This window comes from Bradyrhizobium sp. PUT101, from assembly GCF_052043945.1.
In the GTDB taxonomy this organism is placed as follows: Bacteria; Pseudomonadota; Alphaproteobacteria; order Rhizobiales; family Xanthobacteraceae; genus Bradyrhizobium.
This window is the reverse complement of sequence record NZ_CP197207.1, coordinates 2,891,825-2,948,643: the sequence shown is the minus strand read 5'-3', so window position 1 is coordinate 2,948,643 and position 56,819 is coordinate 2,891,825. Positions and strand designations below refer to the sequence as shown.

The window sequence follows — 56,819 nt, the reverse complement described above, 5'->3', positions numbered from 1 at the left end:
AATCCGGACTTTGCGATGTACGCGAAAGCATTCGGTGGTCATGGCGAGCGCGTCGAGCGCACCGAAGAGTTCGCACCGGCCTTCGAGCGCGCGCTGGCCTCGGGAAAGCCGTCGATCCTCCACTGCATCATCGATCCGCGCGCGATCTCGGTCGGCAAGGATTTTGTGCCCGCTGTGAAGGCCTAAGCGATGTCGGCCGGCCGCCACGTCGCCATCATCGGTGCCGGCGCGATCGGGGTGATCAGCGCGATCGAGGCGCTGCGTGAGGGCCATCGCGTCACGCTGATCGATCCGGGCGAGCCCGGCGGCGAACAGGCGGCGAGCTACGGCAATGCCGGCTGGCTGTCGTCGCATTCGGTGATCCCGCCGGCCGAGCCGGGCATCTGGAGGAAGGTGCCGGGATATCTCTTGGACCCGCTCGGCCCGCTCGCGATCCGCTGGTCTTATCTGCCGAAGGCGTTGCCCTGGCTGGTCAAGTACCTGCTCTCGGGCTGGACCGAGTCACGCGTCGAGACGACGGCGTTTGCGCTACGCGATCTCCTGAAGGACGCGCCGTTGCTGCACCGGAAGCTCGCGGAAGAGGCGGGCGTCCCTGAATTGATCGAGCGCAACGGCGTGATGCATGTCTTCCCGTCGCGAGGCAATTTCGACAATGATCTCGGCTGGCGCCTGCGCAAGAAGGTCGGCGTCCAATGGCTTGAGCTCAACGCGGACGAGATGCGGCAGCGCGAGCCGGACCTGCATCCGCGCTACACCTTTGGCGTGGTGGTGGAGGAGGCCGGACGCTGCCGCGATCCCGGCGCCTATGTCGCCGCGCTCGCCGCTCATGCGCTGGCGAGCGGCGCCAGGCTGGTGCGCGCCAAGGCGACGGGGCTCAAGCTCTCCGGCAACAAGCTCGTCGCCGTCATCACCGAGACCGGCGAGATCGCTTGCGATGCCGCTGTGGTCGCCGCCGGCGCGCGATCCAGGCAGCTCACCGCGTCGGTGGGCGATCCCCTGCCGCTCGAGACCGAGCGCGGCTATCATGTCGTGATCGAGAACCCGGAATCGGGCCCGCGCAGCTCGATGATGGCATCCGACGCCAAGATGGTGGTGAACTGGACCAACAAGGGCCTGCGCGCCGCCGGCACGGTGGAGATCGCCGGCTTAGAGGCCGCGCCGAACTGGAAGCGCGCCGAGATCCTGCGCAGCCATCTGCTCGGCATGTTCCCGAAGTTGCCGAAGGACATCCCGGCCTCGCGCATCAAGACCTGGTTCGGCCATCGCCCGAGCATGCCTGACGGACGGCCCTGCATCGGCTATGCGCGCGCCTCTCGCGACATCGTCTATGCTTTCGGCCACGGCCATGTCGGCCTGGTCGGATCGGCCCGCACCGGCCGTCTCGTCGCCCAGCTCGTGAGCGGCAAGCAGCCCGAGATTCCGCTCAGCCCCTTCGCGCCCGATCGTTTCCTCTGAGAGCGAACCATGACCTATTCTCCCAGCTCGTCCTCCCGCATCGCCCGTGGTGGCAAGGCCATCTATGGCGCGCCGCTCGGCATTCTGATGCTGGAGGCGCGCTTCCCCCGCATTCCCGGCGACATGGGCAACGGCACGACCTGGCCGTTTCCGGTGCTCTATCGCGTGGTGAGCGGGGCTTCGCCGGAGAAGGTGGTGCTGAAGGGCGCAGCCGGCCTGCTGCCTGACTTCATCGACGCGGCCAAGGATCTGGTGCGGCTTGGGGCCGAAGCCATCACCACCAATTGCGGCTTCCTCTCGCTGTTCCAGAAGGAGATCGCGGCGGCCGTCGGCGTTCCCGTCGCGACCTCGTCGCTGATGCAGGTGCCCTGGGTGCAGGCGACCTTGCCGCCGGGCAAGCGCGTCGGTCTCGTCACGGTGTCGGGCTCGACCCTGACGCCGGCCCACCTCGAAGGCGCCGGCGTGCCGCTCGACACGCCGCTGGTCGGCACCGAGAACGGCAAGGAGTTTTTCCGAGTCCTGATCAAGGCCGAGAAGGACGACATGGACGTGGCGCAAGCCGAGCGCGACGTGGTCGAGGCCGGCAGGGCGCTCGTCGCCAGGAATCCGGATGTCGGCGCCATCGTGCTCGAATGCACCAACATGCCGCCTTATGCCGCAGCGCTTCAAGCCGAAGTCGGGCTGCCAGTCTACGACATCTATTCCATGATCACCTGGTTTCATGCTGGACTGCGCCCGCGCGTCTTTGCGTGAACGCGTCCGCGAGATCGTCACTAAAGCATGATCCGGAAAAGTGCGCAGCGGTTTTCCGAAAAGATCATGCTCAAACAATAACCCAAAGCGCGATGACGATTCGTCCTCATCTCATCGCGCTTTAGTCCTGGAGTGAACCCATGAAACTATCCGGCAAGGTCGCCGCCATCACCGGCGCGGCGCGCGGTATCGGCAAGGCATGTGCAAAACGATTGCTCGACGACGGCGTCAAGGTGGTCATCTCCGATATCGATGCCGGCGGCTTGGCCGCCACGGCTGCCGAGTTGGGGCGGCCGGAGGCCTTGCGCACCATCGTCGGCAATGTCGCCAAGCGCACTGACGTGGATCAGCTGGTCGCGACCGCCGTGAAGGAATTCGGCCGGCTCGACATCATGGTCAACAATGCCGGCGTCGCCCGCAACCGGGACATCCTCGACATTACCGAAGAGGAGTTCGACGAGATCATCGGCATCAACTTGAAGGGCGCGTTCTTCGGCGTGCAGGCGGCGGCGAGGCAAATGATCGCGCAGGGCGGCGGCGGTGTCATCATCAACATGTCCTCGGTGAATGCGCTGCTCGCGATCCCGGCGCTGGCGACCTATGCAATGTCCAAGGGCGGCATGAAGCAGCTCACGTCGGTCGCGGCTGTCGCGCTCGCCCCGCACAACATTCGTGTGGTGGCGGTCGGCCCCGGCACGATCCTGACCGACATGGTGGCCTCGTCCATCTACACCTCGGAGGATGCCCGCAGGACCGTGATGTCGCGCACGCCGGCCGGCCGCGGCGGCGAGCCGAGCGAGGTGGCGTCGGTCGTGGCGTTCCTTGCCAGCGACGATGCGTCCTACATCACCGGCCAGACGATCTATCCCGATGGCGGCCGGCTGATCCTGAACTACACGGTGCCCGTGAAGGAGAAGTAGGCACGTTGCCGCCCCACACTCGATGTCATCGCCCGGCTTGACCGGGCGATCCAGTACGCCGAGGCGGTCGTGATCGGATCGATGGGCCGCGGCGTACTGGATTCCCCGCTTTCGCGGGGAATGACAGTCGTCGTGAGGCAGGCAGTCTGCCTCACTCCGCCGCGACCGTCATGCCGTGGCCGAGCCGCTTCGAGATGCCGCCCGCACAGTCGCGCAAGGCATGCGCGATCGGGCTGTCCCAGCGCGCATCGAAAGTGCCTTCCGGCCCCATCGCGGTGATGACCAGCGCGACATGGCCGGAATGGTCGAACACCGGGGCCGAGAATGCGTTGACGCCGGGCAGGGGATCGCCGAGCGCACGGGCGAGGCCGTGCTTGCGGACCTCGGCGAGTATCTCGGCGACCTTGGCGCCCTTCACGGCGCGCTTAGGATTGTAGCCGACGCCGCGACGATCGAGCCCGCTTTCGAGCGCGGCAGCGATCGTCTTCTCCGGCAGGAAGGCCGCAAAAGCGCGGCCCGTCGCAGTCTCCAGCAGGGCCATCACCGAACCGGCCCGCATCACGATGTGGACGGGCTGGGCCGGCTCTTCGAGCTGCACCACGGTTGGACCGTGCGTGCCCCAGACGGCCAGCGAGACGGCATGTCCGATCTGGTTCGCGAGCGCCGCGATCCTGGGGCGCGCGATGCGCACGCCCGAGAGCCGGCGCAGGCTGATGAGGCCGAGCTCGAGCGCCAGCGCGCCGATCTCGTAGCGGCCGGTGGTCTCGTCCTGCTCGATCAGGCCGATGCGGGAGAAGCTGGCGAGATAGGGATGCGCCTTGGCCGGCGTCATGCCGGCCTCGCGGGCGAGATCGCGCAGCATCATCGGCTCGCCGCATTTTGCGAGCGCGCGGAGCAATTCTCCGCCGACCTCGATCGACTGGATGCCGCGGCTTTCTCTCTTCATGCGCCTCCTGGCGGGTGGCCTACGCTGCGTCGCGCCTGGCGGCGCTGTCGGCAAGATGCCGTCCGGCAATGTAACCGAAGGTCAGCGCCGGCCCAAGGGTGATGCCGGCGCCGGGATAATTGCCGCCCATGATGCTCGCCATGTCGTTGCCGGCGGCATAGAGGCCGGGAATCACCCGGCCCTCGGCGTCGAGCGCCCGCGCGTTCTCGTCGGTGACGATGCCGGCATAGGTGCCGAGATCGCCGATCACCATCTTGATGGCGTAGAACGGTCCGTTCTCGATCGGCGCGACGCAGGGGTTCGTGCCGTGCAGTGCGTCGCCCTGGTAGCGGTTATAGGCCTTCGAGCCCTTGCCGAAGGCGGCATCGTGACCGAGTGGCGCGGTCGCATTGAACCGCCTGACCGTTTCGGTGAAGGCCTTGGCATCGATCCCGGCCTTGGCCGCGAGCGCCTCCAGCGTGTCGCCGCGCATGAGATAGCCGGACTTCAGGTGATGGCCCAGCGGCATCGGGAAGGGCGGTACGCAGCCGAGGCCGTATTTGCGCAATGTCTTGTGGTCGCAGACGAGGAATGAGGCGATCTCCTCGCCCGGCCTGGCCGCCTTGACCATGGCCTGGACGAAGTCGTGATAGGAATTGCCTTCATTGGCAAAGCGTTTGCCGTCGCGCATCACCGCGATCACACCGGGTTTGGCGCGGTCGATGAAATGCGGCATCACGCCCTTCGAGCCGTCCTTGCGCGTGGTCAGCGACACCGGCACCCAGGCTGCCGCGTTCGACAGGCGGCTCTCGACCTGCCCGCCAGCGCGCTCCGCCAGACGGAGCCCATCACCGGTATTGCCGGTCGGACCCGGCGAATAGTGCTCGTTGCCGGTCGGCGCGTGCGGGAACATCTTCTTGCGTCGCTCCACGTCATGCGGGAAACCTCCGCAGGCGAGGACGACGCCCCGGCGTGCACGAACGCGCAACTCGCGTCCATCCCGCGAGACGATCGCGCCGGTGACGGTGCCGTTCTCGACGGTCAGCTCGCGCACCGGCGAGGACAGCCACATCGGAATCTTCAGGTCGAGCGCGGATTTCGCGAGGCGCCCGGCCAGCGCGTTGCCGTTGGTGAGCGTCATGCCGCGGCCGTAGCGCAGCACGTCCATCAGGTGCCGCGACAGGCGCTTGGCGACGTAGGCCGCGGAGGTCAGCGACTTCGTCACCCGCATGAAATGGATGATCTCCTTGCCGGAGCCAAGCATCATGCCGAACACGGTGAGCTCGGGCAGCGGCATGCCGAGCGACTTGATGAGGTCGCCGAGCTCGCGCCCGTCGAACGGGCGCGTCACCATGGAGCGTCCGCCCTGGGCGCCGCCGGGTGCCTCGGCGTGATAATCCGGAAACACCAGCGGCATGTCGAAGCGCAGCGCGGTCTTGGTGGTGAAGAAATCGACCGCCTCGGGACCGGCGCTCAGGAAGGCATCGACGCGTGCCGGATCGTAATTGTTGCCGGCTTCGTGGCGAAGATAGGTGCGGGCCTGTTCCGGCGTCTCCTCGATGCCATAGGCCTTTGCCAGCGACGTACCGGGAATCCAGAGCCAGCCGCCGGAGCGCGCGGTGGTGCCGCCGAAGCGCGGCTCCTTCTCGACGATCAGCACATCGAGGCCGCGGGAGCGCGCGGTGATCGCGGCCGACATGCCGGAGCAACCTGATCCGGCCACGAGCACATCGCACTCGTAAGTCTCAATGGCGCCATGCTCGTTGCCGGTCATGCCTCACCTCATTTCTTCAGGAGCGGACATTTGGATTCGGAGACGGGGCGGAAGGCGTCCTCGCCCTTCACGGTCTTGACGATATCCAGATAGTCCCACGGCTCCTTCGATTGTTCGGGCGTCTTCACCTTGGCGAGGTACATGTCGCGGATGACGCGGCCGTCCTCGCGCAATTTGCCGCCGTGAACGAAGATATCCTCGATCGGCAGCTCGCGCATCTTGGCCATCACCTTGGCGGAATCGTCGGTGCCGGCGGCCTTGATGGCCTTGAGATAGTGCAGAACCGAGCCGTAGACGCCGGTCTGGATCATGGTCGGCATCACCTTGGTGCGCTCGTAGAACTTCTTCGACCAGGCGCGGGTGGCCTCGTCCATGTTCCAGTAGGAAGCCGTGGTCATGTAGGTGCCCTGCGCAGCCTTCAGGCCGATCGCGTGCACGTCGGTGTCGAACATCAGGAGGCCGACCAGCTTCTGGCCGCCCTGGACGAGGCCGAACTCGCCGGACTGCTTGATGGCGTTGTCGGTGTCCTGGCCGGCATTGGCGAAGGCGACCACGTCGGATTTCGAGCTCTGCGCCTGGAGCGCGAAGGAGGAGAAGTCGGCGGTGTTGGTCGGATGTTTCACGCCGCCGAGCACCTTGCCGCCCATCTCGTTGATGAAGCGCGTGGCGTCCTTCTCGAGCTGCTGGCCGAAGGCGTAGTCGGCGGTGATGAAGTACCAGGACTTTCCGCCTTCCTTGATGACGGCGGAGGCCGTCACCTTCGACAGCGCGTAGGTGTCATAAGTGAAGTGCACGGTGTTCGGGCTGCACAGCTCGTCCGTCAGCGAGCTCGCGCCGGGACCGGACAGCAGCGCGATCTTGTTGCGCTCGCGCACCATGTTGTGCACGGCGATCGCGATGCCGGAATTGGGAATGTCGACGACGGCGTCGACCTTGCCGTTGTCGAACCATCCGCGCACAATCTGCACGCCGACGTCGGTCTTCATCTGGTGGTCGGCGCCGATGATCTCGATCGGCTTGCCGAGCACGGTCGGCCCGAATTCCTCCACCGCCATCTTCGCGGCTTCCACGGAGCCCGGCCCGCTATTGTCGCGGCCCCAGCTGGACAGATCCGTCAGCACGCCGATTCGCACCACGTCGTCGGAGATTTGTGCGGTGGCCGCCGTGGTCATGGCAGCTGAAGTCATGGCCGCGAGCATGGCGCAGGCCAGAAGCCCTCTCATCGTCGTTCCCTCTCTTTGTTGGCCGCTTGGGGGCGGCGGGTCGTTCTGGAGGCAAATTAGATAATAGCGAATAAGTTTGTCAATGGCGAATAGGTGCTAGGTGGGTTCCGCCGTTGCGGCACCCAAAGGTCTCGTGTCCCGGACGCGCTGCAGCGCTCTTGCGCTGCTGCGCAGAGCCGGGACCCATGCCGCACGGACTGCTTGAGGAAAGATGGGCCCCGGCTCTGCAGCGCATCACTTCGTGCTGCGCAGCGTCCGGGGCACGAGAGCAAACAGAACTCCCACAAGTTGCAACCACCACGCCGATTGGCCATGATGCTCACGGAATCGCTGGGGCAGGGCATGACGGCAGCAGTAGGGGCCTCCGCTTCGGCGGAGAGATCGACGACGGCGCATGTGGTGTGGGCGAGCGCGCTCGGCACCGCCATCGAGTGGTACGATTTCCTGATCTACGGCACGGCGGCAGCGCTGGTCTTCAACAAGCTGTTCTTTCCGAGCTTCGATCCCTTCGTCGGCACGCTGGCGGCGTTCTCGACCTACGCGGTCGGCTTCGTGGCGCGGCCGATCGGCGGCGCCATCATCGGGCACTACGGAGACCGGCTCGGCCGCAAGACCATGCTGGTCGCGACCATGATCGCGATGGGACTCGGCACCTTCCTGATCGGCTGCCTGCCGACCTACAGTCAGATCGGCATCTGGGCGCCGATCCTGCTCGTCTGCCTGCGCTTCGTTCAGGGCATCGGGCTCGGGGGCGAGTGGAGCGGCGCGGTGGTGATGGTGATCGAGCATGCCGGCAATCGCCGTGGCTTCTACGGCAGCCTGGTGCAGATCGGCTTTCCCGTCGGGGTCGCCGCCTCCACCGGCATCTTCGCTTTGATGACGAAGCTGCCCGAGGCGGACTTCCTCAGCTGGGGCTGGCGCGTGCCCTTCCTGATCAGCATCTTGCTCGTCGGCGTCGGCTTCATCGTGCGGCTCAAGCTCGCGGAGACGCCGCACTTCAAGGAAGTGGTCGAGCGCAAGGAGGTGCTGGCGCAGCCGGCGCTCGAGGTGCTGCGCCGCGACTGGCGCAGCTTCCTGCTCGCGATCGGCATCACGGTATCGGAGGTCGGGCTCGCTTATCTCCTCACCGTCTTCACCGTGGTCTATGCCACGACAAAGCTCGGTCTGCCGCGGCAGGTGATCCTGGATGCCGTGGTCTATGCCGCCATCGTCGAATTCGCGACGCTGCCGCTTGCCGGCTGGCTGTCCGACATCTTCGGACGCAAGGCGCTGTATCTCGCCGGCGGCGTCTTCTCGGTGGCGCTGGCGTTTCCGCTGTTCTGGTTCCTGGACACCAGGGAGCCGGCGCTGATCACGCTCGCGCTCGTCGTCACGATGACGCTGACCCATGCGCTGCTGTTCGGGCCGAAGGCCGCGTTCATGCCGGAGCTGTTCCGCACCCAGGTGCGCTACAGCGGTGCTTCGCTCGGCGCCAACGTCGCGGCAGCTTTGAGCGGAGGCTTCTCGCCGCTGATCGCGGCCGGGCTGCTGGCATGGGCCGGCTCGTACTGGGCGGTGTCGGTCTATATCATTGCCTTGTCGATCGTCACGATCATCGCGACGCTGCTGGCGCCGGAGACGGCGCGCGATGCGCTGAGATCCTGAACATCAGCGCCCGATCCCTGGGGCCCCGGCGGCGGCCCTCGGATTTTTTTCTGGCCGGCCCCCTTGAAATCGATTTCCGGTTTTCTAAGTCGTTTTTCGCCGCGAGAGCGGTGTGCCGGATGCCAGGATCGGGTCCGGCACGGGCGCCGGGCTGGTCTTTTCGGACCCGTCTGAAATTCCCGCCTTGCGCTCCTTCGTATCCATCTTGCTCTTTGGAGGACTTGGTTATGAGGACCAGTTTCGACTTCGCGCCCCTGTGGCGCTCTACCATCGGCTTCGACCACCTGGCCGACCTCGTCGACAGCACGCTGCGCCAGGCGACCGAGGACAACTATCCCCCCTACAACATCGAGCGTTCCGGCGAAGACCATTACCGGATCAGCCTTGCGGTGGCGGGCTTCGGGGCCAGCGATATCACCGTGACGGCCGAGCAGAACGCGCTCACCATCGAGGGCAGGAAGCCCGAGACTGCTGCGCGCGAATACCTGTACCAGGGCATCGCCGCGCGTCCGTTCCGGCGCGTGTTCAATCTCGCCGACTACGTCCAGGTGAAGCAGGCCTCGTTCCAGGACGGGCTCCTGATCATCGACCTCGTCCGCGAGGTTCCGGAAGCCATGAAGCCGCGCCGGATTCCGATCGCGGGCGTCGCTCCTGCGGCATCGCAGATCGAGCAGAAGAAAGCAGCCTGAGCGCTCGATCGATTGAATAGCGGAACGCGGCGCGCGGATGCGCGGGCCGCGCTCCCGATGCATGAAGGAGAGAACCATGGCTTTTCGTGATCTCATTCCCTGGTCGAGAAACCAGGAGCTTGCGCCGGCGCGCGACAATTTCGATCCGTTCCTGACGCTTCACCGCGAGATGAACCGTCTGTTCGACGACGTCTTCCGTGGCTTCGGCGGGACCGGTCTGTCGCCGCTGATGGAAGGCCGCTTCGGCTGGCCGAAGGTCGAGCTCAGCGAGACCGACAAGACGCTGACCGTCTCGGCCGAGCTTCCTGGCCTCACCGAGAAGGACGTGCAGGTCGAGATCGCCAATGGCGTCCTGACCGTCCGCGGCGAGAAGAAGGCGGAGCGCAACGGCGAAGGCAGGTACTTCACCGAACGCTACTACGGCGCCTTCGAGCGGCAGATCCCGCTGGAGGGTGTCGAGGAAGACAAGGCCGAGGCGTCGTTCAAGAACGGCGTCCTGACCGTGTCGTTGCCGAAATCGGAGAAGGCGCGCGAAGGCGTCAAGCGCATCGCGATCAACACGCACTAGTGTCAAGCGGGACGGCGGCGATTGGCGTCGCCGTCCCATCGTCAACAAAACCGTCCCCCGGAAAGGAGCATGAGGGAGACACGCCGATGACCAACGTGAATTCCAATCCCGGCACTCTCAATCCGCTGTTTCACCCTGCGGCCCACTACGACTCGCCTGCCGACGTTCTGAATGCGCCGGAGCTTTCTTCGCCCGAGAAGCGCATCATCCTGTCGTCCTGGGCATCCGACATGTACGCGGTCGAATCCTGTCCCGCCTTGCGCGAGATTCCCGGCGTGAGCCACACGGTCCGGCTCGCCGACATTCTGGCCGCCTTGCGCAGGCTCGACGGCGACAACGACAATGACGATCCGCCGCGGGGCGGCGGCGTGCCGATGCGGCTGCGGCGGCCATGGGCCGCCGCAGAAGGGCGGGCCGCATGATGTTCACGCGCGCCGTTCTCGGACTCGTGCTGCTCGGCCAGGCCGCGGCAGCCTGGGCCATTCCGTTTCTGGCCCTGCAGGGCTGGATCGTCGCCTCACGCGACGAAGGCTGAGGCCACGAAGGTCCCCGAGTATCCACACAACACAAGCGGCAGGTGACGATGATGAATGCTGTGCGTCTGCTCTCGCTGGCCTTGCTGGTGCTGACGCTCACAGCGTCGCAGCCTGCCGCCGGCCAGATTCCGGATCTGAAGACCGGCGGCCCGGTGCCGACCCTGGCGCCGCTGGTGCGCCAGGTGACGCCCGCCGTGGTCAACATTTCCGTGCACGGCCGCGTGCGCGAGGACAACCCGCTCTATCGCGACCCGCTCTTCCGCGAATTCTTCGACGTTCCCAGGCAGATCGAGAAGGAGGTCAACGCGACCGGCTCCGGGGTCATCGTCGACGCCCAGCGCGGCTATGTGCTGACCAACAATCACGTGGTCGAAGGCACCTCCGCCGTTCAGATCACGACCAAGGACGGTCGCCAGTTTTCCGCCAGGGTCATCGGCCGCGATCCGCCGACGGATGTCGCGGTGCTCCAGGTCCAGAACCCGGCCGGGCTCAAAGCGCTTCCCTTCGGCGACAGCGACGGGCTCGAAGTCGGTGATTTCGTCCTTGCGATCGGCAATCCCTTCGGCCTCGGCCAGACCGTGACGTCAGGGCTCGTCAGCGCGCTCGGCCGCACCGGGCTCGGCAAGCGGGGCTATGAGGACTTCATCCAGACCGATGCGGCGATCAATCCCGGCAATTCCGGCGGGGCGCTGGTCAGCCTGCGCGGCGAGCTCGTCGGCATCAACTCTGCGATCATCTCGCCCGCGGGCGGCAATGTCGGCATCGGCTTTGCCATTCCGGTCAACATGGCGCGCAAGGTGATGGAGCAGATCATCGTGAGCGGTCGCGTCGAGCGCGGCCGCATCGGCGTTTCGCTGAAGGACCTGCATCCCTCGATCAACAAGGGATTGAATCAAGGCGCCGTCATCGCCGAGATCGCTGCGGATTCGCCCGCAGAGAAGGCCGGCCTGCGCAAGGGCGATATCGTGACCGGAGCCGACGACCGCCCGATCCGCACCGCCGCCCAGCTCCGCAACACGATCGGCCTTGCGCGCATCGGCGAGGACGTGAGGCTCACTCTGCTGCGCAAGGGTGCGCCGCTCACCGCCACGGTGAGAGTGGCGCCAGCGACCGAGCCCAGCAGTGCGCTCGCCGGCCCCAACCGCCTCGTCCGCTGAAACGAATGCGGGGACGAACCGCGGAAGCAGGTCCTCCCCTGCGATGGCAGGGCTATCGCATATGAGATGTCGCTATGGGCCCCGGCTCTCTCCACGGCGTCATGGCCGGGCTTGTCCCGGCCATCCACGCGCGGCACAAAGAACGTGGATGCCCGGGACAAGCCCGGGCATGACGACCTCTGCAAAATTCAAATGCGATTGCCCTGGGGTGACGGGGCGTGTGATCTCCCAGCTCAGGCGGCGCGGTGATCCAGCCCGCCTTGCAGGTCCCGGGTCAACCGCCGCTCGCGCTCGATGCGTTGGCGATAGAGCTCGCGCTCATGCTCGGTCTTGGCGCTTGCAAGAAGCAGCTCGTAATGGCCGATGACCTTCTCGCTCCCTCGAATGAGCAGATCTCGCTGGCTGTTCATTGCGCCATCCCCGTCGCATTGGCAGGCGCCCCGGAAGCGCGGAAGCTGACAGGGAAGGTCGCCGCGGTCAGGCCATCGAGCGCCGATTGCTCTTCCGCGAGGCGTCTCTCGACGAACTGGCGCTCCAGCTGAGACAGCCTGGTCTTCAGCAGACGCCGGTAGCGGTGGATGTTGTTGCGGTGCGCACGAATGCGGGCCAGATTCTCATCGAGCATCATCGTCTCTCCAGACGGTCGCGTTTGATCCTTTGATTGTCGAGAGGGTGAGAAGTCCTTTCGCGACGGAAAAATATGCCGCGGAAGATCAGTGTCAAGATGTGCGAAGGCGGTGCTGCTTCCGTGCTCGCGATCTCCAGAACGGCATGGCGGCGGAGCAGAACCGCCGGGAGATCGACAAGGCTTCGACCCGCCGCGGTTGCCCGGCCCGATTCATTCGGCCAGGAAGCGGCGTGTGCTCGGCACGTCTAGCGCTGGTCGTCCGGGCTGCCCGAGTTCCATTTGACCACTGCCTCGTGTTGGCCAGCAAGCGAACCTCGTGCGGCCATATTTGAGCAGGAGTGATTTTCCGTGAGGGAGGCGCTCCGATGAACAAAGCTCTGATCACTGCTGTTGCAATGCTGGCCTGCGTGCCCGCGAGCGCGGTTGCGCAGGAGCGCGCGGGCGATGCGGCGCTCGGCGCGGTGTCGGGCGCGGTCGTGCTGGGCCCGGTCGGCGCGGTCGCCGGAGCCTTGATCGGCTACACTGCCGGACCATCGATCGCCCGCTCCTGGGGCATGAGAGGTTCGCAGTCGGCAAGGCCTCGGCAGCCGCCGCGCCGCGCCGCCGCCGGCCCGCCGCGCACGCGCGAGGCGATGGCAGCCAACGGCCAGATGAGAGCTGCCGGCAATCCGGCCCCACCGGTTCAAGCTGCGCCTGCCGTGCCGGCGTCCACCTCGGCGCCGCCCGTTCAGGGCTTCGACTGAGGCCGGGACTTCAAGCAGAAGCCTTCGGACGCAGCCGATTGAACTGGCGAGGCTTGCGCCCTGGCCTAGGGTTGGCCGAGAATCTTCTTCGCGGCACGAAGGTGCGGCTTGTCGATCATCTGGCCATCGAGCCGCAGCGTGCCGGAATCGGGATTGCTCGCGAACGCCACGATCACCTTCTCCGCCCATTTGCGCTCGGTGTCCGTCGGCTCGAAGGCCGCGTTGACGATGTCGACGTGCTTGGGATGAATCAGCGCCTTGGCCGAAAAACCGTCGCGCCGCGCGGCGCGCGTTTCCTGCTCGAGGCCAGTGAGATTGTCGATGTCGGTGTAGACCGTGTCGATGGCTGCGACGTCGGCCGCCGCCGCGGCCATCAGGCAGAGATCGCGTGCGAGGCGGTAGGGGCTGTGGAAGACGCCGCCGCTCGCTTTCTCGGTGGCGCCGAGCGAGGCCGAAAGATCCTCAGCGCCCCACATCAGCCCGGCAAGACGAGGGGAGCAGCCCTTGTAGCTGCCGAGCCCGAAGATCGAGCCGGCGGTCTCGGTCGCGACGCAAACGATGCGGGTCGTGCCGATCGCGATGCCGGCTGCCGCCTCCAAGGCTTCGAGCCAGGTCGCGACCTGCCGCACGTCGTCGCCACCTTGCGATTTCGGCAGCACGATGCCGTCCGGCCTGCCCGGCATCACCGCGGCAAGATCGGCGAGCGTCATGCCGGTGTCGAGCGCATTGACGCGGACGTAGAGCTGATGTGGCTTGCTGCGACCTTTCAGCATCGCGAGTGTCAACCCGCGCGCCTCCGCCTTCTTCTCGGTGACGACGGAATCCTCGAGGTCGATGATCAGCGCGTCGGCCTTGCCTTCGCTCGCCTTCTCGAATTTGCGCGGGGAATCGCCCGGCACGAACAGCATCGAACGCATCAGACCGGCCTCTTGTGCATCATCGCCATGCGGCGGCATTTGCCGACGATTTCGTCGTTCTGGTTGTACGCCTGGTGCTCGAACTCGACGATGCCGGCCTTGGGCCGCGATTTGGATTCCCGCACCGAGAGCACCTTTGTCGTGGCCCGCAACGTGTCGCCATGGAAGACCGGCTTTGGAAAGGTAACGTCGGTCATGCCGAGATTGGCGACGGTGGTCCCCAGGGTCGTATCATAGACCGTCATGCCGATCATGATGCCGAGGGTGTAAAGGCTGTTGAAAATGCGCTGGCCGAACTCGGTCTTCTCGGCGAAATGCGCGTCGATGTGCAGCGGCTGCGGGTTGAGCGTCAGCAGGCTGAACATGGTGTTGTCCATTTCCGTGACGGTCCGGCTCAGCGGATGCCTGAACTCCTGGCCCACGGAAAAGTCCTCGAAATAAAGCCCGGCCATCGCGGTTTCCTCCCTGCGAAATAACGGCGCGCTCGCACCATCGCGCCGCATGACCCTATGCATGGTAGACACACTTCACGGATAAATTCACGTATCTGTGCGCAGTTTTTCGAGCTAAAGAACGCGAGCGAAGGCACGCCCGGGCGCAGCAAGCGGCCACGGCCTTCGCGTGGGGAACGCGAAAGAAGGGAGATGGCGCGGCCGCTTCTCCCAAGAAGGAGATCGAGAACATGGATTTCGCGCTCACCGATCAGCAGGAAGCCATACGCGACGCCGTCGCCAAGATCTGCGAGGGCTTTCCCGATGCTTACTGGCTGAAGAAAGACCACGACGGCGGCTTCCCGCACGACTTCCACAAGGCACTGGCGGACGCCGGCTGGCTCGGCATCTGCGTGCCGGAAGAATATGGCGGCTCGGGGCTCGGCATCACCGAGGCCGCGGTCATGATGCGCACCATCGCGGAGTCGGGTGCCGGCATGTCCGGCGCCTCCGCCGTGCACATCAACGTGTTCGGCCTCAACCCCGTCGTCGTGTTCGGCACGGAAGAACAGCGCAGGCGCATGCTGCCGCCGATGGTCGAAGGCCGCGAGAAGGCGTGCTTCGCCGTCACCGAGCCCAATACCGGCCTCAACACCACGCAGCTCAAGACCCGCGCGGTCGCCAAGAACGACCGCTACATCGTCAACGGCCAGAAGGTGTGGATCTCGACCGCGCAGGTCGCGCACAAGATCCTGCTGCTGGCGCGCACCACGCCGCTGGAAGAGGTGCGCTCGCCCACCCACGGCCTCAGCCTGTTCTATACCGATTTCGACCGCAACAGGATCAAGGTCCACGAGATCGAGAAGATGGGCCGTAAGATCGTCGATTCCAACGAGCTGTTCTTCGAGGACTTTGAAATTCCGATGGAGGACCGGATCGGCGAAGAGGGCAAGGGCTTCGAGTACATCCTCGAAGGCATGAACCCCGAGCGCATCCTGATTGCCGCGGAAGCGGTCGGCCTCGGCAAGCTCGCGCTGTCGCGCGCCACCGAATACGCCAAGACCCGCGTCGTGTTCAATCGTCCGATCGGCAAGAACCAGGGTATCCAGCATCCGCTCGCAGTGAACTGGGTCGAGCTCGAGGCCGCCTGGCTGATGGTGATGTCGGCGGCGTGGCAATACGACAAGGGCATGCCGTGCGGCGCCGCCGCCAACGCCGCGAAATATCTCGCAGGCGAAGCGGGCTTCTCGGCCTGCGAGCAGGCGGTGATGACCCATGGCGGCTTCGGCTATGCCAAGGAATTCCACGTCGAGCGCTACTTGCGCGAAGTGCTGATCCCGCGCATCGCGCCGGTCAGCCCGCAGCTCGCGCTCAGCTTCATCGCGGAAAAGGTGCTGGGGCTGGCGAAGTCGTACTGAACGAGTCTTGTGGCGCAAACCAAATAGGGCTGCCTATTCGGCGGCGATCCGCTCCATCGCCATGGCACGAAGCCTGGCGCGCTGGATCTTGACGCCGTTGGCGCTGTCGGTGACGGGGAAGGCGTCCACCACATAGATCCGCGCCGGCACCTTATAGCCGGCGAGCCGCTCGCGCAGGCGTGCGACCAGCGTCTCCTGCATTGGCGGCTGCTTTGCCGGGATCACGAAGGCGACGCAGCGCGCCTGGCCCTTCAGATCGACTGCAACCACCTGGGCGTCGGCAACGCCGGTGCACGATTTGAGCTCGTCCTCGATCTCGCCGGGCGCGACCAGGAAACCGCCGAGCCGCATTGCATCGCCGGCGCGGGTCTCGTAGGCGAAGGAGCCGTCGCCGCGCAGCCGGCCGATGTCCCCGGTGCGGAAGAACCCGTCCGCGGTGATCGCATCGCGCGTCGCATCCGGGTTGTTGAAATAGCCGAGAAAGCGCGAGGGCGCGCTGATCTCGATCTCGCCGGAAGCGCCGAACGACGCAAGCTCGCCGGTCTCGGTGTCGCGCACGCGCACCTTCGCGTCGGCCGACATCGGCCAGCCGCCACCCTCGATGCGGTCGGCGAAGGCATCGCCGGGGCGGGCGATCGAGAACAGGGCCTGCACCTCGCTCGAGCCGTAGAGGCCATAGAGTGGCGTGCCGCGCGCTTCAGCCTCCGCGGCCAGCTCGCGCCAGCCGGGCTGAAACGCGGCGAAGCCGCAGACCTCGAGATCCGGAAATGGGCGTGGCGCATCGGTGAGGGCGAGAATGCGCCGGAACATCTCGTCCGAGCCGAACGTGTGTGTGATCCTGCACTCGCCCAGGATCTTCAGGGCCGGCGCCGCCTCGAAGGCGTCGAGCACATGAATGGTCGCGCCCGCGGCGATGAAGCCGAGCAGGCTGGTCATGCCGAAGGTGCCGCAGAACGGCAGCATGGCCAGCAGCGAATGACGCTGGTGATCGAGTTGGAGCGCGTGGGCGACGGAGGCGGCGTGCGTCGCCAGCGTCCGCTGCGAATGTGCGACGAGCTTCGGCCCCTTGGTGGTGCCCGACGTCGTGTAGAGCAGGACCGGCAGGTCGAGATCATCCTGCGCCGCAGGGGCGGGCGGATAGGGCCTGTCGAAGGCATCGAACCGCACGCAGGGCCAGTGCGCCGGGATCGCATCCGCGCCGACCACGGCAAGCTTTTGCAGCGCGGGCACCTCGGCCTTGGCGATATCGGCGAGGATGGCGGCAAAGTCGATCGAGCGGAAAGCGGCCTCGACCACCATCAGCCTGGCAGCGGACACCTTGAGCAGGTGCGCGACTTCCGCGCTGCGGTAGCGCGTGTTGACGGCGGCGACGACCGCGCCGAGCCGCGCGGCGGCGAACAGCAGTGCCAGCCATTCGATCCGGTTGACCAGCCAGACCGCGACGACGTCGCCCTTGCCGATGCCTTGGGCCGAAAGCCAGGCGGCGGTCTGCTCGACCTTCGTCGAGAATTCCGCGCGAGAGACGGGTGTGCCGTCGAATACCAGGGCAGGATCGGCAGCGGTTTCGATCCGGATCAGTGATTGCAGCGAAAAATCGTTGGTGCTCATGGCAACCGAAGTAACCCGATCGCGCCAAGCTGTCTACTTGGTGCCGAACATCCGGTCGCCGGCATCGCCCAGGCCCGGCACGATGTAGCCGTGGTCGTTGAGCCGCTCGTCGATCGCGGCGGTCCAGATCGGCACGTCGCCATGCTCGCTCTGAAACTGGGCGATGCCCTCGGGCGCGGCCAGAAGGCAGACGAAACGGATGTCGCGGGCGCCGCGCGCCTTGAGCAGGGAGGCGCCGGCGCAGGCAGAGTTGCCAGTTGCCAGCATCGGATCCATCAGGATCACGGTGCGGTCGGACAGATCCTGCGGCGCCTTGAAGTAATATTCCACGGCCTGCAACGTCTCGGGGTCGCGGTAGAGCCCGATATGGGCGATGCGCGCCGAAGGCATCAAGGCGAGCATGCCGTCGAGGAAGCCGACGCCGGCACGCAGGATCGGCGCCAGCGTGAGCTTCTTGCCGGCGATCTTGGGTGCCCGCATCGGCGCGATCGGCGTCTCGATCTCGACCAGCTCCAGCGGCAGGTCACGCGTCACCTCGTAGCAGAGCAGCATCCCGATCTCGTTCAGGATCTCGCGAAAGCTCTTGGTCGAACGGTCCTTCTCCCGCATCAGGGAGAGCTTGTGCTGGACCAGGGGGTGGACGACGACGTTGACGTTGCTGGTGCTCATGAAATCGATCTACACGCTTCCGTGAAACTGCGCCAGATCGGGTTGGCCTTTTCCGCGGGATAGCTGGCTTCAACCGGGCCTCGCCACCGCGCTGCGTTCTCGGTTGCTCGCCTCGTAGGCAGCATGGTCAGCTCGCGATCGATCGCGGTACGAGCTCGGACGAGCTAGACTCCAAGCCCCCGCGCCACCAGCGTGATCACGAGCGTCAGGATGCCGCCCCAGACCAGGCTCAGCGTCATCGTCAGAATGGTCACGGCGACTGCCTGCTCCAGCGTTCCCTTGAAGGGCTGCATGCTACCCGTCCGAGGCCGGATTCGCAGTGATGTGCATCCCCAGCAGCAATGAGCCCATCAATGCGACCAGGATGACGATCTTGAGTTCGATCATGTCGTTACCTCGCAAGGCGTGCCGGGCGCCGCTTCACCCGATCCAGCCATCGCGCCGCCAGCGCGACCAGCGGATTGCCCTCGTTCGTGAGGTCGAGCTCGAAGGTCTCGGCCGGAAGCCCGCCGGTCAGGCGGGGAGATGCCAGACATGGATTGCGGTTCTCAGCGCGATCAGCGCGGTGAGCACGCTGCCCATCGAGAGCAGGGCAAGCGCCTGGAGCGCGATACGCTTGAGCTGGGTCTTGCGCGCTTCGGAGATGCGCGCCGTGCGTTCGGCCCCGAAGGGCCGGTTAAAACCATGTGTCAGGATCGACATCGTGGAAGTCCTCGTCCTTGGCGCAGCGAGACGGCCGCTCCAATCTGCCGGTTATGATGTCCATCGTTGCGTAGGATTGCGAGATGAGCGCCGGCGCGCTCGCATAGGAATATCATAAGGATGCGGATCCTCGCGCCGGCAGCCCTCTGAAGAGATCGGGGTTCCGCTGCGGTCGCGGGGCCTGAGACGGCGCGGGATCCGTATGCGTGATCCCGACCGCTGCGGCAAAGGCGAGGCGCAGCCGCGGCGCTTCGATCTGCTTGCAGAAGCGGTCCAGGATGTCCGCTGCGTTCTGTAGCTGCCCGCTGATGGCTGCGCAGAGCTGGGAACTGCTTCGCCGGAAGAAGTGGAACGTCTCGTCGCCGGTGCGCCGTCCGCCGAGGCGATCGAGCTCCGCCGCGAGCGCTGCAACGTTGAGCCTGTCGCACTCATCTTGCGTCACGGCAAAGCGCAGCAGCGCCAGTTTCCAGGCGTTGAGCAGCCTGTAAGATCCATCGAGCGGGTTGAGCATGCAATTCCGGGCGGCCTCTGCGCATCACGCTCCGACGCCGTCGATCAATTCTTCGTCGGCGATCGCAGCGAATGCGCGCACCACGCCTCTCTGCGCGGCTGCGTTCAGCGGCACGATAGGAAGCCTGGTGGCTGCCGACATCAAGCCAATGACGTTGAGAGCGTATTTGAGCGCGGCCGGACTTTCCCTGGACAGGCAGGCGATGAGCGGGATCAGGCGCTGGTGCAGATAACGGGCGGATTGCAGCCGGCCCTGCCTGAGATGTGAGAAGATCGTGCGACAGAGATCCGGCGCGATGTTGGCGACTTCCGAGATGGCGCCGTCGCCGCCGTCTGCGATGAAGCCGAACGCGGTGGCGTCGTCGCCGGAGAGAAAGCGAAAGCTTGCCGGCAGGTTGCGGGACAGCCGCATCGGACGGGTGATGTCACCACTCCCGTCGCGCAGCCCGACGAACTGGCGGGACTCGACCAGACGCAGAAGCGTCTCGTCGGCAAGCGGCCGCAGCGTGCGGGAGGGATTATCGTGCAGGATCACGGGCAGTCCGATCGCGCCGGCGATGGTACGGAAATGCGCGAGCATGCCCTCCTGCATCGGCTTGTTGTAGGCGGGCACGACCGACATGACGGCATCGGCGCCAGCGGCCTCTGCGCGCCGCGCAAGCTCGATGGCGTGGCTGGTTGCGTTGGAGACCGCGCCAGCGATGACCCGCACGCGGCCGCGGGCGACGTCGACCGCGGTGCGAATGACGAGCTCCTGCTCGGCCGGCGAAAGCGTCGGCGCTTCCCCGGCCGTCTCGCAGACCACGATGGCGGGAACGCCGGCCGCGACCTGCCGCTCGCAGAGCGCGGCGAATGCCTTGAGATCGATCGCATCTGCCGCGTCGAACGGGGTCGGCAGGTCTGGAATGAATCCGGTGAACCAGGCGGCGGGAGGGACGAGCATGGTTTTCCCCTGTTGGCGCCGGCTCAGGCGGCGCGTTGCGAGACGTCGCCCGGATGCTTGCCCATGTCGAGCTCGATCTCGCGCGGCAGCTCGACGATGGTCTCGGGGTGCTGTCCGTTCTCGAACAGCGCATATTTGACGGCCTGGGCGCGGCTGACGAACAGGCCGCCGTAAAGGCCGTTCTGTTCCTGGGCGACCCATTGTCCCCGGCGGTTCCTGCCGATGAAGACGATGGTCGAAGGCGAGCTGCACGAGGGAGGTTCGACGAGTTTCACGGGTTTGATCCTTCTGAACGACGCCGGCTCGGGACGCATGTCCTTGCCGGCGCGCTCAATATCCTCAGTCGCGAATATGATTTCGAGGGCGGCTGCGCAGCGATCTCATAGGAAGATCATAAAGCCGGCAGTGCGACGTCAGGCCGGATCATTGACGATGTGGACCAGCGCGAACAGCGCGCCGAAGGCGACAGCTTCGTCCCAATGATTGAGTGCAGCCCCGAACAACGGCTCCCGCCTGACGAGGCTGGCGAGCGCGCACAGGATGATCGACATCCAGAGCAGGACGGCAAGGCTCCGGCCAAAGCCGACGCTGCCAAATGCGGCAAAGCCAATGAGCAGCGCGAGGCGGACGGCGAAACGCGCGATCACGCGCAACGGGCTCAGCGTGCGCGGCATGTCCGGAGCTTGCGGCATGGCGTCGGATCTAGCCGAAATTGTCGCAGACGACCGGCTCGCAGAGCGGATCCGGGACGGGACGGACGGAAGGAACGCTCGGCCGCGACACATCCACCGCCAGCGCCCGCACATCGAGGAACGCCGACAGCAGGGCGAGCGCGAGGTCGGCATGGCGCGCCTCGACCGCGGCATCGAGCCAGTCAGGCAGCTCGCGCTCGCGCGACAGTGCGCAATGCCACTCGCCCTCGTCATAGGCGATGCGGCGGACCTGCCACATTGGCAGCTCCAGCTCCAGCAGCGCCAGCGCCGCATCGGCCCATGCCTCGGCGTCGATCAGGCGCGCGAGGCGTGCGGTGCGCCCGCTCTGTCCGAGCGCGGGGATGCGCCGGCAGACGTGACCGATGATGTCGAGCATCAACGGCCGCGTCATCGCCTGCGCATTGCGCAATCGGTCGCCGAGTGATGGCGGATCGTAGCGTCGGAGAGCAGCGGTCATGTCAGGCCTCCTGGAGTTGGTGTCGGTCAGTCGGCCGGCCTCTCCAAGATGGCTGGAAGGACATTTGAAAACGAGATGAGGGCGAGGCAGAAGATATAGGGATGTCATAGGTGTACGGACCCCTCCGCGTAGTGCGATCGTCTCCCGGCTCTCGTCTTCGCCGAGGGTGGAGGCTTACAGAAGCAGGGCTTTTCGAAAGACTGTGGCCTCTGCCCGCTGTAATAATTGCCGGCGAAAATGGGTGGATGGCGTCGCTGCGCGGCCTGCTCGATACAACCGCCCGCAATGGATCGTCGATGTCACGTGGCCGCCCGCCCGCGACGTGCCGGCCTTTATGAGATTCCTATAACATCGCCATAGGCCTCATCTCGAAAACCTATGTGCGCGGTGGCACCTGATCGCCATCAAGTTCCCGGTCGGGAGAGGCGCGCATTGCACGCGCTTGTAAGAGGCCGGACGCCGGAATCGAGGGACGGGTCATGCCGGATACCGTCTCGCACTGAGGAGTATCGTCATGATGGACATTCTGATGGTGGCGCTTGCCATCGCCTTCTTCGCGCTCGCGATCGGTTACACCTACGCCTGCGAACGGCTGTGACGGAGCGGACCATGATCTTCGACTATACGCTCGCCGGCGCCGTCTCGTTCGGCCTCCTGGTCTATCTCACCTACGCACTGCTGCGGCCCGAGCGGTTCTGACGCCGTGCTGCTGCTTGTCGAATTGCTGCTGGCCGACGCTGCGCTCGTCGCGGGCCTGCTTGCGTTGCTCCTGCCGCTCTTGCGCCGGACCCAAAGCCTGAAGGGTTAATGCCATGACTGTCATCGGTTGGCTCCAGATCATTCTTTATTGTGCGATTGTCGTCGCGCTGGCCAAGCCGCTCGGCTGGTACATGACGCGCGTGTTCAACGGCGAGCGCACGTTCCTGTCGCCCGTCCTGCGCCCGATCGAGGCCGGCATCTATTGGATCTCCGGTGTCGACGAGAAGCGGGAGCAGCACTGGATGACCTACACGGTCGCCATGCTGTTGTTCCATGTCGGCGGATTCCTCATCATCTACGGCCTGATGCGGCTCCAGGCCATGCTGCCCTTTAATCCGGCCGGGCAGTCCGCGGTCGCCGAAGATCTATCGTTCAACACCGCGATGTCCTTCATCACCAACACCAACTGGCAGAATTACGGCGGCGAGAGCACGTTGTCCTATCTGACCCAGATGGTCGGCCTCACGCACCAGAATTTCCTGTCGGCGGCGACCGGCATCGTGCTCGCGGTCGCGCTGATCCGCGGCTTTGCCCGCGCCTCGATGCGCACCGTCGGCAATTTCTGGGTCGATGTGACCCGCTGCACGCTCTACGTCCTGCTGCCGATCTGCATCGTCTACGCGCTGTTCCTGGTGTCGCAGGGCATGCCGCAGACGCTCGGGGCCTATGTCGAGGCGACCACGCTCGAAGGCGCGAAGCAGACCATCGCGGTCGGCCCGGTCGCCTCGCAGGTCGCGATCAAGATGCTCGGCACCAATGGCGGCGGCTTCTTCAACGCCAATGCGTCGCACCCCTTCGAGAACCCGACCGCGCTGTCGAACTTCGTGCAGATGCTGTCGATCTTCGCGCTCGGCGCGGCGCTCACCAATGTGTTCGGCCGCATGGTCGGCAACCAGCGTCAGGGCTGGGCGATCCTCGCCGTGATGGGCGTGCTGTTCATTGCCGGCGTCGGCGTCTGCTATTGGGCGGAAGCCAGCGGCACCTCGACCATGCATGCGCTGGGCCTGACCGGCGGCAACATGGAAGGCAAGGAGGTCCGCTTCGGCATCGTCGCGTCCTCTCTGTTCGCCGTGATCACCACGGCCGCCTCCTGCGGTGCCGTCAACGCCATGCACGACAGCTTCACCGCGCTCGGCGGCATGATTCCGCTGATCAACATGCAACTCGGCGAGATCATCGTCGGCGGCGTCGGCGCCGGCATGTACGGCATGCTGCTGTTCGTCATCCTCGCGATCTTCGTCGCGGGCCTGATGGTCGGCCGCACGCCGGAATATGTCGGCAAGAAGATCGAGGCGCGCGAGGTCAAGATGGCGATGCTCGCCATTCTCGTCCTGCCGCTGATGATCCTCGGCTGGACCGCCGTCGGCGTGGTCTATCCGGCGGCAGTCGCCTCCATGGCGAATGCCGGACCGCACGGCTTCACCGAAGTGCTGTACGCCTTCACCTCGGGGACGGGTAACAACGGCTCGGCCTTCGCGGGCCTCACCGGCAACACCTTCTTCTACAATCTCACGCTCGCCAGCGCGATGTTCGTCGGCCGCTTCTTCATGATCGTGCCGGCGATGGCGATCGCGGGATCGCTCGCGGCCAAGAAATCGATCCCGCCGTCGATGGGCACGTTCCCGACCACCGGAGGCCTGTTCGTCGGCCTCGTCGTCGGCGTCATCCTGATCATGGGCGGCCTGACCTTCTTCCCGGCGCTCGCGCTCGGCCCGATCGTCGAGCATCTGGCGATGAACGCCGGCAACCTGTTCTGATCCAGCTTTTTCGGAGTGACCTCCATGGAATCTGTCCATAAACCCAACAAGCGCATGCCGGTCTCGGCGATGCTGGATCCCAAGATCGTGATGCCCGCGATCGGCGCGGCCTTCGCCAAGCTCGACCCGCGCGCCATGATCAAGAACCCGGTCATGTTCGTGGTCGAGATCGTCGCCGCGCTCACCACGGTGATCTTCCTGCGCGATCTCCTGACCGGCGGGGAAAATCTCGGCTTCACCTTCCAGATCATCCTCTGGCTGTGGTTCACCGTGCTGTTCGCCAACCTTGCTGAAGCAGTAGCCGAGGGCCGCGGCAAGGCGCAGGCCGAGACGCTACGCAAGACCCGCACCGAGAGCCAGGCCAAGCTGCTGAGCGGCGCAGGCCGCGACTTCAGGCTCGTATCAGGCACGAGCCTGAAGGTCGGCGATCTCGTGCTGGTCGAGGCGGGCGACACGATCCCCTCGGACGGTGAAGTGATCGAGGGCGTCGCCTCCGTCAATGAAGCCGCCATCACCGGTGAATCGGCGCCCGTGATCCGCGAATCCGGCGGCGACCGCTCGGCGGTGACCGGCGGCACGCAGGTGCTGTCGGACTGGATCCGCGTCCGCATCACGGCAGCCCAGGGCTCGACCTTCATCGACCGCATGATCAAGCTGGTCGAGGGTGCCGAGCGGCAGAAGACGCCGAACGAGATCGCGCTCAACATTCTGCTCGCCGGCCTCACCATCATCTTCGTGTTCGCCACCGTGACGATCCCGAGCTACGCGGCCTATGCCGGCGGCTCGATCTCGGTGATCGTGCTGGTGGCGCTGTTCGTGACGCTGATCCCGACCACGATCGGGGCGCTGTTGTCGGCGATCGGCATCGCCGGCATGGACCGCCTGGTCCGCTTCAACGTGCTGGCGATGTCGGGCCGCGCGGTCGAAGCCGCCGGAGATGTCGACACGCTGCTGCTCGACAAGACCGGCACCATCACGCTCGGCAACCGGCAGGCGACCGCGTTCCGCCCCGTCCGCGGAGTGACCGAGCAGGAGCTGGCAGACGCAGCCCAGCTCGCCTCGCTCGCCGACGAGACCCCGGAAGGCCGCTCCATCGTCGTGCTGGCGAAGGAGAAGTATGGCATCCGCGGCCGCGACATGGCGGAGTTGGGGGCCACCTTCATCCCGTTCACGGCGCAGACGCGCATGAGTGGCGTCGATGCCGGCGGCTCGTCGGTGCGCAAGGGTGCGGTCGATGCCATGCTGAACTATGTCGGCGGCGGCGCTCCGAGCGCGGTCGCTTCCGGCAACACGGCGCGGTCGATGCAGTCTGCCGCGCTTTCCGAGCTCGGCCGCGAGATCCAGGCGATTGCCGATGACGTGTCGAAGTCCGGCGGCACGCCGCTTGCTGTCGCCAGGGACGGCAAGCTGCTCGGGATCGTCCAGCTCAAGGACATCGTCAAGGGTGGCATTCGCGAGCGCTTCGCCGAGCTGCGCCGCATGGGTATCCGCACCATCATGATCACCGGCGACAATCCGATGACGGCCGCCGCCATCGCCGCGGAAGCCGGCGTCGACGACTTCCTGGCGCAGGCAACCCCCGAGGACAAGCTCAAGCTGATCCGCGACGAGCAGGCCAAGGGCAAGCTGGTCGCCATGTGCGGCGACGGCACCAATGATGCGCCGGCGCTCGCCCAGGCCGATGTCGGTGTCGCCATGAACACCGGCACCCAGGCCGCCCGCGAGGCCGGCAACATGGTCGACCTCGACTCCAACCCGACCAAGCTGATCGAGGTGGTCGAGATCGGCAAGCAGCTCCTGATGACGCGCGGTGCGCTGACGACGTTCTCGATCGCCAATGACCTCGCCAAGTATTTTGCGATCATCCCGGCGATGTTCCTGGCGTTCTACCCGCAGCTCAACGTGCTCAACGTCATGAACCTGTCGAGCCCGCAGAGCGCCATCCTGTCGGCGATCATCTTCAACGCGCTTGTCATCATTGCGCTGATCCCGCTCGCGCTGAAGGGTGTCGCCTATCGCGCGGTCGGTGCCGGCGCGCTGCTCCGGCGCAACCTGCTGATCTATGGCCTGGGCGGAATCGTCATTCCCTTCATCGGCATCAAGGCGATCGACCTCCTGGTGACCGCCTTGCATCTGGCCTGACATGTCATCGCGAGCGACGAGGCGATTCTGCCAGACCCTCATCCTGAGGAGCGCGGAACGCGCGTCTCGAAGGATGAAGGCCCGGCTGGTGGCCTCGCCCTTCGAGACGCCGCGCAGGCGCGGCTCCTCAGGGTGAGGGTCCGGCTTCCCAGCTCACAGTGACAGAATAATTGGAGACTCAACATGCTCAGAGAAATCCGCCCCGCCATCGTCCTCTTGCTGGCGCTCACCGCCATCACCGGTCTTGCCTATCCGCTCGCGATGACCGCCATTGCCGGAACGTTGTTTCCCGTGCAGGCGCAGGGCAGCCTGATCGAAAAGGACGGCAAGGTGATCGGCTCCGCCCTGATCGGGCAGGAATTCAAGGACGACAAGTACTTCCACGGCCGCCTCTCGGCGACGCTTGCGCCGGACCCGAATGATTCGACCAAGACGGTGTCGGCCCCCTACAACGCCGCCAATTCGGGCGGCTCCAACCTCGGTCCGACCAGCAAGGTGCTGGCCGACCGGTTGAAGGAGGACGTGGACAAGCTGAAGGCCGAGAATCCGAACGCGGCCGTGCCGGTCGACCTGGTGACGACCTCGGCCAGCGGCCTCGACCCGAACATTTCGCCGGAAGCGGCGCAATTCCAGGTGCCGCGCGTGGCGAAGGCGCGGAATCTGCCTGAGGATCAGGTCAAACAGCTTGTGACCGCCAACACCGAAGGCCGTCTGCTCGGCCTGCTCGGCGAACCCAGGGTTAACGTTCTGGCGCTGAATCTCGCGCTCGATCGCATCGCCGCGAAGTAGCAGTCTAGGCTCGCAGCGCGCGGATGATTATATTCGATGGGGAAGCCTTCCTCTCGCTCTCCCCGTTTGCGGGGAGGGGCGAAATGACAGGCGGAGAACGTAACGGATAGACAAGCCGTCCTGATGGTCCGAGAGCGCCGCGACCCCGAACAACGTCCATCCCCGGAGGCACTGCTGGAAGCGGCGCGCCGGGAGGAGAGCGTGAGCGGCAAACTGAAGATCTTCGTCGGCGCCGCTCCCGGCGTCGGCAAGACCTACGAGATGCTGCAAAGCGCCCATGCCAAGCGCAAGGCCGGCATCGATGTCGTGGTCGGGTTCGTCGAGACTCATGGCCGCGCCGAGACCGAGGCGCTGGTGCGCGGCCTCGAAGTGGTCCCGCGCAAGAGGCTGGAGTACCGCGGCCAGATTGTCGAGGAGATGGATCTCGACGCGGTGATCGCGCGGCGGCCGCAGATTGCGCTGGTCGACGAGCTCGCCCACACCAATGCGCCCCTTTGCCGCCATCCCAAGCGCTATCTCGACGTCGAGGAGCTGCTCTCCCACGGCATCGATGTCTATACCGCCGTCAACATCCAGCACATCGAGAGCCTGAACGACGTCGTCGCCCAGATCACCCATGTCCGGGTGCGCGAGACCGTGCCGGATTCGGTGTTCGACCGCGCCGATGCGATCGAGCTGATCGACCTCACGCCAGACGATCTGATCCTCCGGCTGAAGGAGGGCAAGGTCTATGTGCCCAAGCAGGCCGAGCGGGCGCTGGAGCATTATTTCTCGCCGGGCAACCTCACCGCGCTCCGTGAGCTCGCACTGCGGCGCACCGCCGAACGGGTCGACGAGCAGCTTCTCAATCACATGCAGGCGAATGCGATTTCCGGGCCCTGGGCCGCGGGCGAGCGCATCCTCGTCTGTGTCAGCGAGGATGCACGCGCCGCCGGTCTCGTGCGCTACACCAAGCGGCTGGCCGACCGGCTGCATGCGCCGTTCACCGCGATCTCGATCGAGACGCGGCGATCCCTGCAATTGTCCGACGAGGAGCGCGATCGGCTGGCCGACACGTTGCGGCTGGCGGAAGCTCTCGGCGGCGAAGCGCTGACCATTCCCGCCGTCGGCCGGCGTATTGCCGATGACGTCGTCAATTTCGCGCAAGGCAACAACGTTACCCAGATCGTGATCGGCAAGTCGACGCGCTCGCGCTGGTTCGAGATGACGCGCGGCTCCGTCGTGCACGACCTGGTGCGCAGCGCCGGCAACATCACCGTCCACGTCATCGCCGGTGACCAGCTGCCCGGCGAGGCCGCGCCCAAGACCGCGGTGCAGACCGCTGCGCGCACGGAGCCGTTCAACCCGCTGCCCTATCTGAAGGCGCTCGGGATCGTGCTGATTGGCCTCGGCGCCGCGGAGCTGATCCAGCCCCGTTTCGGCATCGAGAACGTCGACCTCGTGCTGCTGACGGCGGTGGTCGTGGTTGCCGTGCGCTTTGGCTTATGGCCGTCGCTGCTGGCGACCGTCGCGGCTTCCCTGTCCTACAATTTCTTCTTTCTGCCGCCACTCTACACCTTCACGATCACCGACCCGACCAATGTCGCCGCCTTCCTGCTGTTCCTGGTGGTCGCGATGATCGTCTCCAATGTCGCCGCGCGCGTGCGCATCCAGGCCGACACCGCCATCGGCCGGATCAGGATGACCGAGCAGCTTCATGCCTTCAGCCGCAAGCTCGCCGGCACCGCCACGCTCGACGACGTGCTGTGGGCGACCGCCTACCAGATCGCGTTGATGCTGAAGGTGCGCGTGGTGCTGCTGTTGCCGGAGGAGGGCCTGCTCACCGTGAAGTCCGGCTATCCGCCCGAGGATGAGCTCGATCAGGCCGACCTGGCTGCGGCCAACTGGGCCTGGAGCAACGATCGCCCCGCCGGCCGCGGCTCGGACACCTTGCCGGGCGCCAAGCGGCTGTTCCTGCCGATGCGCACCGGGCGCGGCCCGATCGGCGTCATCGGCATCGACAACGACCGCACCGGCCCGCTGCTGACGCCGGACCAGCGCCGGCTGCTCGATGCGCTGGTCGACCAGGGCGCGCTCGCGATCGAACGCGTGCTGCTGGTCGAGGACATGGACCGCGTCAAGCGCACCGTCGAATCCGAGCGACTGCGCTCGGCGCTGTTGACCTCGATCTCGCATGATCTGAAGACGCCGCTCGCCTCCGTGCTGGGGGCGGCCTCCACGATGCGCGATCTCGCCGGCGCCCTCTCCGACACCGAGAAGCGCGACCTGCTCGCCACCGTGATCGACGAATCCGAGCGGCTCAACCGCTTCATTGCCAATCTGCTCGACATGACCAAGCTCGAATCCGGCGCTATCGTGCCCAACACGGCGCGGCACGATCTCGGCGAGATCGTCGGCAGCGCGCTGCGGCGCGCCAGCAAGATTCTCAACGCGCACAAGGTCGAGCTGGTGCTGGCCGCCGATCTGCCGATGCTCCAGCTCGATGCCGTGCTGTTCGAGCAGGTGCTGTTCAATCTGCTCGACAATGCCGCCAAATACTCGCCGTCCGAGACCACGATCTCGATCCGCGGCCGGCGCGAGAGCGGGCATGTCGTGCTCGAGATCGCCGACGAGGGAGCCGGCATTCCGCCTGACGAGCTCGAGAGCGTGTTCGACAAGTTCTATCGCGTGCAGAAAGGCGATCACGTCCGTCCCGGCACCGGGCTCGGGCTCGCCATCTCCCGCGGCTTCGTCGAGGCGATGCGCGGCACGATCTCCGCTGCCAATCGCAGCGAGCGGAGCGGCGCGATCCTCACCATTCGCCTGCCCATCCCGGCAGCGAGCCACGCATTGGATACCGCCGCATGAGCGCTGCTCCGATCAAGGTCCTGGTCATCGACGACGAGCCGCCGATCCGCAAACTGCTGCGGATGGGGCTGACCACGCAGGGCTATGAGATCCTGGAAGCGTCGAACGGCAGGACTGCGCTGGAGAAGCTTGACGAAGGGCCGGCGCTGATCATCCTCGATCTCGGCCTGCCCGACGTTCAGGGGCACGAACTGCTCCGCACCATCCGCGCCCGCAACGAAGCCGTGCCGATCGTGGTGCTGTCGAGCCGCGGCGACGAAGCCGGCAAGGTGCAGGCGCTCGATCTCGGCGCCGACGATTATCTGACCAAGCCGTTCGGCATGGAGGAGCTTTTGGCGCGCCTGCGCGCCGCGCTGCGCCACCAGCTTCAGGTCAAGGGCGAGCGTCCTGTGTTCCGCACCGGCGATCTCTCGGTCGATCTCGTCCGCCGCATCGTCAAGGTCGGCGAGCGCGAAGTGAAGCTTTCGCCGAAGGAGTATGACCTGTTGCGCGTGCTGGTGCAGCACGCCGGCAAGGTGCTCACCCACCGCTTCCTGCTCAATGAGCTCTGGGACGAGTTGACCGACGCGCAATATCTGCGCGTCTACGTCCGCCAGCTCCGCCAGAAGATCGAAGCAGATCCGGAACGGCCGCAATATGTATTGACGGAGACGGGGATCGGCTACCGGTTGAAGGCGGGGGACTAGAGCATGATCCGGAAAAGTGCGCAGCGGTTCTCCGAAAAGATCATGCTTGAACAACAACCTAAAGCGCGATGACGATTCACCCTAATCGCATCGCGCTTTAGCACCGTCAATCGAGCCGTCATGGCCGGGCTTGTCCCGGCCATCCACGTGCATCAGCGCACGGGATAGACGTGGATGCCCGGGTCAAGCCCGGGCATGACGACGGAGGTTGAGGCGCGAGCTCACGTCGAGTCGGATTAGCCCGCCTTCCGGTGCCTCGCCGCCGTCCGGTGCGTCTTCTTCGCGGCGCGATGCCGTCCGGTCGCACGCCGCGGATGTGACTTCGTCGCCGTCTTCTTGCCGCCGCGGCCCTTCAGGCTCTGCTTCAGCGCGTCCATCAGGCTGACGACGTTGCTCGGTCGTTCCTCGGGCTCCGGCAGCTCGATTTTCTTGCCGCTGGCCTTACGCTTCACGAGTGCCTTCAGCGCGTCCTCGTACGCGTCCTTGAATTTGCTGGGGTCGAAATGCGCCGCCTTGGTGCGCAGGATGTGGCCGGCGAGCTCGACCATGTCCTTGGTGATCTTCGGGCTCTTGATGTCGTCGAAGAACTGGTCCTCCTCGCGCAGCTCGTAGGGGAAACGCAGCGTGGTGCCGAGCAGGCCCTTGCCGAGCGGCTCGATCGCCATGACGTGCTCGCGGCTGGTCAGCACGATCTTGGCGAGCGCGACGCGTTCCTCGTCCTTCATGGCGTCGCGGATCACCGCGAAGGCATCGACCGCGGCCTTTCCGTCGGGCGCGATGTAGTAGGGATGGTTGAGGTAGCGCTGGTCGATCTCATCGCGCGGCACGAAGCTCTCGATGTCGATGGTGTGATTGCTCTCGATCTGGACCGCTTCGAGCTCTTCCGGCTCGATCTCCACATATTTGCCCTTGCGCAGCTCGTAGCCGCGGCCCTTCTGGTCGCTCTCGACGACGTCACCGGTCTCGGAATCGATCATCTGCTGCTTGAGCCGGTTCCCGGTCTCGCGGTTGATCAGGTGAAACCGCGTCTTCTCGGCCGCCGTGGTCGCCGGATAAAGCACGACCGGGCAACTGACCAGCGACAGCTTCAACGTTCCCTTCCAATAGGCGCGCGGGGCCATTCCGTTCTCCAGCGTTTTCAAGGCGTTTTGGAACCCCAACCGTCCCATAGGGTTTTGGTTCCGGGCGGGACTTTCGCCGTGATAGGCTCAATGCCGAAAGAGAAGCGGGACCGGTCGTGCTGCAAAAACTCTCCACTTACCGACAGAAGCGGGATTTCGAGAAGACGCCCGAGCCATCGGGCAAGACCGCAGTAGTGCCATCGAAACAGCGACGCTTCGTGATTCAGAAGCACGACGCGAGCCGGCTGCATTACGACCTCAGGCTCGAATTTGACGGCGTGTTCAAGTCCTGGGCGGTGACGAAAGGACCCTCGCTCGATCCGCACGACAAGCGGCTGGCAGTCGAGGTGGAAGACCATCCGCTCGACTATGGCGATTTCGAAGGCACGATTCCGGAAGGGCAATATGGCGGCGGCACGGTGATGCTGTGGGACCGCGGCACGTGGGAATCGGATGATCCGGAAGCCGGTTTCAAGAAGGGCGACCTCAAGTTCACCCTGCATGGCGAGAAGCTGCACGGAAGCTGGGTCCTGGTGCGCATGCGCAACGACCGCACCGGCGGCAAGCGCACCAACTGGCTCCTGATCAAGCATCGTGACGAATATGTCCGCGAAGGCGCGGACAACGACATTCTCGAGCAGGACAAGTCCGTCGCCTCCGGCCGCGCGATGGAGCAGATCGCCGAAGGCAAGGGCCGCGCGCCAAAGCCGTTCATGCTGGCCAAGGGCGCCAAGGGTCCCAAGGGCAAGGCCGATGCAATCTGGCAATCCAACCGTGCCGAGGAGATCAAAGGGCGCACGGTCAAGCCGGCGCCGCGCACCGTGCTGAAGGGCGGCAGAGCGGCGAAGAAGAGCGCCACGGCGGCGACGAGCGCCAAGAAAGTCGCGGAGATGCCGGATTTCGTCGCGCCGCAGCTCTGTACGCTGGTGGAGCGGCCGCCGTCCGACCAGGGCTGGTGCCACGAGATCAAGTTCGACGGCTACCGGGTGCAGCTCCGGGTCGAGGACGGCGAGGCGACGCTGAAGACGCGCAAGGGTCTCGACTGGACCGGCAAGTTCGCCTCCATTGCCGAGGAGGCGGCCGCGCTGCCGGACGTGATGATCGACGGAGAGATCGTCGCGCTCGACCACAATGGCGCGCCGAACTTCTCCTCGCTTCAGGCTGCGTTGTCCGATGGCAAGACCGACGAGCTGATCTTCTTTGCCTTCGATCTTCTGTTCGCCGAAGGCCAGGACTACCGCCGGCTGCCGCTCGAGGAGCGCAAGGCGCAGCTGAAGAAGCTGCTGGAAGCGCGCAAGCGGAAATCGAGCCAGATCCGCTATGTCGAGCATTTCGAGAGCGGCGGCGATGCCGTGCTGAAATCTGCCTGCAAGCTCGAGCTCGAAGGCGTGGTGTCGAAGAAGCTGAACGCGCCGTATCGTTCCGGCCGGACCGAGAGCTGGGTCAAGTCGAAATGCCGCGCCGGCCACGAGGTGGTGATCGGCGGCTACAAGACCACCAACGGCAAGTTCCGCTCGCTGATGGCCGGCGTTCAGCGCAGCGATCATCTCGCCTTTGTCGGCATGGTCGGCACCGGCTTCGGCGCGGACAAGGTCAAGCGCATCATGCCTGCGCTGAAAGCCGTAGCGGCCAGGGAAAGCCCGTTCGGCGGCAAGAATGCGCCGAAGAAGACCCGCGACGTGCACTGGCTGAAGCCGGAGCTCGTCGCCGAGATCGAATTCGCCGGCTTCACCGCCGACGGCAATATTCGCCAGGCGGCGTTCAAGGGATTGCGGCAGGACAAGCCGGCCGAGGAGGTCGAGGCGGAGACGCCTGTCGATACCGAGCTCGCCAAGCCCTCCGCCAGGAAGGCGGCGCGCACGAAGGCGAGCCGGCAATCGAAGCAGGCGGCTCAAAATGCCGAGGTCATGGGTGTCGTCATCTCCAAGCCGGACAAGGAGCTCTGGCCCGACGACGGCGATGGCGGCGTCGTCACAAAGCTGGACCTTGCCCGCTATCTCGAAGCCGTCGGCGAATGGATGATCGTGCACCTCAAGGGCCGGCCGTGTTCGCTGATCCGCGCGCCGGACGGCATCAGGGGCGAATGCTTCTTCCAGCGCCATGCGATGCAGGGGACGTCGAGCCTTCTGGAGCTCGCAAGAGTCTCCGGCGACCGCAAGCCCTACCTTCAGATCGACCGGATCGAGGGGCTCGCCGCCGTGGCGCAGATCGGCGGCGTCGAGCTGCATCCCTGGAATTGCGCGCCCTATGCTTACGACACGCCGGGCCGGCTGGTGTTCGATCTCGATCCCGCGCCCGACGTGGACTTCGCCGACGTCGTCGAGGCGGCCAGGGAGATGCGGCAGCGGCTGAGCGATATCGGCATGGACAGCTTCTGCAAGACCACGGGCGGCAAGGGCCTGCACGTCGTGGTGCCGTTGCTCTACGGCGCCCGTGATAAGGTAAGCTGGAAGGAGGCCAAGGCGTTCGCGCAGGGCGTCTGCCAGTGGATGGCCGACGACGATCCCGAACGATACCTGATCAACATGTCGAAGAAGCTGCGCAAGGGAAAGATCTTCCTGGATTATCTGCGCAACGACCGCATGTCGACCGCGGTCGCCCCGTTGTCGCCACGGGCGCGCGCCGGGGCCACGGTATCGATGCCGCTGACCTGGGCGCAGGTGAAGAGCGATCTCGATCCCAAGCGCTACACGCTGCGCACCGTGCCGGGCCTGTTGCCACGATCGAAAGCATGGGAGGGTTATGACGATGCCGCCGTTTCGATCAAGGCGGCGATGAAGAAGCTGGCCGGGAAGGTGAAGTAGGCGCTTTCCAAAACGTCACTCCGGGCTGCGCGAAGCGCAGACCCGGAATCCAGCAGTTTATGGCGCGGGGTACCGGGTTCGCGCGTGCGTGCTCCCCGGAAGAACCGCTCCGACTAGATCCGCCCCATCAGCAGCAGGATCAGCAGGATGATGATGACGAGCCCGAGGCCGCCGCCGCCGTAATAGCCGGTGCCGTAGAACGGCCCGCCGCCGATGCCGCTGAAGCCGCCCAGCAGGGCGATGATCAGGATGATCAGAATGATTGTGCCGATTGACATGCGAATCTCCTCCAGCCCTTTGTTGAAAGGGTCGTTTGCATCTATCCCGTCGTGCGGGTGCAACTTGCCGCAGGTTGTAAAGTTCCCGCGTTGAAACAAGTCCGAGGGTCCAACTTGCATGGAACCTTTGTGGGCCCAGCGGGCATGACTATGTTGATGAGCCATCACTGGACAGGGACCATGTCAGCACCGCTTGTCGTTTCCATCCCACATCGTCTCGGCCGCGAGGAGGCGGTGCGCCGGCTCAAGACGGGGCTTGGCCGCGCCGCTGCAAGCATTCCCGTGATGCAGGTCGAGGAGGAACGCTGGAGCGGCGACAGCATGAACTTTCGCATCCGCGCGCTCGGGCAGATCGCGACCGGCCAGGTCGACGTCGCCGACGACCATGTGAAGGTCGAGGTGGTGCTGCCCTGGCTGTTGCAGCGCTTTGCCGAGATGGCGCAGGCGACGATCAGGAAGCGCTGCCAATTGCTGCTGACCAAGGACGAGGGAAAGTAACTTCAGGCGCGTACGCGCCGCCGCGATGGCCTGATGGCATTTGCGGTTCGGGCCTCGATGACCGAGGCGGGACAATCGCGGAACGCCTGCGCGAGCGGCAAGTCGTTCCCGGCAAGGCCGGGCACGGTGTAGCCCGTGACGTCGATCGTCGCGTCCAGGCGCTCCGGCGCGGGCCATTCCCGGCCCGCCTGGGTGAATGGCGCGAACTGACGCCCGACCGCGACAATCGCGGCTGCGCGGCCATGGCGACGGGCGAAGGCGACGACATGGTCGGCATGTGCGCCCCGGACCTCCAGCGGCTGGTAGTCGCCCTGCGTGAAGACGTCGGCAAGCTCGTTGCGCAGCTTGAGGAGTTGCCGCGTCCAGGCCAGCTTGAGCCGGCCATCCGGCCAGGACTTGATCAGGCCACTCCAGTCCGGAGCTTCCAGTGAGGTCAGCGCCGCGTGGCGCGCGGCAAAGTCGACCGGGCGGCGGTTGTCGGGATCGACCAGCGACAGGTCCCAAAACTCGGTGCCTTGATAGAAGTCCGGCACGCCCGGCAGAGTCGCCTTGAGCGTGAGCTGGCTCAGCGAATTCAACGTGCCGAGCAGTGCGACGCGGCGAGCCAGCGTTTGCAATGCCTCCAGGAACTCAGTGGACCGGGCGGGGTCGAGGATCTTCTCGATGAAGTCCCGTATGCCGCTCTCATAGGCTTCGTGCGGGTTGAGCCAGCTCGTCTCCTCCTTGCCCTCGCGCGCGGCCTTGAGGGCATAGGCCTGGATCCGTTCGACGAAAGCGGCATCCGCCGGCTCCTGGAGCGGCCAGGCGCCGAGCAGGGTCTGGTAGAGCATGTATTCGAACGTCGCCGACGGCGCGCGGAAACTGCCCTGGTGTGCGAGATGCGGTGCGTTCAACACTTTCCAGCGTGCCACCGCGCTGGTCCATTCGCCGGGAATCTCACTCAGCGCCGCGATGCGCGTGCGGGCATCCTCGCCGCGCTTGGTGTCGTGGGTGGCCGTTGCGGTCATGCCTTGCGGCCATTCCCTGGCGCGCGTCTGCATGGCCTGGTGGAAGGCGGGAATGGTAAGGCCGGTGCTCGCGGGATCGCCGCCGACCTCGTTCAGCGCAAGCAGCCGGTGGAATTGATAGAACGCGGTGTCCTCCAGCGACTTCGCCATCATCGGCCCGGTGAATTGCTGCACCTTCAGCGCGAAGCGGCGCACGCGCGGGGCGCTGTGCGGGGGACGGCCGGGCTTGAGCAGGTCCATGGTGAGGGCGTCGCGCAGGAAGTCGAAGATGCCTTCGTCGGCGGCAAACCACTCCCCGCGGGCGCGCTCGATGGTATCCTCGATCAGCTTGCGGTCAGGTGCCGTTGGGCCGCTGTGCGTCAGGTAGGTGCGATAGACCGGGAAATGCAGCACATAGAGCTCGAGCGCCTGTCGCAGGCTGTCGGCTGAGAAGTCCCGTGTCGAGTAATGCCCGTTGGCGATGCGCGCGAGCAGACGCGACAGCACGGTGAATTCGCTGGCGAGCAACGTCTCCAGCACCCGCCGCTTGGCGTCCTTGACGTAAGGCGCAAGCCGCGGCGGCCGGTTGCTGATCTGCCGCCAGGTCTCGTCCAGCGCTTCGAGGCCTTTGGGATCGACCAGCACGTGGGTGATGACGTTCATCCATTCATAGCCCGTGGTGCCCTGGACGCCGGCGAAATGCGACAGGCGCTCGTGCTCGCACAGGATCTTTTCGATCACCGTATAGAACGGCTTTGTGTTGCCCTGGGCGTCGCGCACCAGCCGGCGCAAACGCTGGCAGTATTGTGCGGGGTCGCGCAGGCCGTCGATGTGATCGAGCCGGATTCCCTGCAATTTGCCGTCGGCGATGAGTTGCTTCACCAGCCGGTGCGTGGCGGCAAATGTGCCGGGATCCTCGACGCGCAGTCCGGCGAGCCCGTTGACGTCGAAGAAGCGGCGATAGTTGATGTCGCTGGAGGCAAGCCGCCAGTGCCCGAGCTTGTAGTGCTGGCGCTCCAGGAGATGATGCAGCGTCAGCGTCTGCGCCGGGCGGTCCTTGCCGGCGCGATAGGCGGCAAGGCCGCGACCGATGAGGTCGGCGGCGCCCGCGATCTCCTTGAGCTCGGTCTTGAAGCCGGGAGCTTCCTTGCGATTGGGACGGCGCAGCCCGGTGTAGCGGGTCGCGAGTGACAGCAGGCGCCTGCCGGGCTCCGTTTCCGCCGCGTCCGCCTCCTTGACGATCACGCGCAGAATTTCGCCATAGCGCTCCGGTGCGATCGGCAGGCGATGCTCGAAATACCAGGCCGAAAGGCTTCCCTCATCGGGATCGTAGCGCAGCTCGATGTCGCCGCGCTCCAGCGCCTCGCCGTAGGACGAGCCGAGGATCGGCAGCAGCACGCCGCCGCGGGCGCGAAAGGCCAGTTGATCCCAGTCGATGTCGAAGGAAGCGGCGTGCGGCGAGGCCTGGCCCCATTCCAGCACGTCGAGCCACCAGGGATTGTCGGCGAAATGCACGCCGACATGGTTGGGCACGAAATCGATGATGAGCCCGAGGTCGTGCTTGATCAGCGCCTCGCTCAGTCGCGCGAAGCCGGCCTCGCCACCGAGCTCGGGATTGAACTGGCTGTGATCGACGGTGTCGTAGCCGTGGGTCGAGCCCTTGCGCGCCTTCATCACCGGCGAGGCGTAGAGATGCGTGATCCCCAGCGCTTTGAGGTAAGGCACGATCGCGGCTGCCTTGTCGAAGTCGAAATCCGCGGTGAGCTGAAGCCGGTAGGTCGCGAGCGGAATGGCAGGAGGCATCTCAACCTCCGAGACGCCAGACCACCGACCAAGGCGGGAGCCGCTCGCCGGCGCCGCCCCAGATCGGCGTGCCTGCGCTGAGGGGGGAGGTGATCTCGTGATCCGACAGATTGGCGACGAGGCGCAACGTCGTGCCGTCGCCCATCCACCAATGCGCGGCGAGCAGGCCGTTGTCGGCCGCCTCGGCGTCGCCGAAGCTTGCGCCCTTGAGCCGGGGGATGATCTCCTTGCGACGGAGCGCGAGCAGGTCTTTCACCAGGGCGAGCCGCGCGTCCTGTTGCGGCGTGCGGCCGGTCCAGTCGAGCACGGCGGATTGCAGCGTTGCCGGATCGAGCGGGTCGGGCACCTCGTCGCCGTATTTTTCGTAAGCCCAGGCATACTCCTGCTTGCGGCCCTTGCGCACGGCCTCGGCGAGTCCACCTTGGAAATCGCAGAAGAACGGGAAGGGGACCGTCGAGCCCCATTCCTCGCCCTGAAACAGCATCGGCACCATCGGCGCGAGCAGGGTCACTGCGAGCGCAGCCTCGATCTGCTTTGGCGATGCCAGGCTTTCCAGCCGCTCGCCCAGCGGACGGTTGCCGATCTGGTCATGGTTCTGCAGGAAATTGACGAAGGTCGCCGGCGGCAGCTCCCCGCTCGGCTCGCCGCGCGGCCTCTTGCCCCAGAATTCGGAAACCTCGCCCTGATAGACGAAGCCGGACGCGAGCGCGCGCGCCAGGTCCATGCGCGGCGTCTGGTAGTCGGCGTAGTAACCGGCGAGCTCGCCGGTCAGCATCACATGCCAGACGTGATGATAATCGTCGTTCCACTGGCTGCGATATTTGCCGTTCGGCGGCTCTTGCGCGGCGTCGAGCAGGCTGGCGCGATTGTCGCCGTTCTCAAGCACGAGATGGATGTGGCGTCCCGTGGCCCTGGCGAGCTCGCCGGCGGCAACGCTCAGGTCCTGCAGCATCGATTGCTCGCCGGGGATCGCCATGATGTGGTTGGCGGCATCCAGCCTCAGGCCGTCGAAGCGGTAGTCGCCGAGCCAGGACAGCGCGTTCTCGACGGCAAAGGCTCGCGCCTGCGGCACGCGATAATCGATCGCACTGCCCCACGGCGTGTGCGCATCGGTGAAGAAGGTCGGCGCATAGCGGCCGAGGTAGTTTCCTTCCGGGCCGAAATGATTGTAGACCACGTCGAGAAACACCATCAGCCCGCGCAGATGCGCCTCGTCGATCAGCGTCTTCAGGTCTTCGGGCCGGCCATAGGTGCTGTCGGGCGCATACCACAGCACGCCGTCATAGCCCCAGCCTCGGCGTCCTGCGAAATCGGCGAGCGGCATCAGTTCGAGTGCAGTGATGCCGGTCGCCGAGAGATGATCGAGCTTGTCGATCATGGCGCGGTAGGTGCCTTCCGGCGTGAAGGTGCCGACATGGGTCTCGATCAGCACCGTCTCTTCCCAGGGACGGCCGCGCCATTCTCGCGCGCGCCACACGAAGGCGTCGTGATCGATCACCTCGCTCGGGCCGAACACGTCCTCGGGCTGGAAAGCCGAAGCAGGATCCGGCACGTCGATTTCGTCGTCGATCCTGAACTTGTAGGGACTGCCGGCGGCGAGGCCGGCAATATCGGCGACGTACCAGCCATCCTGCCGGCGCTGCATCGCGTGCCTGCGGTCGAGCAGGAGGTCGACGCGGCGCGCGGCGGGCGCCCATAGGCGGAACGACACGCCGTCCTTCGTCGGCCTCGCCCCGAAGGATGGCCTCATAGCGCCCCCGCGAAGGCGAGCACGGAGCGCGGCGGCGCCTTGCTGTCGCTCCCGGGCAGGAAATCGATCGTATTCAGCATGGCATCGGTCGTGTTCAGGATCTGCTGCCAGCTCTTGTATTCGGTCATTTGGGGTAATTTGAATGCGATCTCTTCGGGAGCGGCGTTCAGTACGATAAAGATCGCAGCCCCACCCGGTTCCATCGGCCCCATCACATAGGAGAGAAACCTGCCTTCCGGGAATTTCCAGTCATTTTCCGTCATCTCGTCGCCGGCAGGGGTCAGCCACAGTGCGCCGTAGGAGATGCCGTCCTTGGGGCGGCCATCGAGCCAGCGATGGCTGCGGAGCTGCGAGAACCGGCGGCGGATATCGGCGAGATGGGCGACGAAGTCGACCATGTCGTCACCTTCCTTGCCGAGATTGTCCCAGCCGACCCAGCCGACTTCGTTGTCCTGGCAATAGGCGTTGTTGTTGCCGGATTGCGAGTTGCCGACCTCGTCGCCGGCGAGGATCAGCGGAACGCCCTGCGCCAGCATCAGGCAGGCCAGCACGTTCTTGCGCAGCTGCCGGCGCAGGCTGATGATGTTCGGATCGTCGGTCGGACCCTCGACGCCGCAATTGTTGCTGTGATTGTCGTTGGAGCCGTCGCGGTTGTCCTCGCCATTGGCCTCGTTGTGCTTCTCGTTGTAGCTGAAGAGGTCGGCGAGCGTGAAGCCGTCGTGGACGGTGATGTGGTTGATGCTGGCGCGCGGCCGCCGTCCGTCGTGGTTGAACAGGTCGGACGATGCGGTCATGCGGCTGGAGATGTCGCCGATCAGGCTGCCTTCGCCGCTCCAGTAGCGGCGCATGGCGCTGCGATAGCGGTCGTTCCACTCCGACCATTGCGAGGGGAAGGCGCCGACCTGGTAGCCGCCGAGGCCGAGGTCCCACGGCTCGGCGACGAGCTTGACGGTCGCCAGCACCGGGTCCTGCCTGACCGCGGTCAGGAACGAGCTGCCGCGATCGAAGCCGTTCGGCCCGCGTGCCAGCGTGGTGGCGAGGTCGAAGCGGAAGCCGTCGACGTGGCAGACCTCGACCCAGTAGCGCAAGGAATCCATCACCATCTGCAGCACGCGCGGATGGGTGAGGTTCACCGACGAGCCGCAGCCGGTGAAGTCGTCGTAATAGCGCGGGTTCTCGCGGTTCAGCCAGTAGTAGGAGGCGTTGTCGATGCCGCGATAGCACAGCGTCGGGCCGAGGTGGTTGCCCTCGGCGGTGTGGTTGTAGACGACGTCGAGCATCACCTCGATGCCGGCGTCGTGCAGCCGCGCCACCGTGGTGCGGAAGGAATCGAGTGAGTTGTCCTGGGCGTAGCGCGGCTCGGGCGCGAAGAAGGACAGTGTGTTGTAGCCCCAGTAGTTGGCGAGCTTCTTTTCCACGAGGATGCGGTCGTCGACGAAGCTGTGAATCGGCAACAGCTCGACCGTGGTGACGCCGAGCTTCTTCAGGTGCTCGATCATCGCCGGCGAGGACAGGCCGCCATAGGTGCCGCGCAAATTCGGCGGCACGTCGTCGCGCTTCTGCGTCAGGCCCTTGACGTGGGCCTCGTAGATGATGGTGTCCTCCCAGGGGATGTTGGGGCGGATCTCGCGGCGGCCCCAGTTGAAGGTCTCGTCGACCACGACGGCCTTCGGCATGCCTCGCGCATTGTCGCGCCGGTCGAAGGACAGGTCCTCGCGCGGGCTCCCGGTGCGGTAGGCAAAATGCGCATCGCTCCAGACCAGGCGTCCGGCAAGCCGCTTGGCGTAGGGGTCGAGCACCAGCTTGTTGGCGTTGAAGCGATGGCCCTGCTCGGGCTCGTAGGGGCCGTGCACGCGGTAGCCGTAGAGCTGGCCGGGCGAGACGTCGTTGAGATAACCGTGCCAGACATCCTCGGTCTTCTCCGGCAATTCGATGCGCTCGAGCTCGCGGCGGCCTTGTGCGTCGAACAGGCAAAGCTCGACCTTCTGCGCGTTGGCGGAAAACAGCGCGAAATTGGTGCCGCGTCCGTCCCAGCTTGCGCCGAGGCGTGCGGGCGATCCAGCAGTCAGACGCATCAGTCAGCTTTCCGGAACGAGGAAGATCGCAGCGAGCGGTGGAATGGTGAGGCGGAGCTCGCCGCCCTCGTCGGCATGAACTTCGCCGATATTCCCGACATTGCTGCCGCCATAGTGAGCGGAATCCGAGTTGAGCACTTCCTTCCACTTGCCGCCAAAGGGCACGGGGACGGGATAGTTGCGATAAACGTTGGGTGAGAAGTTGACGATGACGAGGCATCGCGCGTGTTCGTCGAATCCCTTTCGAAGCCAGGCGAACACGTTGCGGCTGGCATCATCGGTGATCAGCCATTCGAAACCGGCCTGGTCGCAATCCATCTGGTGCAGCGCCGGCACCGCGCGATAGAGCCGGTTGAGGTCGCGGATCAGCGCCTGGACCCCGGAATGGTACTTGTATTCGAGCAGATGCCAGTCGAGCGACTGGTCGTGATTCCATTCCCGGCTCTGCGCGATTTCCGCGCCCATGAACAGCAGCTTCTTGCCGGGATGGCCGAACATGAAGCTGTAATAGGCGCGCAAATTGGCAAAGCGCTGCCACTCGTCGCCGGGCATGCGGCCGAGGATGGAGCGCTTGCCGTGCACGACCTCGTCGTGCGACAGCGGCAGGATGAAGTTTTCCGAGAAGGCGTAGTGCAGGCCGAACAGGATCTCGCCGTGATGGTGCTTGCGGTAGATCGGATCCTTGCTGATGTAGCTCAGCGTGTCGTGCATCCACCCCATGTTCCACTTGTAGCCGAAGCCGAGCCCGCCGAATTCGACCGGGCGCGAGACCTGCGGCCAGGCGGTGGACTCTTCGGCGGCCGTGGTCGCCTGTGGGAAGCGGGCAAACACTTCCGTGTTGAAGCGGCGCAGGAAGTTGATCGCCTCGATGTTCTCCCGCCCGCCGTACTGGTTCGGAATCCACGCGCCGGGCGGCCGGCTGTAGTCGAGATAGAGCATGGACGCGACCGCATCGACGCGCAGGCCGTCGATCGCATAGCGCTCCAGCCAGAACAGCGCATTCGACACCAGGAAGTTCGTCACTTCGGTGCGGCCGTAGTTGTAGATCAGCGTGCCCCAGTCGAGGTGGCGCCCCTGCAGCGGATTGGCGTGCTCGTAAAGCGAGGTGCCGTCGAAATGGCCGAGCCCGTGCGGATCATCAGGGAAATGACCGGGGACCCAGTCGAGCAGCACGCCGATTCCTTCGCGGTGGCAGGCATCGACCAGTATTGCAAACTCATCGGGTGTGCCGAAGCGGCTGGTTGGCGCATAGAGGCCGGTCGGCTGGTAGCCCCACGAGCCGTCGAAGGGATGCTCGCTCACGGGAAGGAATTCGAGATGGGTGAAGCCCATGTCGCGGGCGTAGGCCGGCAGCTGCTCGGCCAGCTCACGATAGGTCAGCCATTCATTGCCGTTCTTGCGCTGCCACGAGCCGAGATGGACCTCGTAGATCGACATCGGCGCCGACAGTGAATTGATGCCGTCTGGCGCCGGCCGCGGCCGCGGCAGATGCGCTTCGTCGAACACGATGGACGCCGTCTTCGGCCGCACCTCGCTCGCAAATGCCAGCGGATCGGATTTCAGCGGAAGCAGATGGCCGTGCGGACCGATGATTTCGAACTTGTAGTGATCGCCGGTCTTCGCATGCGGGATGAATAATTCCCAATAGCCGCTGCCGCGGACCCGCATCGGATGGCGCCGACCGTCCCAGAAGTTGAAGTCGCCGACCACGGACACGCGGCGCGCATTCGGCGCCAGCACCACGAAGCCGATGCCGTCGATGCCCTCGAGCTGCATCGGATGCGCGCCAAGCTTGTCGTAGATGCGCTGATGGGTGCCTTCGCCGAGCAGGTAGAGATCGAAATCGGTCAGGATCGGTGGAAAACGGTAGGCATCCTCGAACTCGACGACGTCGTTGCCGAACTTTGCGCGGAGCTGGTAGTGCTTCGAGCCATTGGGCAGGGCGCCGATGAACAGCCCGGCGTCGTGGACGCGGTCGAGTGGGGCGACCTCGCCATGTTCGCCGACTGCCTCGACATTCACGGCCTCGGGCAAAAACGCGCGCACCACGCTTCGACCACCCTCGGGATGCAGCCCGAGATAGTGGAAGGGATCGGAGTGGCGGCCCTCGATGATCGCATAGGCCTCGGCAGGCAATTTAGGCATGGGCTTCGCTCTCGGCACTGGACAGAATGCGAAGCAGTCCGCTCAGCGGCGCATGGAGCCCCTCAGGCCGGCGGGACAGCTCGTACTCTACTTCGTCGAACGCTTGATCAAGCAGGAAAAACCTTAACAGGCCTTCCCCGGATTGCCGATCTTGCGGCCACAGCCTCCGATCGGTCATGGCTTCGCGGTAGGCGGACAGGAAGGTCGCGGCGGCGCGCTGGCGCCATTCGTCGAGTGCGGCGGTGACCCGGCCTTGCTCCTCGGTGCCCCCCGAGAGCGCCCGGTCAAGCGCTGCGTTGACCGAGAGATCAATCGAGTGGATCAGGCCGGCGACGTCGCGGGCGGCCGGCGCCTTGCGCCGCTTGTTGGCCAGCGGCCTGCGCGGGTCGCCGTCGAAGTCGATGATGAAGATATCGTCCTTCACGATCAGAGTTTGCCCGAGCCGGAAATCGCCGTGATGACGGATGTTCATCCCGCCGATGTCGGATGGCAAGAGCGCATTCAGGCGGTCGGACAGGCTCGCGCGCGCCGCCGTGAGCCGGTCGATCAGGGGCCGGTCCGCTTCCCGCAGCCCGTCGCGGCTGTCGGCCAGCCGCTCGATAGTCCGCTCGGCACGGGCCTTGAGGTCGGATATCCAGATCTTGATCTGGTCGGATTCGATCGGCACCGCGGCGAGATCGTCGGGCTTTGCCGCGGCGAGAGCGACATGCAGCTCGCCGAGCCGGCGGCCGATCTGCGCGACGAAATGCAGGTACGGCGCCTGCTCCTGGGTCTCGCGGAACTTTTCGCCGGCCAGCAATACGCGCTGCTCGTCGATATAGCGATCGAGATAGCCCGTGGTCACGGTCCAGCCGTCGCCCTGGTTCTCGACATAGGCGTGCAGCACGCCGAGCGCGCTGCGCTGGTTCCCCTCGACCAGCTCGACGCTGCCGAGCAGCGCCGGCGTGTTGGCGAAGCGTGCGACCTCCGTGAGATAGTGGCCGATCTCGATCTCGGGGCTGATGCCGCTTTCGAGCTGGCGATAGATCTTGGCGACGTACTGGTTGTCGACCAGCGCGGTGCTGTTCGACTGCTCGATCGCGCGGATGCGTTCGGGCTCCTTGATGGTGTAATCGGCGAAACGGCTGGTGGGCTTGAACTCCAGCCGCAGATTGTTCTCTTCCACCACCAGATTCTGCGACAGATTGCGCAGGAACAGGCCGATGAAGATCTGGTCGGTCGCGACGTCGAGCAGCGTCCCCTCGCGTGCGCCCTGGCGCACGGCGGCGAGCGCCCTGGGGTTGAAGCGCTCGCGATCGAAGCGCACCCATTCGATCTGCAATGGCAGCACGAAGCGTTTGGCCGCGGGCCCTTGCCTGGTCTCGAAGAACGCGATCCAGGGCCTGTTGTCGCCGATGTCGCAGAACGGCACCGCCGAGGTCAGCGCGGTCTTGATCTGCTTGGGATTGTGCTCGGGATACCACCGCGTTCGTGACAGGAAGCCCGGCAACACGTCGCGCTCGAACACGCCGCGCTCGCGCGCGAGCGATACCCAGTTCGAATTCACCGGCACCACCAGCGTCTCGAACTCCGGCACCGCGCGCGGCGTCACCGGCTCGGACTTGTCGCGTTCCAGCAGCTGGAACCAGTAGAAGCCGTAGGGCCCGAGCGTGATCATGTAGGGCAGCTCGCCGATCGCGGGGAAGCGCGTGCGGCCGAGCATCTCCTGCGGGATGCGGTCCTTCCACGGCGACAGGTCGAGCTCGGTCGCCTGCGCGGCGCGTGAGAGATTGGCGACGCAGAGGATCACCTCGTCGCGGTATTGCCGGACATAGGCCAGCACGGCGCGATTGGCCGGGCGGATGAAGGTCATGCTGCCGCGGCCGAAGGCGAGCGTCGACTTGCGCACGGAGATCAGCCGTTTGGTGGCGCTGAGCAGCGAGGAGAGGCTGCGCGACTGCGCCTCCACGTTCACGGACTCATAGCCGTAGACGGGATCCATGATCAGCGGCGCGTAGAGGCGCGCCGGGTCGCAGCGCGAGAAGCCGCCGTTGCGGTCCGGGCTCCACTGCATCGGCGTGCGCACGCCGTTGCGGTCGCCGAGATAGATGTTGTCGCCCATCCCTATCTCGTCGCCGTAATAGATGATCGGCGTGCCGGGGAACGACAGCAGCAGCGAGTTCATCAGCTCGATCTTGCGGCGGTCGTTGTCCATCAGCGGCGCAAGGCGCCGACGGATGCCGACATTGATGCGCGCGCGCGGATCGTTGGCGTAGGTGGTCCAGAGATAGTCGCGCTCGACGTCCGTGACCATCTCCAGAGTCAGCTCGTCATGGTTGCGCAGGAACAGCGCCCATTGGCAGGTCGCGGGAATATCCGGCGTCTGGCGCAGGATGTCGGTGATCGGGAAGCGGTCCTCCTGCGCGATCGCCATGTAGATGCGCGGCATCAGCGGGAAGTGGTAGGCCATGTGGCACTCGTCGCCATGGCCGAAATATTCCTGCACGTCCTCCGGCCATTGATTGGCCTCGGCCAGCAGCAGCTTGCCCTTGGAGTAGGCGTCGAGCTCCTGGCGCAGCCGCTTGATGACTGCATGCGTCTCGGGCAGGTTCTCGTTCGAGGTGCCCTCGCGCTCGCAGAGATAGGGAATGGCATCGAGCCGGAAGCCGTCGACACCGGCATCGAGCCAGCGCTTCATCACCTGGATGAGGGCGCTGACCACGCGCGGATTGTCGAAATTGAGGTCCGGCTGGTGCGAGAAGAAGCGGTGCCAGTAGAACGCGCCGGCCTCCGGATCCCAGGTCCAGTTCGATTTCTCCGTGTCGGTGAAGATGATGCGCGTGCCCTGGTACTTCTGGTCGGTGTCGCTCCAGACATACCAGTTGCGCGCGCTGGAGCCCGGATGGCTGCGCCGCGCGCGCTTGAACCATTTGTGCTGGTCCGAGGTGTGGTTGACGACGAGCTCGGTGATGACGCGCAAGCCGCGCTTCTGCGCTTCCTGGATGAAGCGCTTGAAATCCTTCATCGTCCCGAAATCGGGATTGACCGAGCCGTAATCGGCGATGTCGTAGCCGTCGTCGCGGCCGGGCGAAGGGTAGAACGGCAGCAGCCACAGCGCGGTCACGCCGAGCTCCTGGAGATAGGGCAGCTTCTCGGTCAATCCGGCGAAGTCGCCGATGCCGTCATTGTTGCTGTCGGCGAAGGCCTTGACGTGGAGCTGGTAGATGACGGCGTCCTTGTACCAGAGCTCATCCACGACGTCGGCAGCCTCAGCCTTCTTGGTGTCGACGGAAGACAGGACATTCATGGCGTGAACCCTTACGCCAGGCAGCGGAACAGGAGCGCCGGATCGCGGTCGGGATCGATACGCAACCTGATCCCGCCCCATTCGATGCGGGACCGTTCGCCGGTGAGAAGGTTTTCGAGTGCCGTTACTTGGTGGCGCTGTCCATCGGCGTCAACGGTGACATCGCCGAGCGGCAGCCAGCATTCGCGCGCATGGCGCGAGAGCGCGATCACGATGACGACAGTATTGGCCGGATCGGCCGCCTTCTTGGCGAAGGCGATCGTCTCGCCGTCCTCGATGCCGAGGAAGCGCAAATTCGTCGTCTGCTGCAGCGCTGCGTTCTCGTTGCGGGCGCGATTGAGCCCGGCAATGTAGGATTTGATGTTGCCGGGCCTGTCCCAGTCGCGATGCCTGATCTGGTACTTCTCGGAATCGAGATATTCTTCTCGGCCGGGAATCGCCTCATGCTCCAGCAGCTCGAATCCGCCAAAGATGCCGTAATTGCCTGAGAGCGACGCCGCCAGCGCGACGCGCGACTTGAATGCCCAGGCCTCTCCGCTCTGGAGGTGATAGGGCAGCACGTCGGGCGTGTTGACGAACATGTGTGGACGATAGAAATCGCGTTCGGGATGACGCGTCAGTTCGCCGAGATATTGCTCCAGCTCCCACCGCAAGGTGCGCCAGGGGAAATAGGTAAAGGACTGCGCAAAGCCGAGCTTGGCGAGGCCCGTCATCAGCTTCGGCCGTGCATAGGTCTTGGAGAACAGGATGACCTCGGGGTGACGGTTGCGGATGTCGCGGATCAGCCACTCCCAGAACGCAAGCGGCGCAGTGTCGTGATTGTCTATGGCGAATATGGTGACGCCATGGTCGATCCAGAACAGCATGGCATCGCGAAACGCGTTCCACAGGCCGACGCGATCCACCGAGGCGAAATCGGGGATGACGATGTCGGAATAAGGGCCGTCCGCCGTCCGGATCGAGCGGTCCGGCCGCCATTTGAACCATTCCGGATGCTGCGTCAGCCAGGGATGGTCCGGCGAGCACTGCACGGCGAAGTCGAGCGCAAGCTCGAGGCCGTATTCCAGGCAGGTCGCAACCAGCGCGCGGAAATCCTCGATCGTGCCGAGCTCGGGATGCAGCGCATCGTGGCCGCCTTCGGCCGAGCCGATCGCGTAAGGCGAGCCGGGATCGCCCTCACGCGCCACCGGCGCATTGTTGCGGCCCTTGCGGCTTGTGCGGCCGATGGGGTGGATCGGCGTGAAGTAGAGCACGTCGAAGCCCATGGCGGCGATGTCAGGCACGCGCGCGATGCAGTCGCGCAGCGTGCCATGCCGGCCCGGCAATGCGCTCTGGCTGCGCGGCATCATCTGATACCAGGCGCCAAAGCGCGCCTTGTCGCGGTCTATGGTCAGCGGGAAGAGTGGCGAGCGCGTCAGGTCGGGCCGCGACTGGCTTTCGGCCATGGCTTTGCCGAGCTCGGTTGCGAGCAGCGAGGTGACGTCGCCAGTCTGGAGATAATCCTCGCACTGCCTGATGATGACCGCTGCTGCGTCCTGTCGCGCGCCATGCGCCTTGGTCAGGAGTCCGGCGCCCTCGATCGCATCGAGGCTGACGTCGGCCCCGGTGCGCCGCTTGCGCGCGACCGCGTGAGACCAGGTGGCGAACTCATCGGTCCAGGCTTCGATTGCATAGACATATTGGCCGGGCTCAACGGGCGTGAACGCACCGGACCAGCGGTCATTGCCGTGATGGGTCATCGGCTCGCTCCGCCATTCGCGCTCCTGCTCTCGGCGCCAGGTCAGCGCGGCGGCGATCACGGCGTCGCCGTCGCGATAGATGTCGGCCCAGACCTGGACCGGTTCGCCCGCGATCCGCTTTACCGCGAAGCGGCCGCCGTCGATCGAGGGATAGACGTCCTCGATCAGGAAAGCGCTGCCGGCTGCGGCACTTTCGACAGTTTGAATTGTCTTGTTCACGGTGATGCCATTGACAAGAAACCAGGAGCCCGTTTCCCTTGCCGGGAACCGATGCTTGGTACCATTATAGAAAGCCGCTTGTGTGTCATTGGTTCCCTGGGGAACGGCAAGCGCAGTTTGCGAGTTACCCCTGACTAACCTCTTCCGCGACCTCGTTAAAATCGATGCCCTTGGCCAAACAATGGCCTGCAAGCTGCGTGCCGAATGGATCTTTTAGCTCAAGCCCGGATCAAGGGCGTCCAGTCCGAATTCGTTGACGCCCTCGGCAAGCTGCGGGTCACCGCGCCCGAGGCGCTCAAATCCATCCTCGACGCCCTGCCGGAGAGGCGGGTCTACCGCTTCGTCAGCGGGCCGGTCGTGGTCCGCGCATTGGGGCATCCGCGCACGGAATTGGCGGCCATCGGTGCGCCGCCGCTGCAATGGAAAATCCACGGCAACGGCAATGTGATCGCCCAAGGCGAGACACGCGAACCCGTCATCGCCTGGCCCGCCGGCCTGGCGCTCGGATATCACAGATTGACACTGACCGATGCCGAAGGCGTGACGGAAGAAGTGCCGATGATCGTGGCGCCCGAGCGCGCCTTCGGCGGCGATTTCGACCGCGGCTGGCTGCTTGCGGTCCAGCTCTACAGCGTCCGTTCGGACCGCAATTGGGGCATCGGCGACTTCACCGACCTCACAGGTCTGGTCCGGCTTGCCAAGCAACTCGGGGCCGACGGCGTCGGGCTCAATCCGCTGCATGTCCTGTTCGACGACCATCCGGCCGATTGCAGCCCCTATTCCCCAAACAGCCGGCTTTTCCTCAATCCGCTCTATATCGACGTCGAGGCGATTCCCGAATTCTCGCCAGACCTCGTGCCCGACGCGGCCGCGACGGCCGCCCGTCTGCGCGAAGGTGATCGCGTCCCCTATGCCGACATGGCGGCGTTGAAATGGCTGGGTCTTCGCGCTGCCTTTGACAGCTTCGTGACAAGCGCGAGCGAGGCGCGCCGCAAGGCATTTGACGCCTTCCGGGCCGCCCGCGCGCCGCTGTTGTCCCGCTTTGCCTGCTTCGAGGTGCTGCGCCATCGCTTCACCGCCCCCTGGTGGGAATGGCCGTCGGAATGGCAGCAGCCGGATGAGGCGAAATGCGCCGAGCTGCGCAACGGCCCGGCCAAGCGCGAGGTCGAGTTCGTCGAGTTCGTGCAATGGACCGCCGATAGCCAGCTGCACGCCGCCAAGCAGCTCGCCAGCCAGCTCGGCATGCGGGTCGGACTTTATCTCGACGTTGCCGTCGGCGTGCAGTCCAACGGCTTCGATGCCTGGAACGAGCAGACGGCGATTTCCCGCCATCTCGCCGTCGGCGCGCCGCCCGACGTGCTCAACACCATCGGCCAGGACTGGGGTCTCGCCGGCTTCAACGCCGGTGGGCTCGAAGCGCAGTCCTTCGTGCCGTTCGCGGACATGCTCGCGGCCTCGATGCGCCATGCCGGCGCCATCAGGCTCGATCACGTGCTCGGCCTGAAGCGGCTTTATCTGGTGCCGCGCGGCTTCAAGCCCGACAACGGCGCCTATGTGCAGATGCCGTTCGAGGCGCTGCTGGCAGCCGTGGCGCGCGAGAGCGCGGCCCACAAATGCATCGTGATCGGCGAGGACCTCGGCACCGTGCCTGAAGGTTTTCGCGAGACGATGCAGGATTTCGGCATCTGGTCCTATCTCGTCATGATGTTCGAGCGCGACGATGCCGGCCATTTCCGCAATGTCGACCACTACAGGCCCAATGCGCTGGTCACGCTGAACACGCATGACCTGTCGACCTATGCCGGCTGGCGCTCCTTCAGCGACCTCAAGATGAAGCGCTCGCTCGGGCTCGATCCCGGCGAGAACGACCAGGCGCGCTGGGATGCGCTCGGCAGGCTCGACGAGATCCTGCGCCAGAACGGCATTCGAGCGAATGACCTCTATTCGGTGCTCGCCTTCCTGTCGCGCACGCCGTCCCGGCTGCTCGCAGTGTCGATGGAAGATTTGCTGGGCGTGATCGACCAGCCCAACATTCCCGGCACGATCGACGAGCACCCGAACTGGCGCCAGCGCCTTCCTGTTGCGCTCGACAAGATCGCGTCCAAGATCAATCTTGCGGCTTTGAAGGCGGCGACGCGGGAACGTTCATTGCCCGGCGGGAGTTGAACGGCCGGGGATTCCAGGGTTTGCACGACATTGACTCAGAGGATCGAGGACTATGCGCTGATCGGCGATTGCGAGACCGCGGCGCTGGTCGGGCGCAACGGCTCGATCGACTGGTTGTGCTGGCCTGCCTTCGATTCCGACGCCTGCTTTGCCGCCATCCTCGGCACGCACAAGAACGGGCGCTGGCTGATCGCGCCGAGTGAGAACGCGACCCGCATCTCGCGGCGCTATCTCGGCAATACCCTCATTCTCGAAACGCGCTTTGAGACGAAGAGCGGCACCGTCGCGCTGATCGACTTCATGCCGCCGCGCGGCAAGGCGTCCGACATCGTGCGGCTGGTCCGCGGCGTCAGCGGCACCGTGAAGATGCGGATGGAGTTCGTCATCCGCTTCGGCTTCGGCGCCGCCATTCCCTGGGTGCGGCGGATGGACCATGCGCTGCTCGCAATCTGCGGCCAGGACATGGCGGTGCTGCGAACACCCGTCGAGACCCGCGGTGAGGATCTGACCACGATTGCCGAATTCGAGGTCGGAGCGGACGAGACTGTGCCTTTCGTGCTGACCTACGGTCCCTCGCATCTCGAGCCGCCCGCGTCGATCGATCCGGAGCTCGCTCTCCAGGAGACCGAGAAATTCTGGCAGGACTGGTGCGGCCGTTGCACCCGCGACGGCGACTATCAGGAGCTCGTCGTGCGCTCGCTGATCACGCTGAAGGCGCTGACCTTCGCGCCGACCGGCGGCATCGTCGCGGCACCCACCACCTCCTTGCCGGAAAAGCTCGGAGGCAGCAGGAACTGGGACTACCGCTTCTGCTGGCTGCGCGACGCCACCTTCACGCTGCTGGCGCTGATGAACTCGGGCTACACCGAGGAAGCCTTGGCCTGGCACAACTGGCTGCTGCGTGCGGCCGCCGGTTCGCCGGCGAACATGCAGATCATGTACGGCATCTGGGGGCAGCGGCGGCTCTTGGAATGGGAGGCGGGCTGGCTCGGCGGCTACGAGGGCGCGCAGCCCGTGCGTGTCGGCAATGCCGCGCACGCGCAGCTCCAGCTCGACGTCTATGGCGAGTTGATCGATGCCTTTCACCAGTCGCGCATGGCCAAGCTCCAGCTCGACGACGAGACCTGGGCGCTGGAATGCGCCGTGCTCAATCATCTGGCCGAGGTCTGGGACCGGCCCGATCACGGCATCTGGGAGCGGCGCGGACAGCCCAGACACTACGTCTTCTCCAAGGTGATGACCTGGGTCGCCTTCGACCGCGGCATCAAGAGCGCCGAGATCTTCGGCTTCAAGGCGCCGCTCCTGCACTGGCGCACCTTGCGCGATGCGATTCATCGCGACGTCTGCAACAGGGGCTTCGACGCGGAGGAGAACGCCTTCGTCGAATCCTACGGCTCGAAGCTGCTCGATGCCAGCGTGCTGCTGCTGCCGGCCGTCGGGTTCCTGCCGCCCTCCGATTCGCGCATCCGCGGCACCATCGCTTCTGTCGAGAAATGCCTGATGCGCGACGGTTTCGTGCTGCGGCACGATCCGCGCGAGCTGCCTGCGGGGCAGCCGCCGCTCGAAGGCGCGTTCCTGGCCTGTAGCCTGTGGCTCGCCGATGCCTATGTGCTGTCAGGCGAACTCGACAAGGCGCAAGTCTTGTTCGATCGCGTCGTGGGCATCGCGAACGACGTCGGGCTACTGGCGGAGGAATACGATTCCGTGGCGCGGCGCCAGACCGGAAACTTTCCGCAGGCGCTGACCCACATCGCGCTGATCAACACCGCGCATAACCTGTCGGCGGCGAGACAGGAGAGCGAGAAGCCGGCGGTGCAACGGTCGAAGTAAGCTGGCGCTCCGAGGGAGGTGCGCTCCCTCTCCCGCCTGCAAGCGGGAGAGGTTGAACGAGCGTGCCGCAGGCTCAACCCACCCCATTCCGCTTCAGGATCATCTCCATCGCTTCCGCAAAACCGTCCTCCTCGTTGCTCGCAGTGACATGGGTGGCCTGGTCCTTGACGTTTTCGGCGGCATTGCCCATGGCGATCGAGACGCCGCTGACGCGGAACATCGCGAGGTCGTTCTGCATGTCGCCGATGGTGGCGACCGCGTCGGTGGCGATGCCCAAGCGCTTTGCCATGGCCTCGACGAAGGTACCCTTGTCGAAGCCGGGCGGGGTGATGTCGAGATAGTAGGTCTGCGAGCGCACCGCGGTGGCTTCGCGGCCGAGCGCCTCCTGCATCGCTTTCTCGCAAGCCGCGAGCCCCGCGGCATCGGCACTGGCGCCGACGATCTTGCAGGCGCTCGCAAGGTACGGGGAGAAATCGGACACGATGGTGGGGTCGGCGCGGATCGTGTGCTGCTCGTGGGCGACGTAGCTGCCGCCGGGATTGTCGATCAGCCATTTGTCGGTGGTGAAGAGCCAGATGTCGGCGCCGAACTCGCGGAGGATCTGCAAGGACCGCTCGGCTGCGGTCGCGGGAATCAGGTGCTGCTCGACCGGCCTCATCTCGGGATCGACGATCGAGGAGCCGTTGAACGGGCCGACCGGCAGCCACAGCGCCAGCGGCTCGATCAGGAAGCGCATGCCGATCGCGGGGCGGCTGGACGTGATGGTGAAGCCGATGCCGGCCCGATGCAGCCGCTGCACCGCGCTCCTCGCACGCTCGGTCAGCGTCTTGTCCTTGGTCAGCAGCGTGCCGTCGACATCGGACACCACGAGTGAGATTTGCGTCATGGCAGGACCTTCGGTATCGCGCCGCCCAGTTTCAGTTGGCGCACCACGCCGTCCACGACCGCTTCGACGGATTCGTCGATCGAGACGGTGACGACGTGCTCGCTCGCCTCGGGCGGCTCCAGCGTATTGAATTGGCTCGCCAGCAGCTCGGGCGGCATGAAGTGCCCCTTGCGGTGCGCCAGCCGCTCGGCGATCAGCTCCTTTGTGCCCTTCAGGAAGACGAAGCGCACGTCGTCGCGACCACGCAGCAGCACGTCGCGATAGGTATGCTTCAGCGCCGAGCAGGCGATGATGACGTGCTCGCCGCGTTCGCACACGAGCGCGATCTCGTCGGCGATGGCATTGAGCCAGGGCCAGCGGTCTTCGTCGGTGAGCGGATGGCCGGCTCGCATCTTCTCGACATTGCTGGCGGGATGAAAGCCGTCGCCGTCCTCGAAACGCCAGCCGAGCCGCTCGCCGAGTGCCTTCGCAACCGTGCTTTTGCCCGAGCCCGACACGCCCATCACGATCAATGCACAAGGTGCTTCAGCGCCCGTCACGAATTTCCTCCGGAAGCGCGGCCTGGTCGACCAGCCAGACGGTCTCGCCATTCGAGCGCGCGCGTAAGGCCGGCAGATTCTCGCCATTGAGGAGGCGCGTCAAGATCGGCCGCTTGTCGTGCCCGGCAATCTCGAAAAGCATCTCGCGGCAGGAGGCCAGAACGGGCAGGGTGAGCGAGACCCGCGGCACGAAGGGTGCGACATTGGCATTGGCGACCCCGACGACCCAGCGTCGCGTCTCCTCGATCTCGGGATAACCTGGAAACAGCGAGGCGGTGTGGCCGTCCGGCCCGGCGCCCATCAGCACGAGATCGAACAGCGGGCGCTCCGGATCGAGCTGGTCTGCGCCATAGAAGGCCTGCAGCTCGCGTGCGTAGGCGTCAGCACCGGCATCGGGATTCGCGGCCGTGGTCGGAATCGGGTGGATATGGCCGGCGGGGGCATTGCGATCGAGAAAGATCGCGCGCGCGACGGCCATGTTGTTGAGGGGATCGCTTTCGGGCACGAACCGCTCGTCGCCGATGAACCAGTGCACGCGGTCCCACGGAATCCTGTCACGCCAGGCCTCGCTTCCGAGCAACTGGTAGAGCCTCTTCGGGCTGGAGCCGCCGGTGAGGCAGATCGCGATGCGCCCGGGATTGGCCGCGATCCGCGCCATCACCCGTTCGGCCGCGGCGCGGGCAAGAGCTTCGGCATCAGCTTCGACGATCAGCTTCGGCTGGTCGGCCGCCGCCATCACGAGTACTTCCGCCAGCTTCGCCCGTCGCGCCGGAGCAGCTCATCGGCGCAGGCGGGGCCGTCGCTGCCGGCTTCATAGGTTTCGATGCCGTTGGTGCCGGCGCTCTTCCAGGCGTCCAGGAACGGCTGCACCGCCTGCCACCCGGCCTCGACGCCGTCGGCGCGCTGGAACAGGATGTTGTCGCCGATCATGCAGTCGTAGATCAGCGTCTCGTAGCCGGTCGAGGGATCGGCGCGGAAATAGTCGCCGTAGTGGAATTTCATCTCGACGCCGTCGATGGTGACGCTCGGCCCGGGGATCTTGGCGTTGAATTGAAGCTCGATGGTCTCGGTTGGCGCGATGCCGATGGTGAGGAAGTTCTGCGACAGGCGCTCGACCGCCGTGCCCGAGAACATCGACAGCGGCGCCTGCTTGAACTTGATCGCGACTTCCGTGCGCTTGTGCGCCAGCGCCTTGCCGGTGCGCAGATAGAACGGCACGCCGGCCCAGCGCCAATTGTCGATCATCAGCTTGAGCGCGACATAGGTCTCGGTGGTGCTGCCGGGCTTGACGTCCGCGGTCTTGCGATAGTCCGGAATCTCCTCGTCGCCGATGCGGCCTGCGAGATATTGCGCGCGTACCGAGCTTTTGAGTGCTTCTTCCTGGCTGGGCCGCTGGACCGCTGTGAGAACCTCGGCCTTCTCGGAGCGGACCGAATGGGCGTCGAAACGCGTCGGCGGCTCCATCGCGACCAGCGACATCAGCTGGAACAGATGGTTCGGCACCATGTCGCGCAGCGCGCCGGTGGCATCATAGAAGCCGCCGCGATGGCCGACGCCGAGCTTCTCCTCCACGGTGATCTGGATGTGGTCGATGTGGTTGCGATTCCAGATCGGCTCGAACATGCCGTTGGCAAAGCGCAGCACCAGGATGTTCTGCACCGTCTCCTTGCCGAGATAGTGATCGATCCGGTAGATCTGGTGCTCCTCCATGATCTTCAAGAGCTCGGCGTTGAGCGCGCGGGCCGAGGCGAGATCGGTGCCGAACGGCTTCTCGATCACCAGCCGCCGCCAGGCGCCGTTCTCCTTCATCAATCCGGTGCGGCCAAGCTCTCGCGCGGTCGGCGCGAATGCGGCCGGCGGGGTCGCGAGGTAGAACAGGCGGTTGCCGCCGGTGCCTTGCGAGCATTCCAGCGAATCCAGGTGCTCGCGCAAGCGGTCGAACGACGGTGGCTCCTTCGGGTCGGCCTCGACGAAGGTCACGCATTCCAGCAGCTGCCTGGCGACGTCATCGTCGACGGGCCGCGTCGCGAATTCGCGCAGGCCCTTCATTAGGCTCTCGCGCAACTCGTCGTCCGACTGGCTCTTGCGGGCGACGCCGACGACGCAGAATTTTTCCGGCAACAGATTCTCGGCCGCCAGATTGTACAGCGATGGCATCACCAGCCGATGGGTCAGGTCGCCGGTCACGCCAAAGATGACGAAGGCGCAATTTTCCGGCTTGCGCTTTGGCTGCGGGTCTTTTGTCACGAATTGTCGGCCTTCGCTTGTTACGTCTTGCTTGATCCTATTTGGGCTTCGCCGCGCCCGGTTGCTTCGGCTCCTTGTGGCCGC

The 56,819-nt window shown here is 65.3% G+C and carries 50 protein-coding genes (2 of these 50 running past the window's edge); 21 read left to right on the top strand and 29 right to left on the bottom strand.

Going from position 1 to position 56,819, the window contains the following annotated elements:
* From ACSHT2_RS14535 to ACSHT2_RS14520, 4 genes are all read left to right on the top strand, one after another.
* Nucleotides 1-186, top strand: partial view of a thiamine pyrophosphate-binding protein gene (locus ACSHT2_RS14535; RefSeq protein ID WP_440642169.1) — the final stretch only. The gene continues 1,476 nt to the left of window position 1, outside the view; the window shows 186 of its 1,662 coding nt (coding positions 1,477-1,662); its start codon lies beyond the left edge, outside the window; it ends in the stop codon at nt 184-186.
* 3 nt (nt 187-189) lie between these two features.
* The gene (locus ACSHT2_RS14530) at nt 190-1,455 is read left to right on the top strand and encodes an NAD(P)/FAD-dependent oxidoreductase (RefSeq protein WP_440642168.1); all 1,266 of its coding nucleotides are present in this window, start codon (nt 190-192) and stop codon (nt 1,453-1,455) included.
* Nucleotides 1,456-1,464: 9 nt separating this feature from the next.
* On the top strand, nt 1,465-2,208 hold the full coding sequence (locus tag ACSHT2_RS14525; protein ID WP_440642167.1) for an aspartate/glutamate racemase family protein: 744 nt from the start codon (nt 1,465-1,467) through the stop codon (nt 2,206-2,208).
* Nucleotides 2,209-2,348: 140 nt separating this feature from the next.
* On the top strand, nt 2,349-3,128 hold the full coding sequence (locus tag ACSHT2_RS14520; protein WP_440642166.1) for an SDR family NAD(P)-dependent oxidoreductase: 780 nt from the start codon (nt 2,349-2,351) through the stop codon (nt 3,126-3,128).
* 151 nt (nt 3,129-3,279) lie between these two features.
* On the opposite strand, the gene ACSHT2_RS14515 is transcribed toward ACSHT2_RS14520, so the two are convergent.
* From ACSHT2_RS14515 to ACSHT2_RS14505, 3 genes are read right to left on the bottom strand one after another with little or no spacing between them, the layout of a single operon-like run.
* Complete coding sequence (locus ACSHT2_RS14515; protein WP_440642165.1) at nt 3,280-4,074, bottom strand: IclR family transcriptional regulator; 795 nt, start codon at nt 4,072-4,074, stop codon at nt 3,280-3,282.
* Between the two features lie 19 nt (nt 4,075-4,093).
* Nucleotides 4,094-5,827 (bottom strand): FAD-dependent oxidoreductase, encoded by a 1,734-nt coding sequence (locus ACSHT2_RS14510; protein WP_440642164.1) that lies wholly within the window; start codon nt 5,825-5,827, stop codon nt 4,094-4,096.
* An 8-nt stretch (nt 5,828-5,835) separates the two neighbouring features.
* Entirely contained in the window at nt 5,836-7,050 is a 1,215-nt protein-coding gene (locus ACSHT2_RS14505; protein ID WP_440642163.1) for an ABC transporter substrate-binding protein, read from the bottom strand.
* Between the two features lie 342 nt (nt 7,051-7,392).
* On the opposite strand from ACSHT2_RS14505, the gene ACSHT2_RS14500 reads away from it, so the two are divergent.
* The 5 genes from ACSHT2_RS14500 to ACSHT2_RS14480 all read left to right on the top strand — a co-directional run bounded on the left by ACSHT2_RS14500 (nt 7,393) and on the right by ACSHT2_RS14480 (nt 11,644).
* Nucleotides 7,393-8,694, top strand: a complete 1,302-nt coding sequence (locus ACSHT2_RS14500) for an MFS transporter (RefSeq protein ID WP_440642841.1) — start codon at nt 7,393-7,395, stop codon at nt 8,692-8,694.
* Nucleotides 8,695-8,921: 227 nt separating this feature from the next.
* Nucleotides 8,922-9,383 carry an Hsp20 family protein gene (locus ACSHT2_RS14495; protein WP_440642162.1) on the top strand — a complete coding sequence of 154 codons (462 nt, stop codon included), beginning with the start codon at nt 8,922-8,924 and terminating at the stop codon, nt 9,381-9,383.
* A 76-nt stretch (nt 9,384-9,459) separates the two neighbouring features.
* A complete protein-coding gene (locus ACSHT2_RS14490) occupies nt 9,460-9,951 on the top strand; it encodes an Hsp20/alpha crystallin family protein (RefSeq protein WP_440642161.1) in 492 nt (163 codons plus the stop codon).
* A gap of 86 nt (nt 9,952-10,037) precedes the next feature.
* Nucleotides 10,038-10,373 carry a hypothetical protein gene (locus ACSHT2_RS14485; RefSeq protein WP_440642160.1) on the top strand — a complete coding sequence of 112 codons (336 nt, stop codon included), beginning with the start codon at nt 10,038-10,040 and terminating at the stop codon, nt 10,371-10,373.
* A gap of 164 nt (nt 10,374-10,537) precedes the next feature.
* Nucleotides 10,538-11,644 (top strand): trypsin-like peptidase domain-containing protein, encoded by a 1,107-nt coding sequence (locus ACSHT2_RS14480; RefSeq protein ID WP_440642840.1) that lies wholly within the window; start codon nt 10,538-10,540, stop codon nt 11,642-11,644.
* A 233-nt stretch (nt 11,645-11,877) separates the two neighbouring features.
* On the opposite strand, the gene ACSHT2_RS14475 is transcribed toward ACSHT2_RS14480, so the two are convergent.
* Both ACSHT2_RS14475 and ACSHT2_RS14470 read right to left on the bottom strand, forming a co-directional pair.
* Nucleotides 11,878-12,054: a hypothetical protein gene (locus ACSHT2_RS14475; RefSeq protein ID WP_440642159.1), complete on the bottom strand. Its 177-nt coding sequence runs from the start codon at nt 12,052-12,054 to the stop codon at nt 11,878-11,880.
* Nucleotides 12,051-12,272 (bottom strand): hypothetical protein, encoded by a 222-nt coding sequence (locus ACSHT2_RS14470; protein ID WP_370120293.1) that lies wholly within the window; start codon nt 12,270-12,272, stop codon nt 12,051-12,053. Before ACSHT2_RS14470 ends, ACSHT2_RS14475 begins: the two co-directional genes overlap by 4 nt.
* 365 nt (nt 12,273-12,637) lie before the next feature.
* On the opposite strand from ACSHT2_RS14470, the gene ACSHT2_RS14465 reads away from it, so the two are divergent.
* A complete protein-coding gene (locus ACSHT2_RS14465; RefSeq protein WP_440642158.1) occupies nt 12,638-13,015 on the top strand; it encodes a hypothetical protein in 378 nt (125 codons plus the stop codon).
* Nucleotides 13,016-13,080: 65 nt separating this feature from the next.
* Here ACSHT2_RS14465 and ACSHT2_RS14460 read toward each other — a convergent pair whose 3' ends face one another.
* Both ACSHT2_RS14460 and ACSHT2_RS14455 read right to left on the bottom strand, forming a co-directional pair.
* Entirely contained in the window at nt 13,081-13,932 is an 852-nt protein-coding gene (locus tag ACSHT2_RS14460; RefSeq protein WP_440642157.1) for an HpcH/HpaI aldolase/citrate lyase family protein, read from the bottom strand.
* Nucleotides 13,932-14,435, bottom strand: a complete 504-nt coding sequence (locus ACSHT2_RS14455; RefSeq protein ID WP_440642839.1) for a MaoC family dehydratase — start codon at nt 14,433-14,435, stop codon at nt 13,932-13,934. The genes ACSHT2_RS14460 and ACSHT2_RS14455 overlap by 1 nt, the downstream gene beginning before the upstream one ends.
* Nucleotides 14,436-14,614: 179 nt before the next feature.
* Between ACSHT2_RS14455 and ACSHT2_RS14450 the strand changes: the two genes are divergently transcribed.
* Nucleotides 14,615-15,781 carry an acyl-CoA dehydrogenase family protein gene (locus ACSHT2_RS14450; RefSeq protein ID WP_061877093.1) on the top strand — a complete coding sequence of 389 codons (1,167 nt, stop codon included), beginning with the start codon at nt 14,615-14,617 and terminating at the stop codon, nt 15,779-15,781.
* A 33-nt stretch (nt 15,782-15,814) separates the two neighbouring features.
* Here the strand turns inward: ACSHT2_RS14450 and ACSHT2_RS14445 are convergent, their stop codons facing one another.
* From ACSHT2_RS14445 to ACSHT2_RS14405, 9 genes are all read right to left on the bottom strand, one after another.
* The gene (locus ACSHT2_RS14445; RefSeq protein ID WP_440642155.1) at nt 15,815-17,389 is read right to left on the bottom strand and encodes an AMP-binding protein; all 1,575 of its coding nucleotides are present in this window, start codon (nt 17,387-17,389) and stop codon (nt 15,815-15,817) included.
* Between the two features lie 33 nt (nt 17,390-17,422).
* Nucleotides 17,423-18,058 (bottom strand): uracil phosphoribosyltransferase, encoded by a 636-nt coding sequence (upp, locus tag ACSHT2_RS14440; protein ID WP_028181158.1) that lies wholly within the window; start codon nt 18,056-18,058, stop codon nt 17,423-17,425.
* Between the two features lie 164 nt (nt 18,059-18,222).
* Nucleotides 18,223-18,351 (bottom strand): hypothetical protein, encoded by a 129-nt coding sequence (locus ACSHT2_RS14435; protein WP_319327977.1) that lies wholly within the window; start codon nt 18,349-18,351, stop codon nt 18,223-18,225.
* 220 nt (nt 18,352-18,571) lie between these two features.
* Nucleotides 18,572-18,760: a hypothetical protein gene (locus ACSHT2_RS14430; protein ID WP_440642154.1), complete on the bottom strand. Its 189-nt coding sequence runs from the start codon at nt 18,758-18,760 to the stop codon at nt 18,572-18,574.
* Nucleotides 18,761-18,872: 112 nt separating this feature from the next.
* Nucleotides 18,873-19,271: a hypothetical protein gene (locus tag ACSHT2_RS14425; protein WP_440642153.1), complete on the bottom strand. Its 399-nt coding sequence runs from the start codon at nt 19,269-19,271 to the stop codon at nt 18,873-18,875.
* 24 nt (nt 19,272-19,295) lie between these two features.
* Nucleotides 19,296-20,213, bottom strand: coding sequence for a 4-hydroxy-tetrahydrodipicolinate synthase (gene dapA / locus ACSHT2_RS14420; RefSeq protein WP_440642152.1), 918 nt, complete (start codon nt 20,211-20,213; stop codon nt 19,296-19,298).
* 23 nt (nt 20,214-20,236) lie between these two features.
* Nucleotides 20,237-20,488 (bottom strand): hypothetical protein, encoded by a 252-nt coding sequence (locus tag ACSHT2_RS14415; protein ID WP_440642151.1) that lies wholly within the window; start codon nt 20,486-20,488, stop codon nt 20,237-20,239.
* Nucleotides 20,489-20,626: 138 nt separating this feature from the next.
* Nucleotides 20,627-20,905, bottom strand: coding sequence for a hypothetical protein (locus tag ACSHT2_RS14410; protein ID WP_440642150.1), 279 nt, complete (start codon nt 20,903-20,905; stop codon nt 20,627-20,629).
* Between the two features lie 10 nt (nt 20,906-20,915).
* Nucleotides 20,916-21,383 carry a hypothetical protein gene (locus ACSHT2_RS14405; RefSeq protein ID WP_440642149.1) on the bottom strand — a complete coding sequence of 156 codons (468 nt, stop codon included), beginning with the start codon at nt 21,381-21,383 and terminating at the stop codon, nt 20,916-20,918.
* Between the two features lie 609 nt (nt 21,384-21,992).
* Between ACSHT2_RS14405 and ACSHT2_RS14400 the strand changes: the two genes are divergently transcribed.
* From ACSHT2_RS14400 to ACSHT2_RS14375, 6 genes are all read left to right on the top strand, one after another.
* Nucleotides 21,993-22,082, top strand: a complete 90-nt coding sequence (locus ACSHT2_RS14400) for a K(+)-transporting ATPase subunit F (RefSeq protein WP_239626727.1) — start codon at nt 21,993-21,995, stop codon at nt 22,080-22,082.
* Nucleotides 22,083-22,195: 113 nt separating this feature from the next.
* Nucleotides 22,196-23,899 carry a potassium-transporting ATPase subunit KdpA gene (gene kdpA, locus ACSHT2_RS14395; RefSeq protein WP_440642148.1) on the top strand — a complete coding sequence of 568 codons (1,704 nt, stop codon included), beginning with the start codon at nt 22,196-22,198 and terminating at the stop codon, nt 23,897-23,899.
* A gap of 24 nt (nt 23,900-23,923) precedes the next feature.
* Nucleotides 23,924-26,041, top strand: a complete 2,118-nt coding sequence (kdpB, locus tag ACSHT2_RS14390) for a potassium-transporting ATPase subunit KdpB (protein WP_440642147.1) — start codon at nt 23,924-23,926, stop codon at nt 26,039-26,041.
* A 183-nt stretch (nt 26,042-26,224) separates the two neighbouring features.
* A complete protein-coding gene (locus tag ACSHT2_RS14385) occupies nt 26,225-26,830 on the top strand; it encodes a K(+)-transporting ATPase subunit C (protein ID WP_440642146.1) in 606 nt (201 codons plus the stop codon).
* A gap of 123 nt (nt 26,831-26,953) precedes the next feature.
* Nucleotides 26,954-29,677, top strand: coding sequence for a DUF4118 domain-containing protein (locus ACSHT2_RS14380; RefSeq protein WP_440642145.1), 2,724 nt, complete (start codon nt 26,954-26,956; stop codon nt 29,675-29,677).
* The gene (locus tag ACSHT2_RS14375) at nt 29,674-30,363 is read left to right on the top strand and encodes a response regulator (protein WP_440642144.1); all 690 of its coding nucleotides are present in this window, start codon (nt 29,674-29,676) and stop codon (nt 30,361-30,363) included. Before ACSHT2_RS14380 ends, ACSHT2_RS14375 begins: the two co-directional genes overlap by 4 nt.
* A gap of 236 nt (nt 30,364-30,599) precedes the next feature.
* On the opposite strand, the gene ku is transcribed toward ACSHT2_RS14375, so the two are convergent.
* Entirely contained in the window at nt 30,600-31,484 is an 885-nt protein-coding gene (gene ku, locus ACSHT2_RS14370; protein ID WP_440642143.1) for a non-homologous end joining protein Ku, read from the bottom strand.
* Between the two features lie 116 nt (nt 31,485-31,600).
* Between ku and ligD the strand changes: the two genes are divergently transcribed.
* Nucleotides 31,601-34,288, top strand: a complete 2,688-nt coding sequence (gene ligD, locus ACSHT2_RS14365) for a DNA ligase D (protein ID WP_440642142.1) — start codon at nt 31,601-31,603, stop codon at nt 34,286-34,288.
* A 113-nt stretch (nt 34,289-34,401) separates the two neighbouring features.
* On the opposite strand, the gene ACSHT2_RS14360 is transcribed toward ligD, so the two are convergent.
* The gene (locus tag ACSHT2_RS14360) at nt 34,402-34,566 is read right to left on the bottom strand and encodes a DUF3309 family protein (RefSeq protein ID WP_074117325.1); all 165 of its coding nucleotides are present in this window, start codon (nt 34,564-34,566) and stop codon (nt 34,402-34,404) included.
* Nucleotides 34,567-34,746: 180 nt separating this feature from the next.
* Here ACSHT2_RS14360 and ACSHT2_RS14355 point away from each other — a divergent pair, with 180 nt between their 5' ends.
* The gene (locus ACSHT2_RS14355; protein WP_440642141.1) at nt 34,747-35,064 is read left to right on the top strand and encodes a polyhydroxyalkanoic acid system family protein; all 318 of its coding nucleotides are present in this window, start codon (nt 34,747-34,749) and stop codon (nt 35,062-35,064) included.
* A 2-nt stretch (nt 35,065-35,066) separates the two neighbouring features.
* On the opposite strand, the gene treY is transcribed toward ACSHT2_RS14355, so the two are convergent.
* From treY to ACSHT2_RS14325, 6 genes are read right to left on the bottom strand one after another with little or no spacing between them, the layout of a single operon-like run.
* Nucleotides 35,067-37,853: a malto-oligosyltrehalose synthase gene (treY, locus tag ACSHT2_RS14350; RefSeq protein ID WP_440642139.1), complete on the bottom strand. Its 2,787-nt coding sequence runs from the start codon at nt 37,851-37,853 to the stop codon at nt 35,067-35,069.
* Between the two features lies 1 nt (nt 37,854).
* Nucleotides 37,855-39,603 carry a malto-oligosyltrehalose trehalohydrolase gene (gene treZ, locus ACSHT2_RS14345; RefSeq protein WP_440642138.1) on the bottom strand — a complete coding sequence of 583 codons (1,749 nt, stop codon included), beginning with the start codon at nt 39,601-39,603 and terminating at the stop codon, nt 37,855-37,857.
* Nucleotides 39,600-41,678: a glycogen debranching protein GlgX gene (glgX, locus tag ACSHT2_RS14340; RefSeq protein ID WP_440642137.1), complete on the bottom strand. Its 2,079-nt coding sequence runs from the start codon at nt 41,676-41,678 to the stop codon at nt 39,600-39,602. Before glgX ends, treZ begins: the two co-directional genes overlap by 4 nt.
* Before the next feature lie 3 nt (nt 41,679-41,681).
* Nucleotides 41,682-43,823 carry a 1,4-alpha-glucan branching protein GlgB gene (gene glgB, locus ACSHT2_RS14335; protein ID WP_440642136.1) on the bottom strand — a complete coding sequence of 714 codons (2,142 nt, stop codon included), beginning with the start codon at nt 43,821-43,823 and terminating at the stop codon, nt 41,682-41,684.
* Nucleotides 43,816-47,109 (bottom strand): maltose alpha-D-glucosyltransferase, encoded by a 3,294-nt coding sequence (gene treS, locus ACSHT2_RS14330; protein WP_440642135.1) that lies wholly within the window; start codon nt 47,107-47,109, stop codon nt 43,816-43,818. Before treS ends, glgB begins: the two co-directional genes overlap by 8 nt.
* 11 nt (nt 47,110-47,120) lie before the next feature.
* Nucleotides 47,121-49,067 carry a maltotransferase domain-containing protein gene (locus tag ACSHT2_RS14325; RefSeq protein WP_440642134.1) on the bottom strand — a complete coding sequence of 649 codons (1,947 nt, stop codon included), beginning with the start codon at nt 49,065-49,067 and terminating at the stop codon, nt 47,121-47,123.
* Between the two features lie 204 nt (nt 49,068-49,271).
* Here ACSHT2_RS14325 and malQ point away from each other — a divergent pair, with 204 nt between their 5' ends.
* On the top strand, nt 49,272-51,233 hold the full coding sequence (gene malQ / locus ACSHT2_RS14320) for a 4-alpha-glucanotransferase (RefSeq protein ID WP_440642133.1): 1,962 nt from the start codon (nt 49,272-49,274) through the stop codon (nt 51,231-51,233).
* 30 nt (nt 51,234-51,263) lie between these two features.
* Nucleotides 51,264-53,063: a glycoside hydrolase family 15 protein gene (locus ACSHT2_RS14315; protein ID WP_440642132.1), complete on the top strand. Its 1,800-nt coding sequence runs from the start codon at nt 51,264-51,266 to the stop codon at nt 53,061-53,063.
* 73 nt (nt 53,064-53,136) lie between these two features.
* Here the strand turns inward: ACSHT2_RS14315 and ACSHT2_RS14310 are convergent, their stop codons facing one another.
* The 5 genes in view from ACSHT2_RS14310 to gnd are tightly spaced (at most 37 nt apart) and all read right to left on the bottom strand, a layout consistent with a single transcriptional unit that may run on beyond the window.
* Nucleotides 53,137-53,949, bottom strand: coding sequence for an HAD family hydrolase (locus ACSHT2_RS14310; protein WP_440642131.1), 813 nt, complete (start codon nt 53,947-53,949; stop codon nt 53,137-53,139).
* Complete coding sequence (locus tag ACSHT2_RS14305; RefSeq protein ID WP_440642130.1) at nt 53,946-54,488, bottom strand: gluconokinase; 543 nt, start codon at nt 54,486-54,488, stop codon at nt 53,946-53,948. Before ACSHT2_RS14305 ends, ACSHT2_RS14310 begins: the two co-directional genes overlap by 4 nt.
* The gene (pgl, locus tag ACSHT2_RS14300) at nt 54,475-55,224 is read right to left on the bottom strand and encodes a 6-phosphogluconolactonase (RefSeq protein ID WP_440642129.1); all 750 of its coding nucleotides are present in this window, start codon (nt 55,222-55,224) and stop codon (nt 54,475-54,477) included. The genes ACSHT2_RS14305 and pgl overlap by 14 nt, the downstream gene beginning before the upstream one ends.
* Entirely contained in the window at nt 55,224-56,735 is a 1,512-nt protein-coding gene (gene zwf / locus ACSHT2_RS14295) for a glucose-6-phosphate dehydrogenase (RefSeq protein WP_440642128.1), read from the bottom strand. The genes pgl and zwf overlap by 1 nt, the downstream gene beginning before the upstream one ends.
* A 37-nt stretch (nt 56,736-56,772) precedes the next feature.
* Nucleotides 56,773-56,819, bottom strand: partial view of a phosphogluconate dehydrogenase (NAD(+)-dependent, decarboxylating) gene (gnd, locus tag ACSHT2_RS14290; protein ID WP_440642127.1) — the 3' end only. Its footprint extends 952 nt past the window's final position; 47 of the gene's 999 nt are visible here — the last part of the coding sequence; the start codon falls outside the window, past its right edge; it ends in the stop codon at nt 56,773-56,775.

Coding starts and splice junctions, on each gene's coding strand:
- ACSHT2_RS14530 (WP_440642168.1), top strand. CDS start 190: ATGTCGGCCGGCCGCCACGTCGCCATCATCGGTGCCGGCGCGATCGGG.
- ACSHT2_RS14525 (WP_440642167.1), top strand. CDS start 1,465: ATGACCTATTCTCCCAGCTCGTCCTCCCGCATCGCCCGTGGTGGCAAG.
- ACSHT2_RS14520 (WP_440642166.1), top strand. CDS start 2,349: ATGAAACTATCCGGCAAGGTCGCCGCCATCACCGGCGCGGCGCGCGGT.
- ACSHT2_RS14515 (WP_440642165.1), bottom strand. CDS start 4,074: ATGAAGAGAGAAAGCCGCGGCATCCAGTCGATCGAGGTCGGCGGAGAA.
- ACSHT2_RS14510 (WP_440642164.1), bottom strand. CDS start 5,827: ATGACCGGCAACGAGCATGGCGCCATTGAGACTTACGAGTGCGATGTG.
- ACSHT2_RS14505 (WP_440642163.1), bottom strand. CDS start 7,050: ATGAGAGGGCTTCTGGCCTGCGCCATGCTCGCGGCCATGACTTCAGCT.
- ACSHT2_RS14500 (WP_440642841.1), top strand. CDS start 7,393: ATGACGGCAGCAGTAGGGGCCTCCGCTTCGGCGGAGAGATCGACGACG.
- ACSHT2_RS14495 (WP_440642162.1), top strand. CDS start 8,922: ATGAGGACCAGTTTCGACTTCGCGCCCCTGTGGCGCTCTACCATCGGC.
- ACSHT2_RS14490 (WP_440642161.1), top strand. CDS start 9,460: ATGGCTTTTCGTGATCTCATTCCCTGGTCGAGAAACCAGGAGCTTGCG.
- ACSHT2_RS14485 (WP_440642160.1), top strand. CDS start 10,038: ATGACCAACGTGAATTCCAATCCCGGCACTCTCAATCCGCTGTTTCAC.
- ACSHT2_RS14480 (WP_440642840.1), top strand. CDS start 10,538: ATGAATGCTGTGCGTCTGCTCTCGCTGGCCTTGCTGGTGCTGACGCTC.
- ACSHT2_RS14475 (WP_440642159.1), bottom strand. CDS start 12,054: ATGAACAGCCAGCGAGATCTGCTCATTCGAGGGAGCGAGAAGGTCATC.
- ACSHT2_RS14470 (WP_370120293.1), bottom strand. CDS start 12,272: ATGATGCTCGATGAGAATCTGGCCCGCATTCGTGCGCACCGCAACAAC.
- ACSHT2_RS14465 (WP_440642158.1), top strand. CDS start 12,638: ATGAACAAAGCTCTGATCACTGCTGTTGCAATGCTGGCCTGCGTGCCC.
- ACSHT2_RS14460 (WP_440642157.1), bottom strand. CDS start 13,932: ATGCGTTCGATGCTGTTCGTGCCGGGCGATTCCCCGCGCAAATTCGAG.
- ACSHT2_RS14455 (WP_440642839.1), bottom strand. CDS start 14,435: ATGCGGCGCGATGGTGCGAGCGCGCCGTTATTTCGCAGGGAGGAAACC.
- ACSHT2_RS14450 (WP_061877093.1), top strand. CDS start 14,615: ATGGATTTCGCGCTCACCGATCAGCAGGAAGCCATACGCGACGCCGTC.
- ACSHT2_RS14445 (WP_440642155.1), bottom strand. CDS start 17,389: ATGAGCACCAACGATTTTTCGCTGCAATCACTGATCCGGATCGAAACC.
- upp (WP_028181158.1), bottom strand. CDS start 18,058: ATGAGCACCAGCAACGTCAACGTCGTCGTCCACCCCCTGGTCCAGCAC.
- ACSHT2_RS14435 (WP_319327977.1), bottom strand. CDS start 18,351: ATGCAGCCCTTCAAGGGAACGCTGGAGCAGGCAGTCGCCGTGACCATT.
- ACSHT2_RS14430 (WP_440642154.1), bottom strand. CDS start 18,760: ATGTCGATCCTGACACATGGTTTTAACCGGCCCTTCGGGGCCGAACGC.
- ACSHT2_RS14425 (WP_440642153.1), bottom strand. CDS start 19,271: ATGCTCAACCCGCTCGATGGATCTTACAGGCTGCTCAACGCCTGGAAA.
- dapA (WP_440642152.1), bottom strand. CDS start 20,213: ATGCTCGTCCCTCCCGCCGCCTGGTTCACCGGATTCATTCCAGACCTG.
- ACSHT2_RS14410 (WP_440642150.1), bottom strand. CDS start 20,905: ATGCCGCAAGCTCCGGACATGCCGCGCACGCTGAGCCCGTTGCGCGTG.
- ACSHT2_RS14405 (WP_440642149.1), bottom strand. CDS start 21,383: ATGACCGCTGCTCTCCGACGCTACGATCCGCCATCACTCGGCGACCGA.
- ACSHT2_RS14400 (WP_239626727.1), top strand. CDS start 21,993: ATGATCTTCGACTATACGCTCGCCGGCGCCGTCTCGTTCGGCCTCCTG.
- kdpA (WP_440642148.1), top strand. CDS start 22,196: ATGACTGTCATCGGTTGGCTCCAGATCATTCTTTATTGTGCGATTGTC.
- kdpB (WP_440642147.1), top strand. CDS start 23,924: ATGGAATCTGTCCATAAACCCAACAAGCGCATGCCGGTCTCGGCGATG.
- ACSHT2_RS14385 (WP_440642146.1), top strand. CDS start 26,225: ATGCTCAGAGAAATCCGCCCCGCCATCGTCCTCTTGCTGGCGCTCACC.
- ACSHT2_RS14380 (WP_440642145.1), top strand. CDS start 26,954: ATGGTCCGAGAGCGCCGCGACCCCGAACAACGTCCATCCCCGGAGGCA.
- ACSHT2_RS14375 (WP_440642144.1), top strand. CDS start 29,674: ATGAGCGCTGCTCCGATCAAGGTCCTGGTCATCGACGACGAGCCGCCG.
- ku (WP_440642143.1), bottom strand. CDS start 31,484: ATGGCCCCGCGCGCCTATTGGAAGGGAACGTTGAAGCTGTCGCTGGTC.
- ACSHT2_RS14360 (WP_074117325.1), bottom strand. CDS start 34,566: ATGTCAATCGGCACAATCATTCTGATCATCCTGATCATCGCCCTGCTG.
- ACSHT2_RS14355 (WP_440642141.1), top strand. CDS start 34,747: ATGTCAGCACCGCTTGTCGTTTCCATCCCACATCGTCTCGGCCGCGAG.
- treY (WP_440642139.1), bottom strand. CDS start 37,853: ATGCCTCCTGCCATTCCGCTCGCGACCTACCGGCTTCAGCTCACCGCG.
- treZ (WP_440642138.1), bottom strand. CDS start 39,603: ATGAGGCCATCCTTCGGGGCGAGGCCGACGAAGGACGGCGTGTCGTTC.
- glgX (WP_440642137.1), bottom strand. CDS start 41,678: ATGCGTCTGACTGCTGGATCGCCCGCACGCCTCGGCGCAAGCTGGGAC.
- glgB (WP_440642136.1), bottom strand. CDS start 43,823: ATGCCTAAATTGCCTGCCGAGGCCTATGCGATCATCGAGGGCCGCCAC.
- treS (WP_440642135.1), bottom strand. CDS start 47,109: ATGAATGTCCTGTCTTCCGTCGACACCAAGAAGGCTGAGGCTGCCGAC.
- malQ (WP_440642133.1), top strand. CDS start 49,272: ATGGATCTTTTAGCTCAAGCCCGGATCAAGGGCGTCCAGTCCGAATTC.
- ACSHT2_RS14310 (WP_440642131.1), bottom strand. CDS start 53,949: ATGACGCAAATCTCACTCGTGGTGTCCGATGTCGACGGCACGCTGCTG.
- pgl (WP_440642129.1), bottom strand. CDS start 55,224: ATGGCGGCGGCCGACCAGCCGAAGCTGATCGTCGAAGCTGATGCCGAA.